Here is a 57671-nt window from a genome sequence, read left to right on the forward strand (position 1 = left end):
CCACGGACAGCACGTACGGTGCTAAGGCGTGCCCATAGTTTGGCACGTAGGAGTAAGACTTGTGTTTCAAAGTCGTTGGCTTGGCGATCATGTCCGCCGTCTTGTCGGACGTGCGAATCGAGTTGACCTGCTTAGCCCCGGCGGCCAGCTTGTCAGCCAGTTCGCCAGCCCCGGCATTCAATTGGGTAATCCCGCTGACCAGTTGTGGCGTGTTGGCGTTTAATTCCGCCGTCCCGGTCGCTAACTTCGCGACCCCAGCCACTAAGGTTGGCACTTGGCGGTTGAGCATTTGCAAGCTCGAAGCCAAGGTGTTGGCCCCGCTGGTCAGTTGCCCAGAGTTGGCGGCCAGTTGGTTAGCACCGGCCGCGGCTTGGTCAACGCCAGCCGTGTATTGGTCAATCCCAGCGACTAACTTGTTGATGTCGTTTGGATTGATGCCATTCAGTTTATCCAACATCCCGGATGCTTGCAGCTGCTTCATTGTCGCACTTAAACCATTCAACTGGTTCAACAAGTCCTTTGAATCATTCATCATTTTGTTGGCACTACTTAAGGTTTGATTCATAGTTGCCATTTGGCCCAACAAACCTTGAACAGTCCCTAACTGTTGCTTGGCACTGGTTAAGCTCGTTTGCAGTCCGTTTGCTGCATTAGCTGCCGTCTGCGCCCCAGCACCAGCTTGCTTTGCACCAGCCCCAACGGCTTGGACTTGAGCCATGATCTTGGCCTTTTCCTCGGCACTCATGTCAGATGAACTTTGAACAATCCCAGCAATCGTTTGGGCCGCGGCTCCCGCGCTAGTAGCACCGCTCTTAACATCGTTCAAGCCACCGGCAATCCCGCTTTGCGCTTGACTAGCAGCCGTATTCAAATCGCTGATTGAGCCGTTGAGCTTTTCCACATCAACTTTTTGCAATTGACTTTGGATCGTTCCTAACTGTTGTTGCAAACTATTAATTTGATTGCCCAGGGCGCTGGCCTTACCTACTGAATCCATTAACTGACCAGTATTGAGTTGACCAAGCATCCCTTTCATCGCAGTCAAGCTACCAGCCGCTGACTGCAGCTGACCGGCCCCGGCCCGTAAAGCACCAGAGTTGGCCGTCAGTTGACCGAGCCCGTTTTGCAGCTGACCAACTCCGCCGGTATACTGAGCGATCCCGCTAGCCAGCTGCCCACTCCCGTTGGCCAGTTGGCTGGCCCCGGAGCCCAAGGCGCCGACGCTGGAGTTCAGGGTTTGAACCCCGGTATTGACCTGGCTGACCCCGGCCGCGTAGGCCGCAAAGCCGCTGTTCAGCGTGCTGGTCCCGCCCGCCAGTTGGCCGGCGCCATCCGCCGCGGTAGTCATCCCCTTGCCCACAGCTTTCAAAGCCTTAAAGGTCGCCTTGGAGTAGGCCTTAGTAACTTGGTAGCGAATCTCTTGGTTGAGCTTGTTCATTCCCAGTTCACTAATCACTTCGGCAATGTAGTTCAACGATCCATTCGTTTCGTACTTAACTTCCATCTTTTGTGGGTGCTTGTTTAAGACCGTCGTCGCATCCTGGGAGAAGTTCTTTGGAATCGTTACGACCGTATAGTATTGCCGGTGCCGCAGCCCGTAGTGGGCCTTTTTAGCGGAGACAAACTCCCACTTCAAGTCCTTATTCTTCTTTAATTCCTTGACCGTGTCCCGTCCGACAGCCATCGTCTTGCCCTGGTATTCGACCGGGACGTCCTTGTTAACCACGGCGACCGGTAAATCGCCGGTGTTGCCGTACGGATCCCATACTGACTTCAAGAAGAAGATGCTGTATAAAAACGGGATAAAACAAACCACAAAGACGGATAACCGCAAAAGCTTGTTTCGCCAGATGTGACGAAACTCTGCCTTAATCATTTCCCACATATCTCTTTCTGCCCTCTTTCGTCTGGTGTTAGTAATTGGCTAGGCCTCGACTTGCGGTAAGACCTTAATGGCGCGCTTGACAAAGCTGATCACTTCTTCATCGGAAATGTCGTAGTTTTGTTCTTGCCACCAGTAGAGCGCCCCCATGATCGCTCCACTAATGGAATAAGCCGCCAGCGCTGGGTTGGGTGCGTTGTGCAGGACTTGGACGATCGCCGCATCGCGCGGCCCCTTATCGCGCAAGCCCAAGAGAATTTCGCTGCACATCCGCATCAATTCGGAATACAGGGAATCCCGACTCCCCGTGGTCGTCAAATTCCGAAAGAACTTCTTGTGCTGGTTGACGTAAGTAATCAAGGTTTCGATCAATTCGTCTTCCGTCAGCGACTGTTCCCACAGCGTACTCAAGCGCTGGTTAATGGTCTGCTCCAGCAAATCGTACTTATCATGGAAATAACGATAGAAGCTGCTCCGGTGCAGGAGTGCTTCATTACAAATCTGATCAACCGTCAACCGTTCAAAAGGTTGATTTTCGAGCAACGTTTCCAAGGCATTTTGAAAATCCCGGACGGTGCGATTCATCTTCATCAGATTCTCCCCCTTTTTCTGTTTTCCATCGAACATTATAATTAGTCCCTTGGCAGTACAAAACCTTCAAATTGACACGTTAGTATCTAAAAGAGACATTTATATTATTTTATCTCTTTTTGAATATTTTAGTAAATCTTTACTAGACAGGGGTTTTCTGCTACAATTTAAGCAGTCTATGCCAGTAAGCGCTTTCGAGAAGGGAGAACCAATTAATGGATACTTCACAAGAAAAATTCGGCCAATTTGACGGCCAAGATGTTATTAAGTACACGCTGACCAATGATCACAACGTCAGCATCAGCGTCTTAAACTATGGGGGGATCTGGCAAGCCTTCATGGTTCCTGGCCAAGATGGCAAGCGCCACAACCTCTTACTCAGCGCCGACAACTTTGCCGACTTGCACGCCGCTGGCTACAGCATTAACCGGGTGATCGGGCCAACGGCGGGCCGGATTGAAAACGGGGAATTTACGATCAATGGGCAAACCTACCAAGTGGACCGCAACGAAAATGGCAACACCCTGCACGGGGGCAGCACCGGTTGGGGCGACGGCCACTTCTGGGACGTAACTGTCGATGCCGACCGCGGCACGATTACTTTGACCCAAACCTTTAGTCCCGCCGACGACACTTACCCGGGGAACAAAGAGGTTGCTGTGGTTTACACCCTGGGCGAAGACGACAGTGTGACGCTGGACTTCTACGGGGTCACGGATGCTAATACGCTCTTCAACCCGACGAACCACACTTACTGGAACCTCGCCGACGAAAGCGAACCAACAATTGAAGGCTTGGAATTACAGCTGAACTCCAAGTACCACTTGGCCGTTAAGGACGGCAAGATCCCAACCGGAGAAAAAATCGCCAATGCGGGCACGCCGTACGACTTTAGCCAGCTGACCAGCCTCGGGGCCGCGTTAAATGAAATGTTAAAGACGCCGGAACAAGGCTTTGACGACTACTTCGAAGTAACGCCAAGTGCAACGTTGGCTCACGAACCAATTGCCATTTTGCACGACCCGAAGTCAAACCGGACGTTAAAGATGTTCTCTGATCGCAACGGGTTAGTAATGTTCTCCACCGACGGAATTTCTAGCGACGTCAAGCTCAACCGACCGGGCCGGCCGTGGATGGCCTTAGCCTTAGAAGGGCAGACCCTGCCAGATTCGCCTCACCACTTTGATTTTGGGGACGTGACCCTGCGGCCAAACGACCCTAAGCACTACCAAATTCACTACGAAATTGAATACTAATTAACGATAATTAAAAACGACCGGCGAACTTTTCACCGGTCGTTTTTAATTAGGCCAAGCCCACGCGCTTGAAGATATCATCCACGTGGCGGAGGTGCCAGTGGTAATCAAAGGCGTCGTCGAGGTCGGCCTTGGTCAGTTGCTTTTGAATCGTTGGGTCAGCTTCCAAGAGCGGCCGGTACGGCACGTGTTCGGCCCAGCACTTGGCGGTGTACGGCTGAATCAAATCGTAAGCCGCTTCCCGGGTCATTCCCGAGTTGACCAGCTTGAGCAGCACCCGGCCGGAGTAGATCAGGCCCAAGGTTTCGTCCATGTTGTGCTTCATCCGGTCCGGGAAGACGTCTAAGTTCTTTAAGATCTTGCCGAAGCGGTGCAACATGTAGTCCAACAGGGCGGTCGAATCCGGCAGAATCATCCGTTCCGCGCTGGAGTGGGAAATGTCGCGTTCGTGCCAGAGGGTGACGTTTTCCATTGCCGTAACCACGTTCCCGCGCAGGACCCGGGCACAGCCGGTGATGTTTTCCGACCCGATCGGGTTGCGCTTGTGCGGCATCGCTGAGGATCCCTTTTGGCCCTTGGCAAAGTGTTCTTCAACTTCGTGAATTTCCGTCCGTTGCAGGGCGCGAATTTCGGTCGCCATGTTTTCCAGGCTGGTCCCGATCAAGGCCAAAGTCGCCACGTATTCTGCGTGGAGGTCGCGCGGCAGGACCTGGGTAGAAATTTCTTGTGGCCGCAAGCCCAGCTTTTGGCAGACGTACTCTTCCACGAAGGGATCGACTTCGGCAAAGGTGCCGACCGCCCCGGAAATCTTCCCGGCTTCGACCCCCTTCGCGGCGTGTTCGAAGCGTTCTTGATTCCGCTTCATTTCCGAGTACCAGCGGGCCGCCTTCAGCCCAAAGGTGGTTGGTTCGGCGTGAATCCCGTGGGTCCGCCCCATGCAGACGGTGTCCTTGTACTTGCGGGCCAGATCAGCCACGATCGCCATAAAGTCCGTGATGTCTTGGCGCAAGAGGTCGTTGGCCTGCTTTAATTGGTACCCCTGGGCGGTGTCGACCACGTCAGTACTGGTCAAGCCGTAGTGGACCCACTTGCGTTCTGGCCCAAGCGACTTGGAGACGTCGCGGGTAAAGGCGATCACGTCGTGGTGGGTGACGGCTTCGATTTCAGCAATCCCTTCCACGGTAAAGGTGGCGTGGTCACGGATCTTAGCTACATCTTCAGCCGGAATGTGGCCGAGCTTGCTCCAAGCTTCATCAGCGGCAATTTCGACTTCCAGCCAACCGCGGTACTTGTTTTCTTCACTCCAGATCTGCTTCATTTCCGGACGGGTATAACGATCAATCATTAGTAATTAATTCCTCTCTTTTTTATTCGGCTTGGTCAGCCCAAATCTTGCTGGCGGCCACTTCGGCCAAGGTTGCATCAATGTCGTCGGTCAAAATCGTCACGTGACCCATCTTGCGGTCAACCCGACTGGCGGCCTTGCCGTAGTCATGGAAGTGCCAAGCCGGGTGGGCCGTTAATTGGGCGCGGAGGGGTTGGACGTGTTGGCCCAAGACGTTGACCATCACGACCGGCTTGAGCAATTCAATCTTGGGCAGGGGCCAATTGCAAATCGCCCGGTTGTGAATGGCAAACTGGGAGAAGTTGCAGGCTTCAATCGAGTAGTGCCCCGAATTGTGCGGCCGCGGGGCCAACTCGTTAACGTAAATCTCGCCGTCGGTGCCGACAAAGAATTCGACCCCCAAAATTCCCCGTAAGTCCAGGGCGGTCGCAATCCGCTTCGCGGCCGCTTCGGCCTTGGCGGCCACGGCGTCACTGATCCGCGCCGGGACGATGCTGAGGTGCAGGATTTCGTGACGGTGGATATTTTCGGCGATGGGGAAGGTTGTTACCTCCCCATTTTCATTCCGGGCTACCATCACCGAACACTCCAAGGCAAAGTTTACCCAGCCTTCCAAAATCGCATCACCAGTTGCAACGATCCCCTGACACTGGGGCAAATCCGCCGCCGAATGCAGGACGATTTGGCCGTGCCCGTCGTAGCCGCCCTGGCAAGTCTTTAAGACACACGGATAGCCGAGCTGGGCCACGCCCGCTTGCAGGTCAGCTTCATTTTTAACCGCCACAAAGGGCGCCGTTTGACAGCCAGCTTCTTTTAAGAAGGTCTTTTCCCGCAGGCGGTGCTTGGTGGTGTACAAGAGGTGGGTCCCCTGCGGCACGTAAGCCGTCGTCGCGACCTTCTTGAGGGCCTGCAAGTCGACATTTTCAAATTCATAGGTTAAAACGTCACTCTTCGCGGCCAATTCTTCAATCGCCGCAACGTCTTCGTACGGCGCCACGATTTGTTCATCCGCACACTGGCCGGCCGGGCAATTAGGGGTCGGATCTAAAATAATGACCTTCATCCCGGTCTGCTTAGCATCTAACGCCAACATCTGACCGAGCTGGCCACCGCCGATAATCCCGATCGTTTGACCCGGTTGAATCAAGTTAGTCAAGGTGGGCCTCACTTTCTACCGCGGCATCGTGCATCTTTTGGCGGTACGCTTGGATTTGAGCTTGCAAAGCCGGGTTAGTCGTCCCGAGAATTTGCAGGGCTAATAAAGCGGCGTTCTTGGCGCCCGCCACCCCAATCGCCGTCGTAGCGACCGGAATCCCGGCTGGCATCTGCACAATCGACAAGAGCGAGTCCATGCCGCCCAACGCCTTGGTTTGGGCCGGCACCCCGATCACGGGCAGGGGGGTATTGGCCGCAATCATCCCCGGCAGGTGGGCCGCTCCCCCCGCACAAGCGATAATGACCTTGGTCCCCTTTTCAACGGCCGCCTGGGCAAAGGCGAACATTTCCGTTGGCATCCGGTGGGCGGAAATCACGTGCTTTTCGTAGTCCACCCCAAATTGCTCCAAAATCAAACAAGCTTCTTTGACGGTCGGCCAATCCGACTGACTGCCCATTACCACACTGATGCTGCTCATTTTTGCGCCTCCATTGCGTGTGCTGTTTATCCATTGCTTTAATTTCCTTTCTAAGGATACCAAAGGCCAGCGGGGACTTCAAGGAAATTCCGAATAATGTAACGGTGACTGTATTTTAAAGTTCGATAAAATCATCAAATGGCCCCCGGCGCGCCTTTATTTTTCGGTAGTTTTATCGGTAATTTTTGATTTTTCAAAAATCTTTCACTTACCGCGCCCTTTTTGCTGGGTATATAATATTCTTATTTTAAGCAAGAGAGAAGGAAATTTGATGCTAGAGAAAACGTTCTATAAGCAACTGCTCAAGCGCTCGTTTGCCATGCTGGTCAAAATTGTCTTTTGGGACGGCAGCAGCGCGCAGTATGGCCAGGGGGAACCCAAGGCCACCATTACCTTCCGGGAAAAAGTGCCGGTCAGCGCGGTCACCCAAAACGCGTCGATCGCCCTAGGGGAAGCTTACATGGACCAAAAGATTGATATTACCGGTCCAGGCGCTCACCCCCTCCAAGAAGTGATTACCTCAGCTTACCAACAAGCCGGCAGTTTCCTGCGCGACGCCAAACTAAAAAAATTCTTGCCGAAACAAAGTCACGGCGAGGCGCAAAGCCAAGCCGACATTCACAGCCACTACGACGTCGGCAATGATTTTTACCGGCTCTGGCTCGATGACACGCTGACGTATTCGTGCGCCTACTTCACCCCGGAAAATCCAACCAACGACCTAACCGCCGCGCAAATCGCTAAGGTCCACCACATCTTGCAAAAGCTCAATCCCCAACCCGGTCGCCGCCTGCTCGACATTGGCTGTGGCTGGGGGACCTTGATGCTGACGGCCGCCAAGGAATACGACCTGAAAGTCACCGGGGTCACCCTCTCTGAAGAACAATACCAGCTGGTCAAACAGCGGATTGAAGCAGCTGGCCTCAGTGGGGTCGCCGAAGTGCGCCTACAAGACTACCGTGAGCTGGGCGACGAACAGTGGGATTACATTACCTCGGTTGGGATGTTTGAACACGTCGGCCAAGAAAACCTCGGCCTCTACTTCCAAGACGTGGCGAAGTACTTGAAGGCTGATGGGACGGCCCTGATCCACGGCATTACCCGCCAACAAGGCGGCGCCTACAACGGCTGGATCAACAAGTACATCTTCCCGGGCGGCTACATCCCCGGCCTGACGGAAATCATCGACCACATTGAAGCCGCCCACTTGCAAATCGGGGACATGGAAATGCTACGCCGCCACTACCAACGGACACTGGAAATCTGGGACGCCAACTTCAATGCCCACCGCGCCGAAATTGAAACCACCAAGGGGACGCGCTTTACCCGGATGTGGGACCTGTATCTGCAGGCCTGCGCGGCTTCCTTTGAATCCGGCAATATCGACGTCGTCCAATATCTCCTAACCAAGGGGCCGTCGGGCACCGGCTTGCCAATGACCCGCCGGTACATGCTGACCGACCGCTAATCCAGCAAAATTAAAGGGTGACCTTGCGTCCACGCGCAGGGATCACCCTTTTTTGAAACTTCTTTGTTAGAACAGGCCGGTAATCGTCCCGTTTTCATCAATCGTCATCTTCACGGCCGCTGGCGTCTTCCCCAGCCCCGGCATCGTCAGCATCGTCCCGGACAAAGCGACGATAAAGCCGGCCCCGAGCTTTGGCACAAACTCCCGGATGTGGAAAGTAAAGTCACTCGGCGCCCCGAGCGCCGTTTGGTCATCCGAGAAGGAGTACTGGGTCTTGGCGATGCAGACCGGCAGGTTGTCCCAGCCCTGCTTGGTAAATTCGGCCAGTTGCTTTTCCGCCTTCTTGGAAAAGACGACTTCCTTGGCGCCGTAAATCTTGGTCGCCACGGCTTTGACCTTGTCGGCAATTGGCAGTTCAACATCGTAGAGCGGCGTGAAGTCCGCTGGTTGGTCGGCCAATTCGACCACCGCTTCGGCCAGGGCGTGCGTCCCCGCGCCCCCCTTAGCCCAGGCATCGGCGACCACCGCTTTGACGCCCAATTCGGCACAGAGTTCTTGCAGTTTACCAACTTCGGCATCCGTATCAGCGACAAAGTGATTAATCGCAACCACCGCCGGCAGCCCGTAACGTTGGATGTTTTGGACGTGGCGCTTGAGGTTGACAAAGCCGGCTTCTAAGGCCGCTAAGTTTTCGTCCTTCAGGTCAGCTAAAGCCACTCCACCGTTGTACTTTAAGGCCCGGATGGTCGCCACGATGACCACGGCGTCGGGGTGCTTGCCTAAAGCGGGCCGCTTAATGTCGAGGAACTTTTCAGCCCCCAGGTCGGCCCCGAAGCCGGCTTCGGTCACCGTGTAGTCACTTAAGGCCAGGGACGTCTGGGTGGCTAAGACCGAATTGCAGCCGTGGGCAATGTTGGCAAACGGCCCCCCGTGAACAAAGGCGGGCGTGTGATCCAGGGTTTGGACCAGGTTTGGCTTGATGGCATCCTTGAGTAAGATCGTGATTGCATCCGCAAAGCCCAGTTGGCCGACCGTAACGGGTTCCTTGGCCCGGGTGTAGCCCACCACGATTTGCTTGACCCGGCGCTTGAGGTCCATCAGGTCCGTTGACAGACACAGGATCGCCATTAATTCGGACGCCGCCGTAATGTCAAAGCCGGTTTCACGCGGCACCCCTTGCATCACGCCGCCCAGACCGGTCACGACGTTGCGCAGGGCGCGGTCGTTAACGTCTTCGACCCGCCGCCAGATCACCCGGCGGGGATCAAGATCGAGTTCGTTATCCCGCATGATGTAGTTGTCAATCAAGGCCGCCAAGGTGTTGTTGGCACTGGTCAGGGCGTGCAGATCGCCAGTAAAGTGGAGGTTGATGTCTTCCATTGGGATGACTTGACTGTAACCACCCCCGGTGGCACCCCCCTTGATCCCGAAGACCGGTCCCATTGATGGTTCACGCATCGCGATCGTCGTTTGGTGCCCTAATTGGTTCATTGCGTCAGCCAAGCCCACCAAGACGGTCGACTTCCCTTCCCCGGCTGGGGTCGGGTTAATTGCCGTCACCAAGACCAGCTTGTGCTTCTTACCGGCTACTGGGGCAACCGGCGTGGTTACCTTCGCCTTGTAGGGACCGTATTGTTCCAGTTGGTCCTTTTTCAGTCCCACCTTAGCCGCCACAGCTTCGATTGGCAACATTTCCGCTTGATCCGCAATTTGAATATCCGTTAACATCCGATGGCCTCCTCATTAAAAACCGAACAATAATCTCTTATGAAATATTACCGTTCGATTATAACCCTAAAGCAACCATTTCAACAAGCTTAATCATCAGATTTAATCGCTGAAGTGGGCGCCGTCGCCTTGCCAATCGGCTTAACGTCGGCAATATCGAGCAGGAAGGTAAAAATCGGGACCCCGACAATCAAGCCCCAAGTGCCAAAGAGGTGCTCGCTAACCAAGAGGACCACAAAGGTGTAGAAAATTGGCAGTTCCGTCCGGCTCGACATAAATTTGGGATTGAGGACGTAGGCTTCGATCGCGTGGATCACCACCACCATGATTAAAACGTAGGCAATGTAGCGCCAGCCACCGACCGAGTAGGCCACCATGCTGAGGGGGACCAGGGAAATGATCACCCCGGCAACCGGGATTAAACTCAAAATAAAGACCATCAGCCCGAGGGCGAAGATCTGTGGCATGTGCATAAAGGTCAGGCAGATCATCGTAATAACGGTATTGCAAATTGCGATGAAAAACTGGGCTTCTAAGACGACTCCAAAGGTATTGACAAATTTCTTGCCGAAGTAGTAGAGGTCATTAAAGAACCAGCCCAACGACTTGCTGGACAGAAACTGACGGGAAAATTCATTCATCTGGCGCAGTTCAATCGTGTAAAAGAAGCTCAAGATCAATGACATTACAAAGGCAAAAGTCAAGGTCCCCAATGAAGTTAAGGTCGAAACGGCCAGTTGCATCCCGTGCTTGGCCTGAGAAATGATCGTCCCGTTAGAAACGTAGCGGTTGACCCACTGCAAGGTCGTCTTCATATCAGGGCTTTGGTAGAACTTGATCAGCGAGTCGACCATTTTGACGATTTGCTCTACTAAGAGGGGCAAGTAATCGGTCACCACGTAGTACAGGCCCAAGATTAACAGGATGTAGGTGACAATGACGATCAAAACTGGCGGCAAGTGCGGCACAAAGCGTTGCAAAAGCCGGATCCAGTGCACGATCAGGTAAGTAAAGATAAAGGTCAACAGGATGGTATTCATCATCCCCCTCGCCGCATACAAGACCGCAATGATCAGCAATAAGACGACCACCCGGTGCATTGAAATATTGGCGGTAAATTTTTTCCACGACGTCAGCGTCAAGACCCCCTTGAAATTCAGTTTGTTTCTATTTTAACAAATTTGCGGGTTTTGGGTCAGATTCTTCCCTAGTGTTACAATGGAAGAAAACGTTTTCTAAGGAGGGTTTTTTATGAGTTACATTCAAGCCTTACGGCAAAAAGTTGGCCACATGCCCGTGATTCTGACCAGTGCTTCCGGCGCCCTGGTCAACGAAGCGGGCGAAGTCTTATTGCAAGAACGGGCTGATACGGGCGACTGGTGTTTTCCCGGCGGCTACTTAGAATACGGGGAAAGCTTTGCCGCGTGCATGGTGCGTGAATACCAAGAGGACGCCGGCATCGCGATTCGGCCGATCAAACTGCTGGCCCTTCAGGATACCGATGAATACACCTACCCTAACGGGGACGTGCTCCAACCGATCAACGCCTTTTACCTGGTGGAAGCCACCGGCGCTCCCACGACTGCTCCCAAGGCCACGGAGACCGTGCGCACCAAGTACTTCTCCCTTACCGGTCCCCAGCCGAAGTTCTTTAATCAGCAGCACGAAAAGATGTGGGCAATTTTGCAAGCTCACTTCACCCATAAAGCATGACCGGAGCACTAAAAACCGGCCACGTTCTTCCCGAGCGCGGCCGGTTAGCCTTTTAATGATCGTAATATTCAAACTTTAAATCATCATCGGTCAAGACCAGCTTAGAGAGGCTGCCATTCTTCGGTCGTTCGGTAATGTCGTACTTGCCTTCCCCAAAGCGTTCCACCAGGCTCAAGACGGTATTGCCGTGGCTGACCCACAACACGTTGGCCCCATCCGGCAGCCCCGCGTGGCGGATCAAATCAATCCCCTGATCCAGGCGCTGCCAGTACTCAAAGTTATTTTCGGCGTCGTGGAAAGGATCGGCTTCTTTCATCCAATCCTTGGCTTGGCCGATCGAATACTTGGTGACAATGTCCTTGAAGCTCTTGCAACCGTGCGGGGCGCCGGCTAAATACCAGGCTTGGCCCATTTCGGTCCCTTCAAAGACCCCGTAGAATTGTTCCCGCAAGAAGGGACTAATGGCCGTCGGAGCCTTCACCGACGCCTGTTCATTGAGGTCCAGAATCGTCTGGCAGGTTTCAATCGCCCGCGGCAAATCACTGCAAAAAGCCGCCGCAAATTGAATGTCCTTGACCTTTTGCCCGGCCAGTTTGGCGTCTTGCTTGCCCTTTTCGGTCAGCGGCGAGTTCGACCAACCCTGCAGCTTATTGTAGATGTTGTAGTAGGTTTGCCCGTGGCGCACCAAGTAGATATTTAACTTTGTCATCTTTATTTCGCCTCCACTGTGCGTGCTTGATGTCACAGCCTTATTTTACCGCGTTTGGCGCCAAAGTTAAAATCGCTTTCATAACGAATCAGGCGCTGGCTTGCCCCGCAGCCGACAACTTTGCGGCGGCCGCTTGGTCCAGAATCACGATTACATTCGGGTGCTGTTGCAAGACACTGGCTGGCACGGCCGTAGTCACCGGGCCTTCGATCATCGCTTGGATCGCCGCCGCCTTATCGCTGCCGTAGGCTTCCAAGAGAATTTGATCGGCCTGCATGATCGCGCCGATCCCCATTGATAACGCCCGCTTAGGTACGTCAGCGGGCCGGGCAAAGAAGCGGGCGTTGGCCGCAATCGTCGACGGCGTCAGCACCACCTCATGGGTCATGCCATCAAAGGGGCTGCCCGGCTCGTTAAAACCAATGTGCCCATTGCGCCCAATCCCCAACAGCTGCAAACCAACGTGGTGGTCCGTTAAAATTTGGTCATAACGGGCACACTCCGCCGCCGGATCGGTGGCCAAACCATTGGGCAGGTACGATGCCGCAAAGGGCTTGGCAAAAAAGAGGTGGTGGTGCATGTAGTAGGCATAGCTTTGTGGATGGTCGGCTGCCAAACCGACATACTCATCCAGATTAATTGAAATACTGTCGGTAAAATCCAGGTCGCTGGCCACTAATTCGGCGTAGGTGGTTTCTGGCGTTCCCCCAGTCGCCAGGCCGAAGACCTTGACCCCGCGCGCTTTGGCGGCCGCAAAGACCTTTAAGGCGGCCTTCCCCCCGGCTTGCTGATCTTTTACAACGATTATTTGCATTTGGCTGATCCCCCTTCAAATTTTTTCGTCCGTGGTATTGATTTTTGGTCTATACCGGTATATACCAGTTATACAACATCCCCCCACAGTTTGTCAAAGCCTTGCGCTCCTGCCGTGGGCCGACTAAGATTAAACCAGTAGTGATGAAAATTTTAATTGAGGTGAACACCAATGACGACAGTTTTAACCCACGCCACCATTTACACCGGTCATGAAGTCATCCGCGACGGCTACTTGCGCTTTGATCAACAGCTGCAAGCCGTCGGTCCGATGTCCGACTACCAGCCCGCGCCCAGCGATGAAACGCGGATTGACTTAGCCGGGCAAACCGTGGTCCCCGGCTTTATCGACGTCCACAGCCACGGCGGTTACGGCTATGACGCCATGGACGGGAACGCTGACCAAATCGACGCCATGGTCCAACAAATGACCGCTAATGAAGGGGTGACGACCTACTTTGCGACGACGATGACCCAGTCGCACCAAAATATCGCCGCGGCCCTGCAAGCCGTGCACCAAGCAGCGACGACCAATCCGGTCATCCAGGGGATTCACCTGGAAGGACCCTTTGTCTCCCCGGTCTTTAAGGGCGCGCAGCCGGAAGAATACATTGAAGCCCCGGATCTGACAGCTTTCAAAGCTTGGAACGAATTGGCCGGCGGCATGATCAAAGTCGTGACCTATGCCCCAGAAAACCCCGGCAGCCGCGAATTCGAACGGTACTGTCTGGCTAACGGGATCGTCTTGTCCGTCGGCCACAGCAACGCCACCCGGGCGGAAATGAAGCACTCCTTGGCTACCCACGTCACCCACCTCTACAATGCCCAGCGGGGGTTGCAACACCGCGAACCGGGGGTCACCGGGCACGCGCTGTTGGAAGCCAACCTCTACACGGAACTGATCGCCGATGGTTTCCACGTCTATCCCGACATGATCAAGCTGGCGTACGAATTAAAGGGCGCTGACCGGATAGAATTGGTGACCGACTCGATGCGGGCCAAGGGGATGGCCGAGGGGACGTCTGAGCTCGGGGGTCAAACGGTGATCGTCAAGGACAAACAGGCGCGCTTGACTAACGGCCACCTGGCCGGTTCGGTCCTGCGCTTCCCGGACGCCTTTAAAAACATCATTCAGTTTACCGGCTGTTCGATTGCCGACGCCGTCCAGATGTCATCGGGCAACCAAGCCCGCGAATTTAACCTGACCCAAAAGGGCAGCCTAACGGTGGGCAAGGACGCCGACTTAAATGTCTTAGACAGTGATTTAAACTTGCAAATGACCTTCTCCTTGGGGCGCCTGTTCACGCCGGCACACTAACCATCACCACTTCGGGGGTAAATTCCGGGCTTTCCTTTAAAATTAAAAAATTATGAGAAAAGTGTTGACTTCTCTCATAATGGCAGTATAATCAAACTCAATCATTAACCTTGGTACAACAAACACTGTGAATAGGAGAGTAAGCAATAGGCATGGTCACAGCGATCCTGATGTAGTGCAAGCAGGAACCGGCCGGTTGACTGAAAGTAACCTAGGAGTGACGGGGGCGACGAACTGAAGTCTCCGGCGGGTACGCCCGTTATCGCGTCAACGGCTCCCACTTCAAGTGGGGTCCGCAGTAAGGCTGAGTCAGCAATGACTGAGTAAAAATAGGGTGGTAACACGCAACCGCGTCCCTTAGGCACAGGCCTAAGGGACGTTTTTTTGTACCAAAAACTTAGCTAAGCCCTTTAATGATTATCGCTGTCACTGAACTACAAACGAGGAGATAGTTATGGCAATCCATTTTAAATTCCGTCAAGTTATTATTATCGCTTCCCTAATCTTTGGGATGCTGTTTGGGGCCGGAAACTTGATTTTTCCGGTTCACCTGGGACAATTGGCAGGTCAACACTGGTTGCTGGCCAGCAGTGGCTTTTTGCTCTCCGGCGTTTTATTCCCCTTGCTCGCGTTGCTGGCGATCAGCGTCACCCGCGCAACCGGGATCTATGATCTGGCCCGGCCAAATGGGCATTGGTACGCTTTAATTTTCTTAATTTTAGTTCACGCCACCCTCGGGCCCCTATTCGCTACTCCGCGGACGGCTACCGTCCCGTACGCCATTGGGATCGCGCCCCATCTGCCGAGTGCTTGGAATAGTTGGGGCTTGGCGGCATACTCGGCCCTGTTCTTCGGCGCCGTGTATTACTTCTCCGTGCGGGAAACCCACATTACCACGTTGATCGGAAAAATCTTAAACCCCTTATTCTTATTGCTATTATTCAGTATTTTCATCTTGGCTAGTCTGCACCCCTTAGGGGCTACTCAAAGTATCCCGGCTACCGCTCAATATACGGGCCAAGCCTTTACCAATGGTTTCTTACAAGGCTACAACACCATGGATGCTTTAGCCGCCCTAGCGTTTGGGGTTACCGTGATTACCGCGATTCAACAACTGGGTAAGCACCAGCCGCACCAAGTCGCCCTGGCCACTGCCAAAAGTGGTTTGGTGGGGATTGCTGGGATCGGTGCAATCTATTTAGCCCTGACCTGGCTGGGCGCTACCAGTCGCCACCACTTTGCTCTGGCGGCCAACGGAGGCACGACTCTGGCCCAAATTGCCCATTTTTACCTTGGCAACGCGGGGGACGCGATTTTGGCAACGCTGGCCACGGTTACTTGCATGACCAGTGCGATGGGCTTGGTGATCGCCTTTGCCCAAGATTTTCACCGGCGCTTCCCCCGGATTTCTTACCGGGCATTCTTGCGCTTTAACTGTGGCCTGTCCTTTCTTTGCGCCAACTTGGGCTTGGATCAAATCATCACCTGGTCCACGCCGGTCTTGATGTTCTTATACCCCTTGGCTATTACTTTGATTATCTTAGGGCTCTTATCGCCCCTGTTTAAAAATGATCCCTTGGTCTACCGGATCACCACGGCCTTTACCCTCTTCCCGGCTGCCTTTGACATGGCGAATGCCTTGCCTCCAGTCCTGCGGCAAACGGCATTGATTCAAGCCAGCGTCGCCTTTGCCCAGCGGTGGTTCCCCTTCTTTTCCCAGGGCTTAGGGTGGCTGAGCTTTGGCATTTGCGGCTTGGCCTTCGGGTGGCTGATTCACTGGGCGCACCACCAAGCTCAGACTAACCCAACCCTGTCAACTCCTAAAAATTAAGCTGCCCCTTAGTTTGCTGACATATTAAGGCACGCCTAAGCAGCGTCGACCACCCTTTCAGTCGGTTACAAACATAAAAATACGGTCCAAGGCCGTTATTTTAAGGCGAAAGGTTTCTTATCATGCAACTTATCACTTCTTCAGACAGCTAGCAGGTGGTCTGCACTGGAGCCCCATCGTTAACCTGCTCAAGTCGTTCAAAATCAAAACTGGCGCCCACTCAGCAATGCTGAGCCGGCGCCAGTTTTTACTTCACTAAGTGATAGGTTCGATCCCGGTTGCCGCCTTGCTTGGCCAGCCAACCTAGAGCCACGTATTTGTTTAAATAGCGGCGGGTTGTTGCCGCAGATTTCCCCACCAGTTTGACGGCCTCCGGGGTCGTTAAGTACTGATGTTGCTGTAAGTAACGTTCAATCAGGTTCCACGCGGCCTGTTCATTTTTAGCTAATCGCGCATCCCGGACTACCCTTCGCAAAAGTTTATCGCTCATTTTTGTGAGCGATAAACTAACCTTATTCTGATTTACCAAAGAGGGCTGCCATCTTAGCCGCCACCGCTGGGTCGAGGTTATCGGCCAAGGAGCCTGTCGCTTCCGCAGGTTGACTTTGATGACGCTTAATCACCTTTTGGACCTCTTCGATCACCGCTTGGGTCCCGATTTTAATCATGTTGACGCTGATCCGCGCCCCGGCTGCATCGGCATGGCCGCCCCCGCCAAAGTAGTCTTCAGCAAACTTGGCGACATCGACTTGCCCGTTGCTGCGCAAGGAGAGGCTGGTCGGTGAAATCACCATCGCCGCGGCGACGTCCGGGTGTTCCGTAAGCAGGGCGTGAGCAATCTCAGATTTGTAGTCGCTGGCGTAGACAAAGCCCCAGGTCTTACCGTCAATTTTGGCGGTTAAAACATCCTTGAGGTGACTCTTTAAGTAGTGGGCCCGCCGGTCATTTAAAGTCGTGATCAACAATTGGTTGGCCGCCCGGTACTTGGTCCAACTGGTGGCCAACACGGCACTGACAAATTCCGCCGAGTGATCCAGCGGGTAGAACCAGAAGAGCTGGTTGAGTTCATCGGCTGCCTGCCGTTCATCGGCACTCATTTGCGGATCATTTTGCCAGTCCCAGGTATCGTAAGCGCGGATCAATTCCACCACTTCGGCTAGTTCGGCTTGGCGTTCGGCACTGACCTGGCTGAAGTGCGGCTGCGTTTGCAACCAATCCCAAACCAGGCTGGTGGCACTGGGCGTAACGGCCGGATTCTGCGGGGTCACCGCGTTAATGGCGTACTTTTCCCGGGCCGCCGCTTCACTTTCGTGGTGATCAAAGACTAGCCAATGATTGGCAAAGTTGGCATCCAATTGTTGGAAGGTGTAGTCACTGTCCGGGGTCATGTCCATGATGTAAACATCGGTAAACTGCCCGAGGCTTGGGTCACGGAACCACCGCCCCAAAGCAGCGTCAATTTGCCCCGCCCCAATATTTTCAATCTCAAATTCAACGTCCTTAAACATCACGTCGTGCAGAGTTGCTAACAGCAAGGGCCCGCCGAAGCCATCCAAGTCGTTGTGCGAAAAAATTTTAATCCGGGTTTGTGCCATCATATTGCCTCCGTTCATTCGATTGCTTCTATTTTACCGCGTTTGCCACCGGAACAACATGCTTAGCCCTGCCCCTTCAGACTTAATTTTTCGACGTTCAAGACCTTATCGAGCCACCCAGCCGTAAAGGACGCCTCGTGGCTGACCAGGATCAAATTACCACTAAAAGCTTGCAAGGCCTGCTTTAAAGCCTGCTTGGTCTCTTCATCCAAGTGGTTGGTCGGTTCGTCTAAAATCAAGAAGTTGGCCGGCGTTAGTTCCAACAAAGCGAGCTTGACCTTGGTCTGCTCACCCCCAGACAAGAGGTGAAGGGGTTTGACGATATTGGCCGCATTCAAGCCGGCGGCCGCCAACTTTTGGCGGATCGTCTTCGGCAGCATCGTCGGGTACTGGTCTTGAATCACTTGCAAGGGCGTTTGGTTGGGATCATCCCAGAGCAAGTCCTGGTCGAAGTAGGCGATTTTTGCCGACGGCGAAAAGGTCGCCTGACCGCCGAGGGCCTTGATTTCGCCCAGGATTGATTTAATCAGCGTTGATTTCCCAACCCCGTTAAAACCACTGATCAATAACTTTTCACCAGCTGTTAACGAGAAGGTCACCGGCGAAAGCAAAGGCCGGTGGTAGCCCACACTCAGGCGCTCTACCTTGAGGGCGTTAGCCGAACCACTGGCCACGTACGGGAAGTGGAAATGGGCTTGCAAATTATCAGTTGGCGGATCGATCCGTTCCAGCCGGTTGAGCATCTTTTCGCGCGACTTAGCCAGCGTCGACTTCGAGCCCGCCTTGTTCTTACGGATAAAGCGCTCGGCTTTTTCAATCACTACCCGTTGCTTTTCGTATTCCCGCTCCTGGGCCTGCTTGCGCTCTTCTTTTTGGCGCATCGCCTGCTGGAAGCTGCCACGGTACTTGGTGATCTTGCCAAAGGCGACGTCGATAATCGTGTTGGTGACCCGTTCCAAGAAATCATAGTCGTGGGAAATCACCATCGCCGCCCCAGGGTAATCGTTTAGATAACCAATCAGCCACTCAATGTGGGCGGTGTCGAGGTAGTTGGTCGGTTCATCAAGGAGAATCACGTCGGGCTGTTCGAGCAACAGCTTGGCTAAAATCACCTTGGAACGTTGCCCACCACTCATTTCCGCAACCAGGTGATCGGCGCCTAATTCGGTCAAGCCCAACCCGGTCATCACCCGCTCGATCGCCAGGTCAATTCCGTAAAAATCGTGGCCGTCCAGGATTTCTTGAAGGTGCGCCGCTCGATCCATTAAGGAGTCATCCCCGCTGGCCGCATACTGGGCGTAGAGCTGGTTGAGCTCATCATTGACCTGGTAGAGCTCAGCAAAAGCGGTCTTTAAAAAATCGACCAGGGTAATTTCCCGGGAAATATCGACGTATTGATCGAGGTAGCCAATCTTGGTGTGGGGCTGCCACTTGACCTGACCAGCGACCGGTAGGACCTGGCCGATCAAGATCTTGATCAAGGTTGACTTGCCGGCGCCGTTTTGGCCGACCACCCCCATGTGTTCGCCCTTTTCCAGTTGAAAGCTGGCGTCATCATACAATTTTTTCTCGGCGAAACTCATCGTTAGCCCCGCCACATCCAACAGTGCCATTTTTCTCTTCCTTTCTCATTAGGCCTAATTGTTTAATGGTACCACTCTGCCCCGGGCCGTGTACAATCATCCTTTTCCCAACCGCCCCGAATTAGTGCTACAATGAAGCTGAATACCGTTTTGCATAATCCAAAGGGGGTAGAGCATGTCAATTTTGCTGATTTTCGCGAGTCCCCAACCTCACGGGGCCCTCGCCAAGTTGTGTGCGCACTTTACGGCTGGCGCGCAGGCCAGCGGCCAAACCGTGGAACACTTTGACGTCGGCAGTCATCCCATTCCACCACTGCAAACCGATGCGACCGGCGCCTTAGTGGCCCCGCCGGCCCGGTTAACCGCCCTCCAAGCCAAAATTGCGGCGGCCCAGACCGTGGTCTTGGCGACGCCAGTCTACTTATTCGAGATGGATGCCCAATTAAAGGCCGTCATCGACCAACTGGCCGCCCGCACCCCACAACTCCCCGACCAAAAAACCGGGATTTTACTGGCCACCAGCCCCGAACGGGAATTTACCTACCTCAAGTCGGAAATCAAAGCCTGCTTCGACCACTTTGGCTGGCGGTTTGGGGGCCAAATGCTAGCCGCCCAGGTCCCCGACACCCCGAGTGCCGACCTGCGCTTTTACCCCGCGGTCGCTACCGCCTTGGGGCAGAGCTGTCATTAATTTAACCGAGCCCAACCGGCGGAGCTGACCATCAGTCCCGCCGGTTTTATTAGTTTGGCCCCGGCCTACCTGCGACCGCACCTGGGCTTAACTGATTTTGGAATAGCAATTGCAATCACTGAACAGATTCGCTATAATCACACCAATTCTCAGTTAATTTTAATCATATTCACATAAATGAGGTGACCTGCCGTGAAAGCAATTGTAACCACCGTCGGCCAAGATCAAGTCGGCATTATCGCCGGGGTCAGTCAGTACTTAGCCCAAGCCCACATTAATATTTTAGACGTTTCCCAAACCATCATGGCCGGTTACTTCACCATGATGATGGCCGTCGAGGTCCCCGCTGGCGCAGATTTCACCCAGTTAGCCACGGAATTGACCAGCCTTGGTCATACCCTGGGGGTTGAGATCAATATCCGCAACGAGCAGCTGTACCGCGCCATGCACCAATTGGAGGGCTAGCCATGGAATTAGCAAAGATTCAAGAAACACTCCGGATGCTCAACGACGAAAAACTCGATGTCCGCACGATCACGATGGGGATCTCCCTCTTAGATTGTATCGATGCCGACAGTACCCGGGCTTGCCAAAAGATTTACGATAAAATCACCACCAAGGCCGCCCACCTTGTCGAAGTCGGCCAAGCAATCGAAGCGGAATTTGGGATTCCGATTGTCAATAAGCGGGTAACGGTGACGCCAATTGCCCTGATCGCCGCCGCCAGCGAAACGACCGATTACGTCCCCTTTGCGCGCACCCTCGATCGTGCGGCGCAAACCCTGGGGATTGATTTTATTGGCGGCTTTTCGGCCCTGGTCCAAAAGGGCTATCACCAAGGGGATCAACGCTTAATCGCTGCGCTGCCCCAAGCCTTAGCCGAGACTGATTTAGTTTGCGGTTCAGTCAACGTTGGTTCGACCCGCAGCGGGATCAACATGGACGCCGTTGCCGACCTCGGCCAAGCCATTCGCCAGGCCGCCCAGCAAGACGTAATGGCCAACGCCAAATTGGTCGTCTTCTGTAATGCCGTCGCCGATAATCCCTTTATGGCTGGTGGCTTTCATGGGGTCAGTGAAGCCGACGTCGTCATTAACGCCGGCGTTTCCGGGCCCGGCGTGATCAAGGCGGCACTTGAAAAGGTCCAAGGCCAACCCTTAGACGTGGTCGCCGAAACAATTAAGCAAACCGCCTTTAAGGTCACCCGGATGGGGCAATTGGTCGGCAGCCAAGCCGCCCAACGCTTAGGGGTACCCTTTGGGATTGTCGACCTGTCCTTGGCCCCGACCCCCGCGGTGGGTGATTCGGTCGCCCAGGTCTTAGAAGAAATCGGCCTCAGCCAAGTTGGCGGGCACGGGACGACTGCCGCCTTAGCCTTGCTTAATGACGCCGTCAAAAAGGGCGGCATCATGGCTTGCAGCCACGTCGGCGGGCTATCCGGGGCCTTTATTCCGGTATCTGAGGACGCTGGCATGATTGACGCCGTTCAGGCCGGTACCCTGTCGTTGGCCAAGCTGGAAGCGATGACGGCGGTCTGCTCGGTCGGCCTTGATATGATTGCCATTCCTGGCGACACCCCGGCCACCACGATCAGTGCCATGATTGCCGACGAAGCCGCCATCGGGATGATCAATAATAAGACGACCGCCGTCCGCATCATTCCCGTCCCGGGCAAGCAAGTTGGTGACACCGTGGAATTCGGCGGCTTGCTGGGCCATGCGCCAATCATGGGCGTCAATCCGGCTTCTGCCGCCGCCTTGATCGAACGGGGCGGCCAAATTCCGGCGCCGATTCATAGTTTTAAGAACTAGTTTTCCGCCAACTTTCGGTTCCTTAACTAGCGGGAAGATGCCGACTTGATCTTTCATTAAATTACCGGTTAATTTGTCAGCGGTTTTACGAATTAACCGGTTTTTCTTTTGATCAATCCCCTTCTTAAAAAGAAATATAGTCCGTTGCTTTCTAAAATGTTTATAACCAAATTATGAACCACACTTGAAAACCGCCGTCGGATACGCCAACTGAGCGTTTGTTGCTTACTTCTCCGCTGGCCTATAAAGCTTGCTTCAGAACAGCCATTCAGTCCGCAACCCTTCCTGGTTAAAATTTAAAAATTCTTAAAGGGATGGTCATCAATCCGCCAGGGACATTTCCCCGCCATTTGCGCCGCTTTCCCCAAGCATGTTACGGTGGTTAAGGAAAATTTCACAAATCACTTGGCTCAAAAGGAGAAATTATTTTGACATACCTATTGGCAAACCCACTAACCTACATTATTCTCGGCATGATAATTCAACACCTAATCGCCCCACGGCTTAAATGGCGCTACGGGATTGCCATCTTGCCCACGTTCATCGTGATTTTTGGCATCTATGCGGTCGCAAGCCAGCGCACTTCTTACCTTGGCCTGCTTGGCTATTTGGCCATTGCAATCATCTTTTTGCTGATGGCGTATACTTCGCGAGACGATTTACGGAAGAAAAACCAGGCTTAATTAACGCCAAAAGCACCGCTTAAACTGCCCTTGGGGGCCCTTTAAGCGGTGCTTTTACGCAATTAAGATAACTAACACGGTTAATCCACTTTCACATCCGCGTTGACCTCAGCGGCTACCGCTAGGTCCGGGCCATCGACCCGGGCGGCGACTGCCCAAACGTAGAAGAAGAGCGAGGCAACGATAATTACCAAGAAGTCGTATGGATACTTGAGGAAATCGTGGCCGCCAAAGCCACTGCTCCCGAGGTAAGAGACGACTGAAATAAAGACCAGGTAGGCCAAGAGCCAGCCCGCCCCTTGCAGCTGTTGTTTTAACGGGACCCGGTTGTACTTGCGGTCGTAGTAGAAGTAGATTGGCAACCCCAATAAGACGATCCCGATCACTTCGACCGTCGTCGGCCACATCGCCCAGTAAATTACCAAGCCGGTCAAGACAAAGGAGAGCGGCGCAACCCAGCGCAAGTGCTTGGAATGAAAGGGCCGCTTAAAGCCCGGCCGCATTTTGCGCAGGGCCACGGCGGTTACTGGGCCGGTCGCGTAGGCGACAAAGGTCGAAATCGACACCACCGTCGCTAACTTGCTCCAATCGCGGAAGAAGTAGACCAGCACCATCGCCAAGGCTAAATCAGCCAGCATGGCAAAGCGCGGAATCATGTAACGGCGGTTTAACCGGCCGACCCAGGCCGGCAAATTGCCGTTGCGCGTCATCGCCGCCAAGGTCCGCGAAGCCGTCGCCACAAAGGTCACCCCGGTCCCAAACGGTGAGACAAAGGCGTCGACGTACAAGAGCAAGGACAGCCAGTGCAAGCCCAACAAAATCGCTAGGTCAGCAAAAGGCGAGGCGAAGTTAACACCGTGCCAGCCGACCTGAGCCAAGGTCGCCGGAGACACCGCCCCGATAAAGGCGACTTGCAAGAGGATGTAGATAACCGCCGTAATCGTCAACGACAGCCAGACCCCGCGAAAGATATTCTTTTGCGGGTTAACCATTTCCCCGGCCATGTTAATCACAGTTTGAAAGGCGTCGTAGGACAGGATGATCCCGGAGACGGCGACCGCCTCAAAGATCCCCCGCGTCCCGTAGGGCATAAAGGTTGCGGTACTATGGCCGAAATTGCCCGGGTGAAAGCCGACCCAGATCAAGGTCAAAATCGTCAAACTCGGGATCAAAAGCTTAAAGACCGCCACCAGGCTGGTAAAGCGGGTCAAGAGCTTGACCGACCAGAAATTAATCAAGGTAAAGACGATCATAATCAAATAAACACCGAGCAACCCCGCGGTGGTAATCGCCCCGTCGGCCATTAAATGGCGGGTCCAATTGGCCCAGCCCCAAGGCCAAGTACTCATGTATTGAACACAGGCGACCGCTTCAATCGGCAAGAGGGTCACCAAAGAAACCCAGTTGGCCCACGCGGCCATAAAGCCCAAGAGGGGGCCGTGACTGTACTGGGCAAAGCGGCTCATGCCACCGGATTCGGGAAACATCGTCCCTAATTCGACGTAGTTAAAGGCAATCAGAATCATGATGACCGCCCCAATAATCCACGAAATCACCGCGGCGGGACCCGCTACCCGGGCCGCCGCACCGGAGCCAAACAGCCAGCCCGAGCCAATCAAAGAGCTCAAGGCCAGCATGACCCCGGCAAATAAACTAATTTTTGTTTGGCGCATCTGTTTTCCTCTCTTCTCAACTTATGGATCGCAAAATAATATTATAGCACCGCTAAATTTAAAAGAAAAAAGCCGCCCGGCCGGACCGCTTTAACTTAGTCACAATCACCATTTTGGCAGCCGCACAGCTTTTTCAGCGGGAAGGGGCGCTGCCAATAAAAGCCCTGTTGATAATGGCAGCCTTGCTTGAGCAGGGCTTCGGCCAGGAGTTGGTCTTCAATCCCTTCCACGACCAAATCCAAGTTGCGGCTCGCCGCCAGCTCCTGCCAAGCCCGGGCAAAGAGCAGTTTACTCTGCTGGTCGCGGCGTTGGAACAGCAAGAGGGAAAATTTGATCCGACTCAGGTAAGTCGAATTATCAATTACCGCTTGTAAGCTGTTGTAGCCCGACCCGACATCATCCAAGCTGATCGCAAAGCCCAGGTTTTGGGCCCGCGCCAAGAGACGGCCGAAGTTGGCTGCCGCGTCAAAGCTGCTCTCGTTGCGTTCGGTGATTTCAATGTTGATCTGCGGACCGACCTGGCGCAATTGGGCTAAGTAATCCCAGACATCCGGGTAGTGAAACTGCCAAGGATCAATGTTAACGTCAATCGTCAAGCGAGGCTGATGATCCGCAAAGTGGGCCAATTGAGCAAGCATCCATTGCCGCAACGCCTGCCGGGCACTGGCCGTGGCCGTCGTCGCATACAATTCCTGGGGCAACAAGGGCCGGCCGCCTTTTTTCCGCAATAAGACCTCGTAGTCACACGGCTGGGCCGCCTCCAACGTCGTCACCTGGTAAATTGGCTGGCAATACAACTCTAACTGCTCAATCAACCCCATTTTTTTACCCCCTCTTGACCAAGAAGAACCTGGTCGGTGATTCGCCGATCTCGAGCTGGGTCAAGAAACAGTGCACCGTCGCAAGTTGGTGATCAATTTGGTCAAAGAAATACTCACCCAGCTTTTCAAGGGACGGATTTTCCTGATCAAACGGCGGTACAAGGTTTAGAAATTGGCCTTGCAATGGGTCAATGATCGTTTGAATCTGCTCTTCAATCTCGTTGAATCGAATAAAATGTTCATCGCTGCCCCGCGCGACTTGGCAAATCAACTCCCAGGTATGGGGGTGTTCTTCCCCCATTTGGTTGTTCCACCGCATCGCGTGGCTGGCGTTTAAGTAAAAATGCAAGCGGTAGCTGTACCGTTTTTCCATTTTCTTCACTCCTTAGCAATTTTAACAGGTTTAAGACCGTTTTTGACCCCTTTTTCGCCAATTGCCCGGGACTTTTTTCGCCGGGGTCGCCGGACTTAAGCCATTGATCAGCCCTGACAAGCGGAACAGGTCGGTCACCAATTGATAAAGCGGCAAGGTAAAAAAGGTCCACCAGTGGCGATCACAATAGTTGCGTTCCGTCTTATCAAACCGCAGATAAAATAAGACGTTGCTCAAATTTAAGCCGGCAATCCACAAATACAGCAAGTAAACTATGGCAAACGAAAGGCCCACCAACCGTCCCGGATAGCCCAGCCCTAACAATAAGCCCCCCATCACCAACCAGGCAACTTTCAAAAGGGCCATCGTGTGATCCAAGAGTAAGCGCCGGACCAAGAAATTGGCAAAGAGCCCCGTTAAACTCAGCTTGGTCGCCAAAAAAGCCCGGATCACTTCGATTTCACCCCGTTGCCACCGTTGGTATTTCGCGTTGAGCGCGGCCCAGTTCGGCGCTGGGGGCGCGTAAAAGACCGCCGTCGGGCATAGAATCACTTTGCCCTTCAAGTAGTAGCGGATTTGAAAGGCCATGTCGGTCGCCACCCCAACCGTCTCAACACTGTACATCCGGCTTTGCATCAAAGCCGAACGGCGAAAGGCCGCCAAGGCCCCCGACAGGGTGATTAACTGGTCGGTTTGTGATTCGGCCGTTCGCCCCGCCAAAAAGGCAATCGCGTGGGCCAAATACTCACTGTGGTGCATCCAACGGTGGTGGCGATCAGCTTCAATCAACTTGCGGTTGCACAAGACGGCCCCGGTCTGGGCTTGGACCGCCGGATCCAGCATAAAGTTGTGAATGAAATTCTTTAAGGCGTGTTTGCCCAACAGCCCGGTACTGTCCATCGTGACTACGTAGTCCCCACTGCTGGCATAGATCGCCATGTTCAACGCCTGGGCCTTGCCCCGCTGCGGCCCTTCCAGCCACTGCAGGCGCAAATCGCGCAATTCTTTTTGCATGGTTTGGTAGACTTGCCAGCTCTGGTCGGTACTTTGGTTATTGGCACAGATCACCGTAATCAATTCATTGGGGTAGTCACAGCGGGCAATCGAACGCAAACACGCAGCCAGGGTGTCCGCAGCATTATAGACCGGTAAAATAATCGTCACTTGGGGCATCCGACCGGGAACTTCCCCACTGGGGACGGCAACCGGCTTGAAATGAATGTGCCACCAGCCCCACAGGGCTACTAACAATTCAAACAGAGCGGGAATTACTAGCCAGGCCGTCCAAAAGCCCATCTGAAGCAAGGTTTCTTGGATCATTATTTGCCTCCGTAATTAAAGCGCACCGTCCCCGGCCGGGTCAGCTGGGCCTTGGTAAAGACGTAGTAATACAAAGGAATGATTAACCCGTAAAACAGCCCCCGCCCAACCAAAGCGTGGGCCCACCAAAAGGCCGCGCTGCCCTGGGTGGCCAACAGCAACGCGACGACCGTCAAGCGTAAAACGTTGGCTAGGGCCAGCCAGCCCAAGCCGATCACGGTCCACTTTACGCGGTGCCGCCAGGTATAGAGGGGGAAGAACCATAACAAGCCCAGGTAAACGATGCTTTCCATTAAGCCGGTGCATTCATAGTCCACGGCCAAGATGCTCAACCCCGTCGGTCCCGGGATGTTCAACAGCGGCGCGCCCGGCGTACCGGTGTAGCAGCCGCTGAGGGTCCCAACGCCCCCGACTACCCGGGCCAAGACCTGCGCCCAAGCTTGCGCGAGCGGCCCGGTCAAGGCGCCGGTCAGAAAAATCATCAGTCCCAAACTGCCCAACCAAAACCTAACAGCCCGCTGGCCCGACCACTTACTACTGACGAAGGCTGCCAGCCAAATCAGCAAGCCCAGGCCGATTAACCATAATTTCATCATCTACCCACCTGCTTTCGTCGTCCCCACCAGCTACCACCTAGCACGAGCCCCAAGCCAACCAGGCTTAGCCAGCCCCCACTGGGCGCCCCGTGATAGCTGATTCCTTGCTGAGCATTGAGGGTCGGGTGGTTAAAATACCAACTGGTAGCCGGGCTGGCCAGGGTGCCTTGTTTCCCAATCGCCGCGAGGGGCAAAGCCATGCGCAGGGTTTCGCGCCCCTGGTGATCCCGCCGGACGTAGGCCCCCCGCTTAACAAAACGGAGCGTCCAATTGTGCCGGACATCGACCACTTGAACGGTTAAAAAGGTCCGTTGGCCGGGCTGGAGGGTTTGCAACCGGTGGGTCGGGTGGCGACTGACGCCGTTGGTCAAGTTCAAGACGTACTGCCGGTGGTTAACGGTCAAGCGGTAGCCTTGGGCCAACAAGGGCTGGGCCGTTTGCCCCGCAACTTGGAGGTAGACGTTGCGCTGGTCAACGGCTAATTTGGCCTTGACGGCCGGTTGCTTGGCCCGGTGCCAACCGTCAGCTTGGTACGGCCGCCAGGTCGCCGCATCGGTCAGCTTAACCCGGTCGGTCGGCTGGGGCTGAAAGGTCCCCTGGCGGGCCTGCCAGAGCGGCGCCGGCTGCCCCCACGCCGCCTGGCCGCATACTGGCCCCCACGTCAGCCCCAATAAAACTGCTACCAGCATTAGTCCGCCCCGTCCCGTCTTCATTCCGCAACCTCCTTTGCCTGCGGTTGATTAAAGATCCGCACCTGATTGCGGCCATGCCTTTTGGCCGAATACAAGGCCTGATCAGCCCGCTCAAAGACTGGCCCCAGCTTTTCACCGGCTTGCCAGAAGGTGATCCCCGCCGAAAAAGTCAACCGCAGCCGTTCGCCCTGGTGGGTAAAGAAGGGCTGGGCGGCAAAGATCCGTTGGTCGGTCTTGAGCCGATCGACCACCTCGTGGAAGCGCTCGGCCCTGACGTTGGTAAAGACAATGCAAAATTCCTCGCCCCCGTAGCGGAAGACCCGGGCGCTGACGTGTTTTTCATTTTGCATTGCTGCCGCCAAAAAATTGGCCAAGTACTGGAGGGCTAAGTTCCCAGTGACGTGACCATAACGATCATTGACCGACTTAAACCGGTCGACGTCGATCACCGCAATCGCGACATCCCCTTCCCAAGTCGCCGCTTGTTCCGTGTAGTCAACCAAGGAGCGGTAATTGCCCAGCCCCGTTAATTCATCAAACAAGCTATTGTGATAGGCTTGCTTGTAGAGGTTGATGTTTAACAATTCCTGTTCAAATAAGTAACGGTAGACCACTAAGATCAATAGCGTCCCGCAGGTCAGTTCTACGGCGTGGTGGATCGGGACGTTTAAGGTCGTTACATCAATCTCGTTCAACCAGTACATGACGTAGGGGCCCCCAATGTTTAAAATCAGCATCTGAATCGTCATGCTGATCGTCGACCCCCGCGAAGCCAAGCGGCTGCCTAAGACAGTCACAAGCATAAACAGCAGCCAGCCGACCCACAGACTTTGGTAAATCACGGGTCGACTGCCCATTAACACCAAGCAACTGTTCACTACAAACGGCGTCAAGCACGCCACGTAGGCCCCATAAACCCCCGTGTTCAAGAGGTTATACATTAAGATAGCAATGACGTACTGGTAAAAACAATAATCCGTCAGCTGGTAGGACATGAAGGTAATCACGTACTCTTGCACCAAAAAGACCACCGTCACGATTAAAAACTGCCACGGCCAACTGTGCTTGACCAAGGTCCGTTCGTACAGGGTGTAATTTCCCATGATAAAGGCCGTAATCACGAGGGGAATGATTACCACAATTGTTATGTATCCTGGCATCTCAGTCACCTACCCGGCTTAAATGCATACCCCAGCAATTACCATTGTCACTATCGGTCCCATCCATTTGCAAAATCCTCCCTTAGCCGGACCAACTAGAACACAGGCTGACCCGACAGTGTGATTAATTAACTTATAATTGGCCCACTTATTTTAATTTTTTATCATTTGATTGTCAAACGCTCCACCATGGCGCAACTGCGGCCGCGCGGCCTGTCAACCCGTTAGTCCCCCGCCTTTCCGTCCCTTTTCAGCGCGTGGGCTTTGCTTTGTTAAGTTTTCACCGCCAAATCGGTAAAATAAAAAGGTTCGCCCCCCGCAATTAGAGTGACGAACCCTGTTTTTCGGCCATTTATTTTTTCCGCCGGAATTTAACCGTCAGATACGAAGTGATGATAAAGACCACCACAAAGATTGCAATATCAATCAACATTTTAGTGCCCCACTTAGTCGGCTAAGGCGGCGCGAACTTCAACTTCCGTTGGGATCGAAGGCATGGCCCCCATCTTTTGGACCGTTAAGCTGGACGCCCGTTGCGCGTAAACCAAGGCGTCGGCAACGTTGCTCAAGTCGGTCGCTAATTGCGAAGCCAAGGCCCCAATAAAGGTGTCCCCCGCGGCCGTCGTGTCGACTGCCTTGACTTTAAAGGCGGGTACCATTCCGTGGCCGTGCGGCGTGCAGTAGAAGACGCCCCGCGAACCAAGGGTGATCAAGAGGTTGTTGACCCCGTGTGCCTTAAAGTAGTCCGCCGTTTCAAGCATTGCGGCTTCACTGTCGACGGCAATCCCGGTTAAGACTTCGCTTTCGCTTTCGTTGGGAATAACCACGTCCGTAACCGCTAATAATTCCGGCAGAATTTCCTTAGCCGGCGCTGGGTTCAAGATCGTCGTGACCCCGTGGGCCTTGGCTTGCTTAAAGGCCGCTGCCGTGACTGCTTGCGGCGTTTCAAATTGGGCAATCAAGAAGTCACAGTCCTTAAACAGGTCGTCAGTCCCCTTCAACAAACTTTCGTCCATTCCGAAGTTGGCGCCGGCGTACACCATAATATCGTTTTGGCCGTTGGCATCAAGGGTGATGATCGCCGAGCCCGTCCCGTGGCGCGGATCATTTTGTAAGAACTTGGTGTCGATTCCATCTTCTTGCAGGGCTTCGCGCATGAACTTCCCTTCGTTGTCTTCACCGACCATCCCGATAAAGGCCACTTGCGCCCCCGACCGGACGGCGGCAACAGCTTGGTTAGCCCCCTTGCCCCCTGGGGCCGAGCTCTTATCGTTGGCCGAAATAGTTTCCCCCGGTTGTGGGAAACGGGTCACATGATAGGTCGTATCCAGGTTTAAACTCCCTAAGACAGCAATTTTCTTGGTCATCAGGCTTCCTCCTTTATGGTGCCACGTTTCTTTAGTAAAAGCTTTTAGCTAATTTCATTACCAATTTACCAGCGGACTTGTCCCTTGACAAGCGCTTCTGCAATCTTCTTTATTTTACCCGGTTTCCCGGGAAATGAAAAGCCGCCCAGGACGCAACCCGGACGACTGGTTTGGTTATTCAGCTAATTTGCGGTCCAAATAATGGGCTAGTTTTTCCTTGGGGTACAGGCCGGTGACCTTTTCCTTGGCCACCCCATCCCGGAACAACACTAAGCTTGGGATACTCATAACCTTGTAGCGCTGCGGAATGGCCGCGTCCTGTTCGACATCAAATTTAACAAACTTGATCCGGTCCCCGTATTCAGCTTCTAATTGCGCTAAGACCGGAGCCATCATCTTGCACGGGCCACACCAGTCCGCCCAAAAATCCACCAAGGTAATGGGCCCCGCTAATTGGTCATCAAAATTGGCGGGTGTTGCTTCAATTGCCATTTACTTTTCTCCTTTACTGTGTTGATTCCGCCGCAAAAAGTGTACCCCGATCGTAGCCGCGAAGATCAAGAGGATGAAAATCCCAAAGATTCCGGACGGAATTTCAATGTCAATCATTGGCACCGTCAAGAATAATTTGACGGCAATCACGGCGATCAAGAAGTAGGCCATCGGTTCCAATTCTGGCACCTTGCGCATCAATTTCATGATCACTTCAGCGATCCCCCGCATACACAAGATCCCAATCAAACCCCCGATCAAGACGATCACCGGATTGTTGGAAACGGCCAGGGCCGCCAAGACCGAATCAATCGAAAAAACGATATCGGTAAACTCAATTTGCGCCACCACCGCCCAAAAACGCTTGCGCCCGGTGAGTTTACCGGCCAAATTGCGCTTTTGTTTGTGGATCGGTCGCTTACCGAAAAACTTAACGTGGAAGAAGCGATACGACATGTAGAGCAGGTAGGCTGCCCCTAAGGCCTTGATTTCCCAGAAGTGAATCAAGTAGGTCCCGATCCCGATCACTAAGAACCGGAACAGGTAGGAACCCCAAATCCCGTAAAACAAGGATTCTTCTTGTTCACGCAGCGTGGGCAAGACCCGGGTCTGGGCGGCTAACACCACCGCGTTGTCAACCGACAACAGACACTCCATCATCACCAACGATAAGATAATCAGCCAGTCCTGGCCTGACGTCACGACCATCTTCCAATTTGCTAAATCAAAAAACGGTCCGTAAAGTTGTTGTAAAAGTGACAATTAGATCCCCCTTTAATTATTTTGGTTGCCATAATTTTACCAAATCCGGCGGAAAAGCGGTAGGCAAAGGTACCCAAATTGTCTCTTTTTGCTTGGAAAAAGGAAGGACGAGGTCCTGTTTGACCCCGTGCAACAACATCCGCGGCCCGCCCCCCGGGGCGTAGAGGGGATCGCCAACAATCGGGTGGCCGCTATAAGCTAAGTGCACGCGCAACTGGTGGGTGCGGCCAGTATGCAGCGTTAAGTAGACCAGACTGGTCGTCGCCGTGGTCGCCACCACCTGGTAGGTCGTCTGCGCGGGCTGGGCGTTGACCCCATTGACCTGCCGTTTGCGCCGGTCCTGTGGATCACGGCCAATCGGCCAGGTTAATTCCCCCCGCGGGGCCGGGAAATGCCCAGTCACAACAGCTACATAGGCGCGGTGCATCAAACCGGCACTGAGGTAGCGATCCAAAATCGGCACCACCACCGGATTTTTCGCCACCAACATCGCCCCACTGGTCGCTTGATCCAAGCGGTGGACCATAAACGCCCCAGTCTGTGGCTGATTCGCCAGGTAGCCGGCCACCGCATTCAGCGCCGTCCCGGTTTCGCCGGGTTGGTTGGGGTGACTTTTTTGGCCGGCCGGCTTATCGATCACCAGCACGTCCCGATTTTCAAAGAGGATGGTTGGCTGAGCGTTGGGGGTTGGTAAATAGTTGGACGTTGCCGTCCGGAATTCATCGCCGTTGAATTGCAACCGAACGTGCGCCCCAGCGTCAACACGCTCATTCATCGACTGGTACTGGCCGTTGACCAGGACTTGCCGGCGTACCCGTAAATAGTGCACAAACCGGTGGGGCAGCCACCAAGTCTGTTCTAAGAGCGTTCGCAATGGTTGGTCCCCTTGTTCAGGTGGGACGATTATTTCAAGTTGCCCCTGCCAAGCTGTCATTTCATCGGTCCTTTCCATTTATTTCCCGGGAAATCCTAGTGAATCATTGATCTGACTTTACATTTGCCCCAAATCAGTGTTGAATTAATAAGGAAAACAACGTTTCGGAGGTGGGGTCAATGTTAAGTTCAGTAAAAATCAACACGCACGGTCACTGGGTCAGTGTCTTTGAGCCCCTCCCCCGGGAACGCCAGGACCTGTACGAAAAATATGAAGTCACCCCGGCCTTGCTCGATTACGCGATTGACCCCTACGAAAAAGCCCGGGTCGAAATTGATCGCGACGCTGGCGTGACCCTGCTGATTTTTGACGTCTACGTTCCCAACCATAAACTCTCGGCGCCCCAAACCGCCCCGGTCGGGATCATGTTGACCCATAATAACGTCTTGACCTTTACCAATGCCCAAACCAACTTTGTCAACGGCCTGATCGCCGAGCACTTGCGGCAATTGCGCAACAAGGGGCCGATTGCGGATCAATTCGACTTTATCTTGCCGATCCTCTACCACCTGTCGACCAATTACTTTGGGCCGATCCGGCGCGCGGACGCCAAACGTCAGCAAATCCAGCGCAGCCTCCAGGACCGGACCGAACGCAAGGCAATCAGTGACTTTCTGGAAATTGAGACCGGCCTGGTCTACATTCTAACCTCGCTGCAGGGTAACGTCTCCCTACTGCAAGAATTTCGCCGCCGTTTTAGCGGTCAAATGAGCCAACGGCAAAAAGACGACTTAGACGACGTCATCATCGAAGCCCAGCAAGGACTGGAAATGGCGCAAATGACGTCCAACGTCTCCGCTCGGGTCTCCGATGCTTACAGCAAGGTCCTAGATTCCAACTTGAACCAAACGATGAAGTTTCTCACGATCTTTTCGATTTTGCTCTCGATCCCGCCAATCATCTCGGGTTTTTACGGTCAAAACGTCAAAACCCTCCCCTTCGCCCAGGGCGACTGGTCCTGGCAAATCACGATCGGGATCACCCTGTTGTTCATGGGGATTGCCTTAGCCCTAATGCTTAACCGGCGGTGGTGGAAGTAGGCAGGCCTATGTCGCGCACCAAACACTCCTTCAGCACGACCGCTTGATTATGGCGCTCATCATTGGCCCCAAAGAGTAAGATCACGTCCTGAACTGGTAATTGAGCTTGCACGCGGGCCTTTAATTCCTGGTAAGCCGGGTTGGCGGCCAGCTCAGCCTGGTAGCGGGCCGCAAAACGGGGGTATTTTTCAGCCGTGTGGTTAAACCACTTGCGCAAGTCGGGACTGGGCGCCACTTCCTTACACCACCAGTCCAAGTGCGCGTTGGCCTTGCTGATCCCACGGGGCCAGAGTCGGTCAACCAGGATGCGGTAACCGCCTTGGTCGCCCGCTTGGGTATAGATGCGCGCTAATTTAATTGTTGTCATTTTGCTGCTTCCTTTCTAGCGAGGTTCACTAATGTTAACTGATTACCAACGTTTTTTCACCGCTCGGCCCACCACGACAATCGCCCAGGACTTATTAGGGCGCTTGCTGATCTACGATGGTCCGCAAGGGCGCCTTGGTGGGTGGATTGTCGAAACCGAAGCCTACTTAGGGGTTAACGATTCGGCCTCCCACGCCGCCAACGGTCGCCGCTCCAATTACAGTGAGTCCTTATACGGCCACCCCGGGGATATCTACCTTTACCAAATCCGCGGGCACTTTTGCTTTGACATCGTGGCGCAAGCCGCTGGCGAACCACAAGGGATTTTAATCCGCGGGTTGGAACCCGTCCTCCACCCCGAAATCATGGCGGCCAATCGCCACCAGAGCGGCCCGAACGTCAGCAACGGTCCCGCAAAACTAGTGGCCGCCCTAGGGATCCACTCCCGGGCCCTGGATGGCCAACCGATGGCGACCAGTCCCCTGTTTGTTGATTTAGCCCAACGCCAAGTCCCGGCGGCTATTACCACCACGGCTCGGATCGGCATGAATCCGACCGGCAAGGACAGTGCGGCCCCGCGCCGCTTTTATGTGACGGGCAACCCCTATGTTTCGGGGATGAAAAAGCGCGCGATGGACCTGACCCACCACGGCTGGCAAGTGGCTGCTAAAAATGACGATGCCTGAGGGCACCGTCATTTTTTATTTGGTCAGGGCCGCTTCGATCACATCCGCAATCCGTTGGCTGGCGTGCCCATCTCCGTACGGGTTGGCCGCTTGGCTCATCTGCGCGTAAGCGGCCGGATCCGTCAACAATTGTTTAATGGCCTGGTAGATCGTGGTTTCCGTCGTTCCGACCAGCTTCAAGGTTCCGGCGGCCACCCCTTCCGGACGTTCCGTCGTATCGCGCATCACCAGGACTGGTTTGCCCAGGCTCGGGGCCTCTTCTTGGATCCCACCGCTGTCGGTCAAAATCAAGTCCGCCCGGGCCATGAAATTGTGAAAGTCAACCACGTTAAGGGGTTCAATCAAATGCACGCGGGGATCATCACCGAAGACGGCCGTTGCGGCTTGCCGCACGACCGGGTTTAAATGAATTGGGTAAATCACGCGCACGTTGGGCGTCTCATCGACAATCCGCTTGATTGCGCGGAACATGTGGTGCATGGGCGCGCCCAGGTTTTCGCGCCGGTGGGCGGTCAAGAGGATCAAGCGGTTAGCGCCGACCCAAGTCAGTTCCGGGTGGTGATAGTCGGCGCGGACCGTGGTTTGCAAGGCATCAATCGCCGTATTCCCCGTCACATAAATCCGCGCCGGATCCTTGCCTTCCTTTAACAGGTTGGCTTGGGCCTGCTGGGTGGGAGCAAAGTGATATTGGGCCGCGATCCCGACGGCTTGCCGGTTGTATTCTTCGGGAAACGGTGACGCCAAATTATAGGTCCGCAAACCCGCTTCCACGTGGCCCACCGGAACTTGGGCGTAAAAGGCCGCTAAGCTGGTGGCAAAGGTCGTCGTGGTGTCACCATGGACCAGGACCAAATCCGGTTGTTCGGTCTGTAAGACTGCCCGCATCCCCAATAAGACCCGGCTGGTGATGTCGGCTAAATCTTGGCCCGGCTTCATAATCTTTAAGTTGAGGTCCGGGACAATCCCAAACACCTCGAGGACCTGTTGGAGCATTTCCTTATGTTGACCCGTCACGCACACCCGGACGGTTAAACCCGGCCGCCGTTTTAATTCGTTGACCAAGGGGGCCATTTTAATTGCTTCTGGTCGGGTCCCAAAGACCAGCATCACTTTCTTCATTGTTTCTCGTTCCTTCCAAGTAATCACGCTTTATTTTAGCACGGTTGCTTGGAAAACGAAAAAACCGCTGCTGATAGTTCAGCAACGGTTGGCCTTGCTTAGTCGCGGCTGTAGTTTGGCGCGTCCTTGGTAATTTGCACGTCGTGTGGGTGCGATTCCCGTAAGCCGGCGTTCGAGATTTGAACAAATTGGGCATTGTCAATCAGGCTTTGGATGTCCGCAGCCCCGCAGTAGCCCATCCCACTGCGCAGGCCGCCGACCATTTGGAAGATGATGTCGGCCACGTCACCCTTGTATTCCACGCGGGCTTCAATCCCTTCCGGCACCAGCTTGTTGGCTTCGTTGACCCCACCTTGGAAGTAACGGTCAGACGAACCATGAGATTGGGCCATTGCCCCGACGGAACCCATCCCCCGGTAGGCCTTGTACTTCTTGCCGTGGTCTTCAAAGACTTCGCCTGGGGCTTCCGTCGTCCCGGAGAACATCGACCCCAGCATGACCGCATTCCCACCAGCGGCAATCGCCTTGACGATGTCACCAGAGTACTTGATCCCCCCGTCGGCAATGATCGGCTTGCCATATTCCTTGGCTGCCGTTGCTGCGTCATAGATGGCCGTAATTTGTGGAACCCCGACCCCGGCAACGACCCGGGTCGTGCAGATCGAACCTGGGCCGATCCCAACTTTAACCACGTCGACCCCGGCTTCAAAGAGGGCCCGGGTCGCGTCACCAGTAGCAACGTTGCCGGCGATCAATGTTTGGTCAGGATAGTGGGCGCGAATTTCCTTGATCTTACGCAAAACCCCGGCGGAGTGACCGTGGGCCGTGTCGATCACGATCGCATCAGCCCCGGCTTCAAAGAGGGCTTCAGCCCGTTCAAAGGTGTCGGACGTGACCCCTACGGCGGCGGCCACTAACAACCGGTTTTGGTCATCCACGGCGGCCTTGGTGAAGTTCCCAGTTAAGGCGACCCCCTTAACGTTAGCGACTTCACTGGCTTGGGCTTGGATCGACATGTTCTTGTGCACGACCCCTAAGCCCCCTTGCAGCGCCATGGCGATGGCCATCGAACTCTCCGTCACCGTGTCCATCCCGGCACTGATGAATGGCAGGTTTAACTTCAAGTTCTTTGCCAATTGAACGCTGAGGTCCACTTCGTTTGGCAAGACGTGACTTTCGGCTGGAATCAAAAGTACATCATCAAACGTAATTCCCTTTTTCACGAACTTTGTTTCCCAACTTGACATTAATCTTACACTCCCTCATGAATTAATTAGCCATTAGGATACTCGGATTTTCGGCCTTCGTCAAGGAAAAGTTTTCGTCTTCCCCCGAAGTTAGGCGTCAGGGTTCAACCGCGGCTCTTCGCGGCTAGTTTGTTCGGTCTTACGGATGTTGGCAAGGAAGCTGTGGCAATTGTTTAAGGTAACGTTCGGCCTCCCAATTAGAAACGGGCTGACGAATCAGTTACAACTGCTCGTCAGCCCGTTAGTTATCAATTAGCGTTTGTTTTGCCGTGGTTGGCCCCCAAACAGGGCGTTGGCAATGTTGAACTTGGTCCGTAAGTACAGGTCCCCAGCAAAGGCCGCCAGCCCGAGGATTACGTAGGCCCACTTGTTCAGCTGTGGGTTGATCGCATCCGGCAGCATCGTCGCCAGCCCGTAGACGGCCATCCAAGTGACCAGCCCGAGGACAATCACACTGACCCGGTACCACATTGGCCGCTTTTCTTGGCTCCCATCGGCCTTGACTTTGGGCCGAATCATCTTCATCAAGAAGCCGAATAAGGCCCCCCCGGCCAAGGCTACCAGGATAATTGCCGTAATCCCGGCGTTCCCGTTATGCGACTGCATTGACAAGGCCTTCGGTGAAGTAAAGGCTAAGACCCCGAACATGATTGCAAAGATGGCGAAGAACATCAAGGCGTTGTCGGCCGCCAACAACCAGGTATTGGTATTAACTTGGCGTTCCACTTCTTCTTTCTTCGGGTGCAGCAACTCGTGGGCGTAGGCCATCGGGGTCCCAAACAACCCCTTGGCGGTCTTAGCGTCCTTTTGCCCTGCCAATAATTGCTCAACCGTGGCTTGCAGCCATTCGGCCTTCTTGTCGGCGGGCGCGCCCTGGGCTTCCAATTGCTTGTTCAATTGGAACATAAACTCTTCGTTCTTGCGGGTCAGCCCGGCATCCGCAAAGGCCCGCCCGGTTGCTTGTTGGGCCGCCTTGTGGTGTTGTTTTTGCCGCTGGCCCGCCGCGGCATTGCGTGGTTGTTCACTCAAAAGTTTTCTCCCCTTGTTCGTTAATTTCTCTGTACCTGCTTAGACATTGAAGCGGAATTCCACGATATCCCCGTCTTGCATGACATAGTCTTTCCCTTCCAAACGCAGCTTCCCGGCTTCTTTAACCTTCGCCGGGGACCCGTATTCATCCAGATCGGCAAAGGACATCACTTCGGCCCGGATAAAGCCCCGTTCAAAATCGGAGTGAATAATCCCGGCCGCTTGTGGCGCCTTGGTCCCGCGCTTAAAGGTCCAAGCCCGGGTTTCCTTGCCCCCGGCCGTAAAGAAGGTTTCTAAGCCCAAGAGCTTGTAAGCAGCCCGAATCAGCCGGTTCAGCCCTGGTTCTTCGACGCCTTCCATTTCCAAGAAGTCCTTCTTTTCGTCATCGTCCATTTCCGCGATCTGTTCTTCCGCGGCAGCAGACACCCCGATCACTTCACCTTCGCCGTTGACGTGTTCGCGAATCGCCGCCATGTACTTGTTGCCATCGGGATCAGCCATGTCATCTTCGGCAATGTTGGCGACATACAAAATCGGCTTGGTCGTCAACAAGAAGAGTCCCTTGACAATCTTCTTTTCGTCATCGGAAAAATCAATCGTCCGCGCACTCTTGCCGTCTTCTAAGACCGGCTTGAGCTTTTCTAGGACCGCCAGTTCGGCCAAAGCGTCCTTGTCGCGCCCCTTAGCGGCCCGTTGCACCTTGGCCAACCGGTTGTTGACGGCCTCTAAGTCGGCCATGATCAATTCCAGGTTGATCGTATCAATATCATCAATCGGGTCGACTTTCCCGGTCACGTGGGTAATATCATCATCATCAAAGGCCCGGACCACGTGCACGATTGCGTCAGTTTGGCGAATGTTTTCCAAGAACTTGTTACCCAAGCCTTCGCCCTTGGACGCCCCCTTGACGATCCCGGCAATATCGGTAAATTCAAAGGTCGTCGGCACGATCTTTTGGGCCGGAATCAATTCATCAATCCGGGCCAAGCGGTCGTCGGGGACTTCCACCATCCCCACGTTGGGTTCAATCGTGGCAAAGGGGTAGTTGGCCATTTCCGCCCCGGCCTTAGTAATCGCGTTAAAAAGGGTTGACTTCCCGACGTTTGGCAACCCAACAATCCCTGCAGTTAATGACATAATTTAATCCTTCCTTTTTCGCCTTAGGCCTCTTGGTCCGCGGCTTTTTCCAATACTTTCTTGATGCGTTTGTTAAAGTGGTAGCGGTCCATCATCACGATATGCCCGCACCCCGTACACTCAATTTTCATGTCGGCACCGACCCGGATGATTTTCCACCGGTTGACCCCACACGGGTGTTGCTTTTTCATCATCACGATGTCGTTCAATTCGTAATCCAGCATCTCGCTTCCCCCTTCTTTTCACTGCCTAGCTTAATCAAAACTGACGCCCAATAAGGCCAGCAGTCGGTTTAATTCATCCGCCGATTGGTACGGAATTTCAATCTTGCCCCGGTGCGGCTGCGTCCCGCTAAAGGCGACCTTGGTGCCAAAGCGCCGTTGCAATTGATCCGCAGCTTCCTTCAGGTAAGGATCGACTGGCGCTGCGGGGCGAGGAGCCTGCGGTTTAGCCGCTGGCTCATTTTGCCGGGCCACCATTTCTTCCAACTGGCGGACCGTCAAGCCTTCCTTGACCGCCCGTTTGGCCAACGCCACTACCGCCGCCTTATCTTTTAAGCCCAAGAGGGTCCGGGCTTGGCCCATCGATAATTGTCGTGCTTCCAACAACTCCTTGACGGCCGCTGGCAAGCCCAGCAAGCGGAGGTAGTTGGCAATGTAGGGCCGTGACTTGCCCAGGCGGGCGGCGACTTCGGCTTGGGTCAAGTGCAGCTTGTCGAGCAACATTTGGTAGGCTTGCGCTTCTTCCAGTGGCGTCAGATCTTCACGCTGCAAGTTTTCCAGTACCGCCACTTCCATCATTGCGGCATCATCTAAGGGCCGCAAAATCGCTGGAATCGTGGTTTGGTGGGCGATTTCTGAGGCCCGAAAGCGCCGCTCCCCGGCGATTAATTCGTAACGGGCGACCTGCGGGTTCGGCTGGCGGACAATCACTGGTTGAAAGACCCCGTTAGCCTGAATCGACTGCGCTAATTCCGCCAGCGCCACTTGATCAAAGCTGCGCCGCGGTTGGTAGGGGTTGGGGCGGATGGCCATCAAGGGGAGGTCAATGATCGTTTCTTGCTCCTGTTCACTTTGCGCCACGAGGGCTGCCATGTGTTTCTTTAACCGTAACCGTTTCTTTCCCTTTGCCATTACTTTTCTCCATCCTGGTGATCCGTTGCTTGTGGCTTAACCGTAATCGTCAGTTGGTAACCATCCGGCAGCTTCTTTTGCCGGACTGTGGTCTTAAAGCCGTTATCCTTGACCAGTTTCACTGATTTTTTAATCGTGTTCAGAGCAATTTGCGGATCGCTGACGCTGATCTTAGCCTTCTTTTTGGGTGCCGCCTTTTTAGCTTGGGGCTGCTTAACCGGAGCGGAGGCGGTGGCTGGGGCCGGAGCGGCCGAAGCTGGCGCCGGCGTGATTGAGGCCGCCGAAGCCGCCGGGGTTGGTAACACTTCTCCTTGCAATGCGGCGACCGCTTCTTCCGTTTGCCGGACCGTCAGCTTTTCATTGACCACCCGCATCAAGAGCTTGCGTTGTTGGTCGTCGGTCAAGCCGAGTAAAGCCCGGCCGTGCCGTTCAGTAATCAAGCCATCCAAAATTGCGTTTTGCACCGGTTCAATCAGGTTTAACAAGCGCAACTTGTTGGCGACCGCCGATTGGCTCTTGCCCACCCCTTTGGCCAAGGCAACTTGAGTCAGTTTGTTGAGGTCCATCAGCTTCTTGTAGGCCCGCGCTTCTTCGACCGAACTCAATTGTGAGCGTTGCAAGTTTTCAATCAGCGCCAAGGAAGCGGACTCCTTGTCGCTCATCTTTTCAACAATTGCCGGAGCGGCTTCCCAGCCCAACAATTCCATCGCGCGGAACCGCCGTTCTCCGGCAATGATTTCATACTTAGCCGCCTTGTATTCGCGTAAAATAATTGGCTGCAAGAGGCCGTGTTCTTCAATGGTATGAGCTAACTCTTGGATTTGAACCTTATCAAAGACTTGGCGCGGTTGATAGCGGTTGGGTTCAATCTGCTTGAGGGGAATCTCCACCACTTGATTTTTGGTATTGGCCGCCTTGGCGCCAAAGTTAAACAATGAAAATGCCATCTTTTCCTCCCTATGCTTGCTTCTTAACCAATCTAAGCCAATGGTTTTTTGGCCGGCAACCCGGGCCGCCGCGGATACTTTTGTGGGGTGGCAGCGACCTTATCAATAATAATCAGGTTGCGTTGTTCTGGTTCCGGCTGGGTTGGCAAGACCAATTGCATCGTCGAGCTGACCTTACCCCCAGGGTTTGAATGGCGCCTTGGGCCGCTTGCAGTTCATCATCGGCCGCCGCAGCCTTGTACGCTAAGAATTCACCGCCAACCTTGACCGCCGGCAGGCAAAGCTCACTCAAGACACTCAAGCGGGCCACAGCCCGGGCCGTTACCAAATCAAATTGCTCCCGGTAGCGACTTTGCTTGGCACTGAACTCTTCGGCGCGCCCGTGCACCAATTCAACGCCAGTTAGCCCCAGTTTAGCCACCAAGGCCCGCAAAAAGTCAATCCGCTTATTCAACGAGTCCACGATCGTGACCTGGAGCTGGGGAAAGGCAATCTTTAGCGGCAAGGACGGGAACCCCGCCCCGGCCCCAATATCACACAGGTGCCACGGCTGGTCTTTCAACTGCGGTTCAGCAAAGGCCCCCATCAAGGAATCATAAAAGTGCTTGAGGTAAACATCTTCCTTGGCCGTAATCCGGGTCAGGTTCAGGTGTTGATTAACTTCAATTAAATACTGATAGTATTGTTCAAACTGCGCCATTTGGTCGGCGTTCAAGTTAACGCCCATTTGCGCTAAGGCGGCTTGAAATTGTTCTGGCTTCATTTACTTCGTCCTTTCCGTGGAACATTCAGTGTTTCACGTTCTTTGATAACTTTATCTTATTTCCCACCCCAATTCAACTCCTGACGCCATTTCCCGGGAAATAATCTTAATATGTAAAAAGCCCCGCCTACTTGGCAGAGCTTTGTGATCCCTAGTTCAGTTTACTTCATGTGGGAAACTTCATCCAGGAACCATTGGTTAAAGGCAGCGGCATCGATGTCAACGCAGACCTTAGCGTTGGTCTTACCATCGTGGTAAGCCCCCCGGATGTCGGCCACCATTCCCCCGATCGCCGGCCCGGAAGTTTGAATGTCCACCCACAGATCCTTAGTTTGGTAAGCTTCTGGGTGCAGCAGGTAGAAAATCGTGTTGACGTCGTGCATCGGGTGCCCTGCTTCCGTAACGTCATTGTAGTTGTTGATCAAGCCGTAGAGCATCTTCCCGGTTTCATTCATGTCCTTGAGTTGGTTCAAGGTATCCGGAGTGATCAAGGCCTTCAGCGTCACGTCGAGCCCAACCGTCACAATTGGAACCCCCGACTTGTACATAATTTCCGCCGCGTCTGGGTCCGTAAAGACGTTGAATTCGGCAATGCTGGTCATGTTCCCACCGGAGATGGAGCCCCCCATCGCCACGATTTCCTTAATGTGGGACTTCACTTCTGGGTATTGCTTGAAGAGCAAAGCAATGTTGGTATATGAACCCGTTGGGACCAAGATCACTTCGTCTTCCGCCATAATTGCATCGTGCAAGGCCTCAACGGCGGACTTGGCAATTGGTTCACCATAGTCATCCCCAAAGTCATAACCTTCCATCCCGGACGCCCCGTGAATCCGCGCCGCATCTTCAAACGGCTTGATCAGCGGTTCCTTAGCCCCTGCGGCAACCGGAATTTCTTGGTCTTTACCAAAGAAGTGCACAATCTTCAAGGCGTTGGCCGTCGTCTTATCAACCGTCACGTTCCCGGCCACGGCCGTGATCAGCTTCAGGTCGATTTCCGGATCATTGATCGCCATTGTCAAAGCAGCAGCGTCATCAATCCCTGGGTCAGTATCCATAATAATCTTCATCGTCATCAGAACTACTCCTTTTTGCTTATCCGGCTGCAAAACCGGTTCACCCGGGCTTCACTTTTGCAACCGCTTTTAAATTTTCAGTCAAAGAAAGGGCCGCTAAACAGCAGCCCTATGCTTATGCCATGATTACCATACAAAGAGGCCAACAAAGGCTGCTGAAAGCAGAGATACTAAGATCCCGGACAGCAGAAGGTAACCAACGTTTTGTGCGATGTAGTCGTTGTCTTCCTTACCAACCAGACCTTTGAAGGCCCCGATGATCATCCCCAGGGTCCCAAAGTTAGCAAAGGAAGTGATAAAGGTGGTCAAAACAGCCTTCAAGTGTTCTGGGTAGTGCGCGATAGTACTCGTAACTTCACCCATAACAACGAATTCGTTGGTAACCAACTTCATCCCCATGTATTGTGCCAATTTCCAAGCTTGGTCGAGCGGCAAGCCCATCAACCAGGAGAATGGGAACATGATAACCCCCAGGATCGCTTCCAAGGAGATTGGCTTGCCACCCAGCGGCTTGCCGAAGAGGGCCAAGAGGGCGTCGATCAAAGCAGCCAAGGCCACAAAGGCAACCACGTTGGCAATGATGATCAAGATCAGCTTACCAGCGCCCAAGATGGAGTCACCCAAGAAGCTGAAGAATGGTTCCTTCTTCCCGTTTTCGTTGGTCTTCACCGTTTCAATCGTATCTTCTTCTTCAGACACGGTCACTGGATTCAACATACTCGTCGCAATCAAGGAGTTCACGATGTTGATCGGCACCGCCGCCAGGATGAATTGCCCTGGCATCATGGCGATGTAGGCCCCTAAAATGGAAGCCGTCACACAACTCATGGACATCATGGCGATCGTCAAGTTCCGTTCCTTGGTCATCTTGCGCAGTTGCGTCCCGGAAATGGCCAGCACTTCCGTGTTCCCTAAGAACATCATTTCAACGGCAAAGAAGGATTCGAACTTTGGTTGACCCGTCAGGAAGGACAAGCCCTTCCCGATCCACTTGATGATCCAAGGTAAGACCCCGATGTAAGTCAGGATGTCAAACATTGGAACAATCATCAATACTGGCATCAGAGCAGAACAAATAAAGTTCAAATTCTTTGCGTCGTACCAACCACCAAGGGCAAACTTGGTCCCTTCGGCAGAAACAGCAACAATCCAGGCAAACCCATCGGCTGCGGCCTTAACCCCGGCCCGCCCAGCAGCAGAACCCGTCAGGAACCAAGCCAACAGCAGGTTCAAAACCACCATGATGGCAATTGCCTTCCAGTTAATCGCCTTCTTGTTCTTGGAGAACAGGAATCCCACACCCAAGAAAACAATCAACCCAAGCACGTTAATTGCAAAATACATGGATCTAACACCTTTCTTAAAAATACATGGAATAAATGCAATTTGTAAGTTCACTAACGCTAAGTAAGCGTTTGCAATAACTTACCACTGCCATTAATATACCGGGTGTTAACAAACTTGTAAACCCACTGAAATCTACCAACTTTGTGAAATTCTCACGGTAGTTTTTCTGAACGTTCGTCGATACACCGTTTTACCCATTGAATGGAACCGCCTCCGTGGCGAGAACGTTTTCACAAAGTCCCGTAAGAAAATTTTAAAATTTTTCTGTCAGGCACCGGTCTAAACCGATTCTACTCGATGAACCCAGCCTACATTGACACAAACATTCTAGCTTTTAACCAGCAGTTTTTCCGGGCAACGCAAAACCACCCCGCTTGGTAGCCAAACGGGGTGGTTACGGGGAAAGACTAAGTGCCGTTGAGGTAGTAATATCATTTGAATCATCAATTATCTTAAAACTTTAACTTGCCAAATCATCTCGCATGTTAAGGGGGTCATGCCCTAGATAAGATTACAGACACTCGACATTAGTCTTTAGGAATTTAAATGGGTTGGTATGGGGTGAGTTTCGCTTGCGGTATCCAAGCTAATCTTCTTGGCAACGGTTTCAGCTTTCCTCACTGTTAGTATATGATAACTGAATCAAAAGGTCTAACAAAACGCCTTGCCTCCGCCCCAATTTTTTTGCAAAAAAACGCCCCACAACCGTGAGACGTTGCGAAATTATTTACTCCACTTCCGCGAGACCACAAAGAGGACCACGAAAAAGAGCAGCGAAATGATCAAGGATAACCGGGTCGCCGGAATAAAGAGCAAGATGATCAAAACGCCAATGAAAAAGGCGATCGTCAACCAGCTGGTGTAAGGAAAACCCGGCATGGCAAATTGGTTGCCGGCCGGGTGCTGGGCCCGGTATTTGATGTGGCACCACAAAATGATCAACCACACGATGATGAAATTAATCGTTGAGACCCCGGAAATCAAATTAAAGATTCCCGCTGGCACGATGTAGGTTAAGATCACGACCACAAAGAGAATTAATGAAGAAAAGCGCATCGCTTTGACCGGGACCGCCTGCCGACTCAGTTCTTGAAAGGCCTTGGGACCGTTACCCCCTTGGGCTAAGGAGTACAAGGACCGGCTGGTCGAAAAGATCGAACTGTTCGTCGCCGACATCGCGGCTGTCAAGACGACAAAGTTCAAGATCCCCGCCGCTCCGGTGATTCCAATCCCCGCAAAGACCTGCACGAAGGGACTGGAACTGACCTTGATGTCGTGCCAGGGGTAAACGGCCATGATCGCCAGCATCGAACCGATGTAAAAGAGCCCAATCCGGACCGGCAAGGTGTTGATCGCCTTGGGGATGTCTTCATCCGGGTTGGCGGTCTCCCCGGCCGTCAAGCCGACCATTTCAATCCCGACAAAGGCAAAGACCACCATTTGAAAGGACATCAAGAACCCCACGGCCCCCTTGGGGAAGAAGCCCCCGTAGTTAACCAAGTTGGCCAGGCTGGCCGGACCACTGGCGGTCTTGGTGTGCAAAGCGACCATCGCCAAGCCGACCACGATCAAGGCCACAATCGCCAGCACCTTGATCATCGAAAACCAGGTTTCTAATTCACCAAACAAACCAACGTTGATCATATTTACCAACATCAACAAGAGTAAGATTACCAATGGTCCCACCCACTGGGGCAGGCCGGGGAACCAGTATTGCAAGTAAATCCCGGTGGCCGTCAGGTCGGCCATCGCCAACGTCAGCCAACAAGACCAATAGGCCCACCCGGCGACAAATTCCATCCGGTCCCCCAAGTATTCCTTGACTGAATCAATGAAGGAATGCTTGGACGGGTCCGCCAACAGCAGTTCCCCTAACGCCCGCATCATAAAGAAACAAAAAATCCCGACGATCAGGTAGGTCAAAATAATTGAGGGCCCCGCCGCTTGGATCGCACTCCCGGACCCTAAAAACAACCCGGTCCCAATCGCGCCCCCGATGGCAATCATCGTAATGTGGCGACTCTTTAACGCCCGCGACAAGTGCTGCTCTTTCGTATGTTCTTGTGCCATAAGCTTCGCTCCTCTCTTTGCCAGGTAAATGAAAATTAAAAACGCCCCCAGCTTCATCAGCCAGGGACGTTGATCACGCGGTTCCACCCAAGTTTAAGGTCTAAGCAGACCTCCTCTTGGTCGATATTGGAACCACCCATTTTTTACTCTCAATGCCATGGGCCAATCGCCGGTTTACAGCTCCCCCGGCTCTCTGGAGATTGGCAACGTTAATTTCATTCAATGCTCAACTGCGCAGTTGATGTTCCCCATTATAACGGTTTGCTTGCAATTGTCAAACGCTCAGCAGGTTAAACATTCAAGACTTTGTCCAAGAAACTCTTGGTATCAGGCTGTTGCGGGTGATCAAAGATTTCTTCGGGCGTCCCTTGTTCTTTAATCACGCCATCGTGGAAGAAGACGACCCGGTCGGCCACCCGCTTGGCAAAGCCCATTTCGTGGGTCACGACCACCATCGTCATCCCTTCTTTAGCCAGGGCTTGCATCACTTCCAATACGTCACCGACCATTTCCGGGTCTAGGGCGCTGGTCGGTTCGTCAAACAGCATCACATCGGGTTTCATCGCCAAGGCACGGGCGATGGCGACCCGTTGCTTTTGCCCCCCGGACAAAGTCGTCGGGTTGACATCGGCCTTATCTTTCAGGCCCACAATGTCTAAGTAATGCAAAGCCGCCGTCCGCGCTTCTTCCTTGCTCATCTTATTTAGCTGCACCGGAGCCAACATGATGTTTTCGGCCACCGACATGTTAGGGAACAAATTGAAGTGTTGGAAGACCATCCCGATGTTTTGGCGCACCAAGTCAATGTTGGTCTTTTTGTCGGCAATGTCGTATCCGTCCACGTAGACGTGGCCGCGGTTCGGTTCTTCCAGCTTGTTTAAGCAGCGCAAGAAGGTACTCTTCCCACTCCCCGACGGGCCGATCATGCAGACCACTTCGTTGGGTTTGACGTTGAGACTAATCCCCTTTAAGACCTCATTATCGCCGTAACTCTTGTGGAGGTCTTGGACTTGAATTTTGTATTGTTTATCCATAATTTAGGCCAACTTTCTTTGTACGTAATTCGATAACCAAGTCAACAGTGTAATGATCACGATGTAGATGACCCCAATGATCAGCCACATCTTGAACCCTTCCATGTTCCGGGAAATGATCACCGTCCCAGTTTGGGTCAGTTCCATCACCCCGATCGCCGACAGGATCGACGTATCCTTGAGGGTAATAATAAATTGGTTGACCAAAGATGGCACCATGATCTTGATCCCTTGTGGCATGATAACCTTCCGCAGGGCCTTACCGTACGGCAACCCTAAGGAACGGGCCGCTTCCCATTGGCCACGATCGACGGCCTTAAAGCCCCCTTTGACGATCGCCCCAACGTAGGCCCCTTCATCTAACATCAAGGTCAAGACCCCGGCGGTAAACAGCGGAACCTTGTGGCCAATCACACTTGGCATCCCAATGTAAATAAAGAAGGCCAGCACGATCATTGGCATCCCCCGGAAAATGTAGATGATCGTCGCCGACAACCACGGGAAGAACTTCCCGTCGGCAATTCCCATCACCCCGAGGACGACCCCGAAGACCAGGGCTAACGCCGCCCCGACCAACGTCAGTTCCAGCGTGGCGACTAACCCATCCCACAGGGCACCCTTATTCGCCTTCAACAGACCCATGATCGTCCGTTGCGCAGCGCCGTCCGTCTTGGTCCCGGAACCCTTGGTGTACTTATCAAGCAGCTTTTGCATCCGGCCGGTCTTTTCCATCCAGGTAATCCCGTCATTGAGCTTTTGGAGCAATTCTTGGTTTTGCCCCTTCTTGACCCCCATTGCCACTGGTTGGGAATCAACGGCCTTGGTGATCACCTTCAGCTTCATCCCGTTACGAATCCCGTACCGCAAGACGGGTTCGTCATCAAAGGTCGCGGCTGAATTACCGTTTTGAACATCGGACCACATTGTGTTGTCCGTCTTGTAGTACTTAAGCTTAAAGCCGTACTTTTTGGCAATCGACTTGGCATAAATTGCCCCACTGGTCCCGGCTTTGACCGCGACCGTCTTGCCCTTCAGATCCTTCATCGACTTGATCGGGCCATCTTGGGCGACGGCCATCACAACCCCCGAGTCGTAGTAAGACTTGGTGAAATCAATCGTGGCCTTCCGTTCATCAGTCACGCTCATCCCACCCATGGAAGCATCAATCTGGCCGGCTTGTAGGGCCGTCAAGGTCGCATCAAAGCTCATCACCTTGAGGTTGTACTTGAAGCCTTCGTGCTTGGCAATCTGTTGAAGCATTTCAATTTCGATCCCCGGGTTCTTGCCTGTATAAGTCCCCTTGTTGTTAGGAATTTCAAAGGGTTCGAAACTGTCTACAGTCCCAATCGTGTAGGTTGGTTCAGCCGCGTGGACCGGCTGGGCGTGGCCCAACCCCACTCCAATCCCGACGGCAACCGTCAGTCCCATCAGCATGTTTCTCAGCCAATGTTTGCTCATTTTGCGCCACGCTCCTTTACTTAATTTTCTTAATTTTTGTCGTTGGGTAATACTCTAGCACGGCCCGCGTCCAATTGTAAGAAAGCCCATCAGATTGCGTTAATTAAAAAGTTGTAATCATTTTCTCACCACTTTTTTAAAATTATTCTGCGCTTTTACTTAACTTTTTTAAGCGCACCAATTAGAGTTGACAGCCCGCCCTAAACAGTGTTTAATGAGCTTAATCAGATTGCATCTCAGTAGGTGGCGGTTCCCTGGTCCAGAGAGTTGGCGGACGCTGCAAGCCAACCCACAGCCGTACAGTGAATTACAATGCAATTTTTCAGTACAAAGCGGTTGAAATGAAGGCACGCACCAGCGTGTAAAATTGGGTGGTACCACGATCACAATCGTCCCAAGGCAAAGCCTTGGGACGATTTTTCATTGCAACCGCAATGCAATTACAAACGGAGGATTTTACCATGAACATTGTCGATGAACTCAAGTGGCGCGGCGCCTTAAACCAAGTCACGGACGAAGAGGGCTTAAAGGCCCTGACGGAAGAAAAGCAAATCAGCCTCTACTGCGGGACGGACCCGACGGGCGACTCATTGCACATCGGGCACTTGATTCCCTTCATGATGCTGAAACGCTTCCAGTTGGCGGGTCACCACCCGGTCATCATCATCGGGGGTGGGACCGGTGCGATTGGGGATCCGTCGGGCCGCAAGACCGAACGGACCCTGCAGACCGAATCGCAGTTGGAACACAACAAAAAGGCCTTAACGGCGCAAATGGTCAAGTTGTTTGGGACGGAAAACTTCACGATTGTCGACAACTACGAATGGTTAAGCCAATTTACGATGATCGACTTCCTGCGTGACTTTGGGAAGCTCTTTAACGTCAACACGATGTTAAACAAGGAAGTCGTCGCTTCCCGGCTGGCCTCCGGGATTTCCTTTACCGAATTTACCTACCAAATCTTGCAAGCAGTCGACTTCTTACACCTCTACCGCCACAACGACGTGCAATTGGAAATCGGGGGCTCGGACCAGTGGGGGAACATCACGGCCGGCATCGACCTGATTCACCGGACTGAAGGCGCGGACGCCAAGGCCTACGGGCTGACGATCCCATTGATGCTTAAGGCCGACGGGACCAAGTTTGGAAAGACGGCCGGGGGCGCGGTCTGGTTGGATGAAAAGAAAACCTCGCCGTACGAATTCTACCAATTCTGGCTCAACCAAGACGACCGCGACGTGGTCAAGTACCTCAAGTACTTCACCTTCCTCAGCCACGAAGAAATCGACGACCTGGCGGAAAAAGTCGCCAACGAACCATGGAAGCGGGAAGCTCAAAAGCGCTTAGCCGCCGAAGTCACGACCTTTGTCCACGGAGGAGCTGCGACCCAACAAGCAATCAAGATTTCCCAATTGCTCTTCTCTGGCAACGTCCAAGACCTGAGCGTGGACGAAGTCGAACAAGCCTTTGCCGGGACGCCATCCGTCACAGTCAGCGCAAACGAAGCCAACATCATCGACTGGCTGGTCGACACGAAGATTGAACCATCTAAGCGGCAAGCCCGCGAAGATGTCAAGAACGGGGCCATCCGGATCAACGGGGCCAAGGTCACCGACGAAAGTGCGACGATCAACCCGGCCGACCACTTTGACGGCAAGTACGTGATCGTCCGGCGTGGCAAGAAGAACTACACCTTAGCCAAAGTGGACTAATTATTCCCCGGGAAATACCTATTCAAGCAAAAAAGCCTGGCCTGCAAGGGGCCGGGCTTTTTTGCTTGCTGAACCGTGCGGGATCAGCTTCAATCGCAATAATTGTCTTTTATGCAAGACTATTTTGCCGATTTTTTGCCTAACAAGAAAGACAAAAAATGCGGAAAATAGGTTTTATATAGCCTAAGCTCCCTCAAAATATCTGCCCCGCCGAAAGAATTTAAAAAGATGGCATCACGATCCAATCGCTACCCCTGGTTAAGTTTCTACTTGCTGACCGCGAAAAACTGTGATAAGTTCGGGCTATAATTTGACCGGGGCCAACCAAACGGAGGTGTGCGAATAAACAAAGTTAAAAACTTCTGCAAAGAACTCTTGGCGGGCTGGTTAGGGGCCATGACTGATTTAATCGTTGTTATCTTTCTCACCTTACTTGGCCGGAAACGTAAGTAATCCTGAGGCGAGTGATTTGCCCTTGACCCAAACCAAAAGGCGCTGCGCCCACCCAACTGGTGGTTTAACGCAGCGCCTTTTTAGTCCGCCACCGGGAAGAGTGCCAACCGCTACCACGTCCCCTTCGCCCTCAAGAGCGACCGGGTGAAAATCAAGACGATCTACGCCCGCTAGGCGTTACTTGCGATTACTAAGTTTAATTAAAATCCTAGTCCAATAATAATCCCCCAGCCGTGCTACGATTTGTACATGGTTGGGGGATTTTATTTGCCGTTAAGGTAACGCTTTTAGTTGTCAAAGCGCTAGATGCTTTCTCAATCCGCAAAGCACTACTTCGTTATCAAATGGTGGCTACGCAAGTACTGGTGGGCAACGACACTGGCCTTTTGGTGTTTGACGGTCACCGCATAGTTCATCTCTTGCATCTCGTTGGTCGTAATCTGGCCGGCCAATTTATTCAGTTGCTTGACGACGACGGGATGGGTCTTGGCAAAGCGGGCCTTCATTAATGGCGCCCCTTGGTAAGGCGGAAAAAAATGGCGGTCATCAGCCAGAACGCGCAAATGATATTGACGCAGCTGGGGATCGGTCGTATACCCATCCACCAACTCAACTTTCCCCTGTACCAACGCTTGGTAACGCAAGGTGGGTTCCATCGTTTTAACCGTGCCTACCTTCAAATCGTAAGCTTTTTGCAAACCTAAGTAGCCATCCGGTTGCTGGGCAAAATCCGGATCAAACCCCGCCGTGACAGCAGCCTGTTGTTCAACCAGGTCGCTAATCGTTGCTAACCGGTGTTGCTTAGCAAACGACGCGGTAACTGCCAACGCATAGCCATTTTGGTAGGCCATCGGTTTCAAATAAGTCATCCCCTGGCGGGCCAAATACCGTCGAGCCGCCTGATAGGCCTGATCTGGCGACTTGGGGGTCTGCTTTTGCTTAGCGAGTCCCTCCAAGACAGTCCCGGTAAATTCCGGATAGATATCAATCTGATCCCGTTGCAAGGCCGCATACAAAAAACTAGTCCCGCCGAAATTCGGCTTCAAGACTACTTTAGTCTGAGGAGCCGCCTCCTCAATCAAGTCCTTATACATATGGATCAACAGGTTCGGTTCCCCACCCATCTTACCAGCGATCACAATTGTGTCTGGTTGCGAATGAACTAAATGGCGCTGCACAGTTACGGCCCCACCGCATACAAGCAGCCCCGCCAAGACAACCCCACCAATTTTAAGATTGCGGCGTGACTTACCAACCCATTTCAAAACCCCCGCGCTAAGCAACGCTAAGAAGGCGGACAAACCAGCCCCTAACAGCAATTCGCCATTATTATTTTGCTGGATTCCTAACAAAATGTAGGTCCCCAGGCCTCCGGCACCAATCAAAGCGGCCAAGGTCGCGGTCCCAATGATCATCACCAAGGCAATCCGCAAACCGGAAAAGATCAAGGGTAACGCTAATGGCAATTCATAGCGTTTTAGCCGCGTCCACCACGACAAGCCAAAGGCCAACCCCGCTTCTTCCAATTGCGGATCAATCGTGGTCAGCCCCGTATAAGCATTTTGGTAAATTGGCATCATGGCATATAGCACCAAAGCGATAACGGCCGGCACAGTTCCAATCCCCACGATTGGAATCAACAGCCCCAGCAGGGCCAAACTCGGGATGGTCTGAAAAATACCGGTAATTTGCAAAATCAGTTCTCCTAACCGCCGGTGATCTTTGAGCGCCATGGCCAAGGGAAGAGCAATCACAGCTGCAATTAACAACGAAACCAAGGACAAGACTAAATGCTGGCCCAGCGCCGCTACCAATTGGCCTTGCTGGTGAGCGATTAATTTCATTAAGGATTGCATCTCACTTTTCCTCTCGTTTCCCCAGGTAGTGCAATAATTTGGCCACTGGCAAACGGTAAGCCTGCTGGGCGATGGAAAAACAAAGCTCCCCGTCACAAACCGGCAAGCGGAGAATTTCCGCCACCGTTGTCACCAGCGGACCCGCCACGGCCGGTTGAGGTTGCGTCGCCGCCAACAAATCAGTCAGCGTCCCGTAGCGCGGGCGCGCAGAAGCAAAAAAATCACGAACAAAGGCGTTCGCCGGATGTTCAATGATCTCTTGGGGCGTCCCCACCTGCTGCAGCCGCCCCGCGTTGATTACCCCAATCCGATCGCCCAACCGCAATGCTTCTTGCATGTCATGGGTCACAAACAGAACCGTCATACCGTGTTTAGCATGTAAGGATAAGAGCAAGTCTTGCATTTGGCGGCGTAAAACGGGATCTAAGGCACTAAAGGATTCGTCCATTAAAATCAATTGGGGGTTCGTCGCCAACGCCCGGGCAATGGCAACGCGCTGTTGTTGGCCTCCCGAAAGGGCCGCTGGATAACGAGTTAAGTAATCTTTCTCCTTTAAGCCCACAGCAGCCAATAACTGCCGGGCCTTACGTTTCCGCTCGGCTTTGGAACACCCTTGCTGTTCAAGTTGGATAGTCACGTTGTCGGCAATTGTCAAATTAGGAAAGAGGGACGCCGTCTGCAAAACATACCCCATTGACAAGCGCAACTTAGCCAGGTCACTCGCTGCAACGTCTTGCCCGGCCACTTTAACCTGCCCGCTGGTGGGAACCGTCAGTCGATTTACCATCCGAATCAACGTCGTTTTACCACTCCCGCTTGGTCCCACCAGTACAAATAACTCATGGGCACGGATTTTCAGGTTAATGTCAGTTAAGATTTGGTGGTCACCATACCGCATGCCCACCGTACAGTATTCAATCACTTGCCCGCCTCCTTTTCGGCCTGCCGGACCAGGATCGTATCGATCAGATCTTGCAGGGTAGTTTGTTGTAATTTAGCCTTCGCCGCGACTTCCGCTTGGCGGTAATACTCGGTCAAAGTGGGTTGAATGTTGCCGCCCACAATGCAAGCGGGGTTCGTTTTGGGATCAACCGAAAATAAAGGCTTATCTCCTTCAATCGTTAAGTAGACATCAAGCAAGGTGACCACTTCAGCGGGCTTTTTTAACGTTGGATCCGCAAAACCCGGCACCGTTGTCAATAAGCCGCCTTTTTTTAGCTGGGCCATTAAGCGTCGCACTACCACCGGCGAAGTACCGATGCTCGAAGCGATAGTGTCGCTGGATAATTGGACTTTTTCTTTATATATCACAATAAACGCCAAAATATGAATAGCATCACTGAAGCGCGTTGACATTTTCATCGTTAACTCCCGAAACTTTTTTAGTTACATGAATTTTAGCGTCAAAATCCATAATAGTCAATATATATCGCAAATTTAACAGTTAAAAGGCTTTGGCATACAGCGTTGATGAAACTAAAGAAGTTACAGAAGGAGTTGACCACATGCAATACATCATCACGGGCGCCACCGGCCATCTTGGGCGCCAAATTACCAACCAAATGTTAAAGCGCGTGGCCGCGACCGACTTGATTTTAGCCGTGAACACCCCCGCCAAAGCCATTGATTTTGCCAACGCCGGCCTGACCGTCCAGGCCATTGATTATCAAAATCTCGCTTCTTTGACCGCAGCCTTTGCTGGCGGTGACATTTTGATCTACGTGGCTAGCCTGACCTACGATCGGGTCAGCCGCATCCGTGAGCTGGAAAACGTCATTGCTGCCGCGGAAACCGCCGGGGTCCAAAGTATCGTCGCCATGAGTTTTTTTGCCGACCAAACCAATAATCCCTTCACCATGGCCCCTTTTTACGCCTACCTGCCAACCCGCCTGGCCGGTAGCAAATTAAAATATGCCGTCATGCGCAACGCCCTTTACGCCGATCCCTTAATTCCCTACCTGCCTGAATTAATCGCGCGCAAGCACCTGATCTATCCAGTCGGCGATCAGGCCATGAGTTTTATCAGCCAAGCCGATAGCGCCGAAGCCTTCGCCACCGTCGCTACCACTCCGGCTTTAAGAGATCACGGCCGGCATTTCTTACTCAGCCAACCAAACACCTTCACCATGCCAGAACTGGGGGCCATCATGACCCAAGTTACCGGGCATTCAATCGGCTACGCCCCCGTGACCACTGCCGAATTTGCCCAAATCTACGCTGCGGAAGGTGACGGCGCTGAGCTGGCCTCTATGTACCAAGCCGGCGCTCGTGGTTTATTGAACCAACCCAGCCACGACTTTACTGCAATCACTGGTCATGCCCCTACCACCATGGCTGATTTCTTAACGGCAGGGTGGCGCCAAACCCAAATTTAACCTTGCAAAAATCCGCAAACCCACTATAATCAAAATTAATTACTCCCACCGTGAAAAAGTAGCGGCGCCAATTACCAGAGAGGATTCCCTGTGCTGAAAGAATCCACGGCAAAGCCAAATGGGCCACGGTGACAATTAAATCACCCGTAATGAAGTGGCGAAATTTTTCGCAAAGTAGGTGGCACCGCGGTCCAATCGTCCTACTCCCTTTAGGGGAGCGGGGCGATTTTTTAATTGCAGAAAGGAAGATTGAAATGGCAGCAAAGAAAATTGTCTTAACTGGGGACCGGCCGACCGGTAAACTCCACCTCGGTCACTACGTTGGGTCCTTAAAGCAACGGGTTAAAATGCAAAACAGCGGTGACTACGAGCCCTTTATCATGATCGCCGACCAACAGGCTTTAACCGACAACGCCCGCGATCCCGAAAAGGTCCGCAACAGCCTCTTGCAAGTCGCCTTAGACTACCTGGCCGTGGGCCTGGATCCGGCTAAGTCCACCATCTACGTCCAATCCCAAATTCCAGCCCTCTCGGAATTAAATATGTACTACTTGAACCTGGTGACCGTTTCCCGCTTGGAACGCAACCCGACCGTCAAGAGCGAAATCCAACAAAAGAACTTCAACCACTCGATTCCGGCCGGCTTCTTGACCTACCCGGTCAGCCAAGCCGCCGACATCACCGCCTTTAAGGCCGAACTGGTCCCAGTCGGTGACGACCAGGAACCGATGCTGGAACAGACCCGCGAAATCGTCCGCTCCTTTAATTCGATCTACGGGCCGGTCCTGGTCGAACCCCAAGGGATCTTCCCACCCAAGGGCCAAGGCCGGATCCCCGGCTTAGATGGCAACGCCAAGATGAGTAAGTCCTTAGGCAACGCGATTTACCTGGCCGATGACGAAGCGGAATTAAAGCGGAAGGTCATGTCGATGTACACCGACCCGCACCACATCCACATCGAAGATCCGGGCCAAGTCGAAGGCAACATGGTCTTTACTTACCTGGACATCTTTGATCCCGACCAAGCCAAAGTCGCGGAGTTAAAAGAACAATACCGCCACGGTGGTCTCGGGGACGTCAAGATCAAGCGCTACTTACTGGAAGTCTTGCACAACGAACTCGACCCGATCCGGGCGCGGCGCGAAGAATTCGCGAAGGATCCAGCGGCCGTCTACGCGATGCTCAAGGCCGGCAGCGACCACGCCAACGAAATCGCCAACCAAACCTTGGCGGAAGTCAAAGACGCGATGGGCATCAACTACTTTAAGAACCTCTAAACCCGGACGGTGGTCAAGTTGGCCACCGTTTTTTGGTACCAAAAAACGGGACCCGCCGGCCCCGTTAACGTTAGAAATCACGCGTCGTCTTCATCAAATCTAACAGCTGCGCACTTGGCGTCTGCACCTTCATGATCGTGGGGTGGTGCATGTAAGCATCGGCTTGGGCCTGGGCCCAGGTATGATCCGTCCCCCAGCGCTGGTCTTGGAAGTGGCTTGGCACCGCAAAGACCCGGACGGTGTTTTCGTCAATGACCTGGTAGGTAACCGTCCCGGCGGCGAGCGGCGTGCCGCTGACCGTGTAGGTATGGGCCGGAAAGACGTCCGTTACCCCCTTACCGTAATTACTGGTGACATTTTTACCACTGACGTCCGTTACGTCAATATTGGCCAGCTGGTGTTGTTCCAAAGCCGTTTGAATATCGGCTGGCGAGCCATTTTGCAGCAAGTAGGTGTAAAAGACCCGGTAGCCCAGCGTGGTGGCGTCCTGCGGGGCCTGACTGGTCGCGGCCGACTGGGAATTAGTCGTAGCTGACGAAGCCGCCGGCGCACTCGCGGTGCTCGTCGCCTGACTACTGCTGTGATTAGCCTTGCTGGACGCCTGGCTGGCCGTAGTCTTGGTAGCCGACTCGCTTTGGCTGGATTGCGACTGGTTGGAATTACCACACGCCGCCAGCCCCACACTTAACCCGAGCACGGCCAAAC

At 53.4% G+C, this 57671-nt stretch carries 54 protein-coding genes and 1 pseudogene (2 of these 55 cut by a window edge); 14 read left to right on the forward strand and 41 right to left on the reverse strand.

Translation table 11 applies throughout. The features are described 5' to 3' along the window. Nucleotides 1–1885, reverse strand: the 5' portion of a protein-coding gene (locus tag FC43_RS08465) for a YhgE/Pip domain-containing protein (RefSeq protein WP_056955353.1). It extends 626 nt beyond the left edge of the window; the window shows 1885 of its 2511 coding nt (coding positions 1–1885); it begins with the start codon at nucleotides 1883–1885; the stop codon falls past the left edge of the window. Nucleotides 1886–1924: 39 nt separating this feature from the next. After that, nucleotides 1925–2473 (reverse strand): TetR/AcrR family transcriptional regulator, encoded by a 549-nt coding sequence (locus tag FC43_RS08470; RefSeq protein ID WP_056955354.1) that lies wholly within the window; start codon nucleotides 2471–2473, stop codon nucleotides 1925–1927. Between the two features lie 215 nt (nucleotides 2474–2688). Between FC43_RS08470 and FC43_RS08475 the strand changes: the two genes are divergently transcribed. Continuing rightward, on the forward strand, nucleotides 2689–3729 hold the full coding sequence (locus tag FC43_RS08475; RefSeq protein WP_056955355.1) for an aldose epimerase family protein: 1041 nt from the start codon (nucleotides 2689–2691) through the stop codon (nucleotides 3727–3729). Nucleotides 3730–3778: 49 nt separating this feature from the next. On the opposite strand, the gene purB is transcribed toward FC43_RS08475, so the two are convergent. Genes purB through purE form a run of 3 tightly spaced genes read right to left on the reverse strand, consistent with a single transcriptional unit; the run spans nucleotide 3779 to nucleotide 6708 of the window. After that, nucleotides 3779–5074 (reverse strand): adenylosuccinate lyase, encoded by a 1296-nt coding sequence (gene purB, locus FC43_RS08480; RefSeq protein ID WP_019206424.1) that lies wholly within the window; start codon nucleotides 5072–5074, stop codon nucleotides 3779–3781. Between the two features lie 22 nt (nucleotides 5075–5096). Continuing rightward, entirely contained in the window at nucleotides 5097–6230 is a 1134-nt protein-coding gene (gene purK, locus FC43_RS08485) for a 5-(carboxyamino)imidazole ribonucleotide synthase (RefSeq protein ID WP_019206423.1), read from the reverse strand. Next, a complete protein-coding gene (gene purE / locus FC43_RS08490) occupies nucleotides 6223–6708 on the reverse strand; it encodes a 5-(carboxyamino)imidazole ribonucleotide mutase (protein ID WP_019206422.1) in 486 nt (161 codons plus the stop codon). Before purE ends, purK begins: the two co-directional genes overlap by 8 nt. Before the next feature lie 271 nt (nucleotides 6709–6979). Here purE and FC43_RS08495 point away from each other — a divergent pair, with 271 nt between their 5' ends. Further along, entirely contained in the window at nucleotides 6980–8176 is a 1197-nt protein-coding gene (locus tag FC43_RS08495) for an SAM-dependent methyltransferase (protein ID WP_056955356.1), read from the forward strand. Between the two features lie 66 nt (nucleotides 8177–8242). Here the strand turns inward: FC43_RS08495 and FC43_RS08500 are convergent, their stop codons facing one another. Then, nucleotides 8243–9904, reverse strand: a complete 1662-nt coding sequence (locus FC43_RS08500) for a formate--tetrahydrofolate ligase (RefSeq protein WP_019206420.1) — start codon at nucleotides 9902–9904, stop codon at nucleotides 8243–8245. Nucleotides 9905–9993: 89 nt separating this feature from the next. Continuing rightward, nucleotides 9994–11004, reverse strand: coding sequence for an AI-2E family transporter (locus FC43_RS08505; protein WP_156648371.1), 1011 nt, complete (start codon nucleotides 11002–11004; stop codon nucleotides 9994–9996). A gap of 151 nt (nucleotides 11005–11155) precedes the next feature. On the opposite strand from FC43_RS08505, the gene FC43_RS08510 reads away from it, so the two are divergent. Beyond that, nucleotides 11156–11617 carry an NUDIX hydrolase gene (locus FC43_RS08510; protein WP_056955357.1) on the forward strand — a complete coding sequence of 154 codons (462 nt, stop codon included), beginning with the start codon at nucleotides 11156–11158 and terminating at the stop codon, nucleotides 11615–11617. A gap of 52 nt (nucleotides 11618–11669) precedes the next feature. Here the strand turns inward: FC43_RS08510 and FC43_RS08515 are convergent, their stop codons facing one another. Both FC43_RS08515 and FC43_RS08520 read right to left on the reverse strand, forming a co-directional pair. Beyond that, on the reverse strand, nucleotides 11670–12326 hold the full coding sequence (locus FC43_RS08515) for a histidine phosphatase family protein (RefSeq protein ID WP_056955358.1): 657 nt from the start codon (nucleotides 12324–12326) through the stop codon (nucleotides 11670–11672). 88 nt (nucleotides 12327–12414) lie between these two features. Next, nucleotides 12415–13140 (reverse strand): glucosamine-6-phosphate deaminase, encoded by a 726-nt coding sequence (locus tag FC43_RS08520; protein ID WP_056955359.1) that lies wholly within the window; start codon nucleotides 13138–13140, stop codon nucleotides 12415–12417. A gap of 171 nt (nucleotides 13141–13311) precedes the next feature. On the opposite strand from FC43_RS08520, the gene nagA reads away from it, so the two are divergent. Beyond that, entirely contained in the window at nucleotides 13312–14457 is a 1146-nt protein-coding gene (gene nagA, locus FC43_RS08525) for an N-acetylglucosamine-6-phosphate deacetylase (RefSeq protein ID WP_056955360.1), read from the forward strand. 454 nt (nucleotides 14458–14911) lie between these two features. After that, nucleotides 14912–16288, forward strand: a complete 1377-nt coding sequence (brnQ, locus tag FC43_RS08530; protein ID WP_056955361.1) for a branched-chain amino acid transport system II carrier protein — start codon at nucleotides 14912–14914, stop codon at nucleotides 16286–16288. A gap of 247 nt (nucleotides 16289–16535) precedes the next feature. Here the strand turns inward: brnQ and FC43_RS08535 are convergent, their stop codons facing one another. The 3 genes from FC43_RS08535 to FC43_RS08545 all read right to left on the reverse strand — a co-directional run bounded on the left by FC43_RS08535 (nucleotide 16536) and on the right by FC43_RS08545 (nucleotide 19496). Further along, nucleotides 16536–16763 carry a DeoR family transcriptional regulator gene (locus tag FC43_RS08535; RefSeq protein ID WP_162258997.1) on the reverse strand — a complete coding sequence of 76 codons (228 nt, stop codon included), beginning with the start codon at nucleotides 16761–16763 and terminating at the stop codon, nucleotides 16536–16538. Nucleotides 16764–16800: 37 nt separating this feature from the next. Further along, the gene (locus FC43_RS08540; protein ID WP_056955362.1) at nucleotides 16801–17883 is read right to left on the reverse strand and encodes a DHHA1 domain-containing protein; all 1083 of its coding nucleotides are present in this window, start codon (nucleotides 17881–17883) and stop codon (nucleotides 16801–16803) included. Nucleotides 17884–17945: 62 nt separating this feature from the next. Next, a complete protein-coding gene (locus FC43_RS08545; protein WP_019206411.1) occupies nucleotides 17946–19496 on the reverse strand; it encodes an ABC-F family ATP-binding cassette domain-containing protein in 1551 nt (516 codons plus the stop codon). 145 nt (nucleotides 19497–19641) lie between these two features. Between FC43_RS08545 and FC43_RS08550 the strand changes: the two genes are divergently transcribed. The 4 genes from FC43_RS08550 (at nucleotide 19642) to FC43_RS08565 (ending at nucleotide 22651) form a co-directional block, all read left to right on the forward strand. Beyond that, nucleotides 19642–20157: a flavodoxin family protein gene (locus FC43_RS08550; RefSeq protein WP_019206410.1), complete on the forward strand. Its 516-nt coding sequence runs from the start codon at nucleotides 19642–19644 to the stop codon at nucleotides 20155–20157. A 192-nt stretch (nucleotides 20158–20349) separates the two neighbouring features. Then, nucleotides 20350–20622, forward strand: coding sequence for an ACT domain-containing protein (locus FC43_RS08555; RefSeq protein ID WP_056955363.1), 273 nt, complete (start codon nucleotides 20350–20352; stop codon nucleotides 20620–20622). Between the two features lie 2 nt (nucleotides 20623–20624). Then, complete coding sequence (locus FC43_RS08560) at nucleotides 20625–21968, forward strand: PFL family protein (protein ID WP_056955364.1); 1344 nt, start codon at nucleotides 20625–20627, stop codon at nucleotides 21966–21968. Between the two features lie 428 nt (nucleotides 21969–22396). Further along, nucleotides 22397–22651 (forward strand): hypothetical protein, encoded by a 255-nt coding sequence (locus FC43_RS08565; protein WP_056955365.1) that lies wholly within the window; start codon nucleotides 22397–22399, stop codon nucleotides 22649–22651. Nucleotides 22652–22731: 80 nt separating this feature from the next. Here FC43_RS08565 and FC43_RS08570 read toward each other — a convergent pair whose 3' ends face one another. The 11 genes from FC43_RS08570 to FC43_RS08620 all read right to left on the reverse strand — a co-directional run bounded on the left by FC43_RS08570 (nucleotide 22732) and on the right by FC43_RS08620 (nucleotide 32841). Beyond that, the gene (locus FC43_RS08570; RefSeq protein WP_056955366.1) at nucleotides 22732–24324 is read right to left on the reverse strand and encodes an APC family permease; all 1593 of its coding nucleotides are present in this window, start codon (nucleotides 24322–24324) and stop codon (nucleotides 22732–22734) included. A gap of 95 nt (nucleotides 24325–24419) precedes the next feature. Then, on the reverse strand, nucleotides 24420–25145 hold the full coding sequence (locus FC43_RS08575) for an EAL domain-containing protein (protein WP_056955367.1): 726 nt from the start codon (nucleotides 25143–25145) through the stop codon (nucleotides 24420–24422). Between the two features lie 4 nt (nucleotides 25146–25149). Further along, on the reverse strand, nucleotides 25150–25518 hold the full coding sequence (locus FC43_RS08580; protein WP_056955368.1) for a 6-carboxytetrahydropterin synthase: 369 nt from the start codon (nucleotides 25516–25518) through the stop codon (nucleotides 25150–25152). 30 nt (nucleotides 25519–25548) lie between these two features. Further along, complete coding sequence (locus FC43_RS08585) at nucleotides 25549–26838, reverse strand: TIGR03111 family XrtG-associated glycosyltransferase (protein ID WP_056955369.1); 1290 nt, start codon at nucleotides 26836–26838, stop codon at nucleotides 25549–25551. Next, nucleotides 26838–27431 carry an exosortase family protein XrtG gene (gene xrtG / locus FC43_RS08590; protein WP_056955370.1) on the reverse strand — a complete coding sequence of 198 codons (594 nt, stop codon included), beginning with the start codon at nucleotides 27429–27431 and terminating at the stop codon, nucleotides 26838–26840. Before xrtG ends, FC43_RS08585 begins: the two co-directional genes overlap by 1 nt. Further along, nucleotides 27431–28147, reverse strand: coding sequence for a hypothetical protein (locus FC43_RS08595; RefSeq protein WP_056955371.1), 717 nt, complete (start codon nucleotides 28145–28147; stop codon nucleotides 27431–27433). Before FC43_RS08595 ends, xrtG begins: the two co-directional genes overlap by 1 nt. Further along, entirely contained in the window at nucleotides 28144–29286 is a 1143-nt protein-coding gene (locus FC43_RS08600) for a GGDEF domain-containing protein (RefSeq protein ID WP_082611489.1), read from the reverse strand. Before FC43_RS08600 ends, FC43_RS08595 begins: the two co-directional genes overlap by 4 nt. A 446-nt stretch (nucleotides 29287–29732) precedes the next feature. Then, entirely contained in the window at nucleotides 29733–30653 is a 921-nt protein-coding gene (gene rbsK, locus FC43_RS08605) for a ribokinase (protein ID WP_056955373.1), read from the reverse strand. A gap of 174 nt (nucleotides 30654–30827) precedes the next feature. Beyond that, nucleotides 30828–31145, reverse strand: a complete 318-nt coding sequence (gene trxA, locus FC43_RS08610; protein ID WP_056955374.1) for a thioredoxin — start codon at nucleotides 31143–31145, stop codon at nucleotides 30828–30830. Beyond that, nucleotides 31146–31907, reverse strand: coding sequence for a TerC family protein (locus tag FC43_RS08615; RefSeq protein ID WP_019206397.1), 762 nt, complete (start codon nucleotides 31905–31907; stop codon nucleotides 31146–31148). It abuts the gene before it with no gap. Between the two features lie 16 nt (nucleotides 31908–31923). Further along, a complete protein-coding gene (locus FC43_RS08620; RefSeq protein WP_056955375.1) occupies nucleotides 31924–32841 on the reverse strand; it encodes an RluA family pseudouridine synthase in 918 nt (305 codons plus the stop codon). A 119-nt stretch (nucleotides 32842–32960) separates the two neighbouring features. Here FC43_RS08620 and FC43_RS08625 point away from each other — a divergent pair, with 119 nt between their 5' ends. Further along, complete coding sequence (locus FC43_RS08625) at nucleotides 32961–33881, forward strand: magnesium transporter CorA family protein (RefSeq protein ID WP_019206395.1); 921 nt, start codon at nucleotides 32961–32963, stop codon at nucleotides 33879–33881. Here the strand turns inward: FC43_RS08625 and FC43_RS08630 are convergent. Then, nucleotides 33859–34248: a DUF488 domain-containing protein gene (locus FC43_RS08630; RefSeq protein ID WP_056955376.1), complete on the reverse strand. Its 390-nt coding sequence runs from the start codon at nucleotides 34246–34248 to the stop codon at nucleotides 33859–33861. The two genes, FC43_RS08625 and FC43_RS08630, sit on opposite strands and share 23 nt — an antisense overlap. A gap of 31 nt (nucleotides 34249–34279) precedes the next feature. Here FC43_RS08630 and FC43_RS08635 point away from each other — a divergent pair, with 31 nt between their 5' ends. Continuing rightward, on the forward strand, nucleotides 34280–34933 hold the full coding sequence (locus FC43_RS08635; protein ID WP_056955377.1) for a DNA-3-methyladenine glycosylase: 654 nt from the start codon (nucleotides 34280–34282) through the stop codon (nucleotides 34931–34933). A 15-nt stretch (nucleotides 34934–34948) separates the two neighbouring features. On the opposite strand, the gene wecB is transcribed toward FC43_RS08635, so the two are convergent. The 13 genes and pseudogenes from wecB to FC43_RS08700 all read right to left on the reverse strand — a co-directional run bounded on the left by wecB (nucleotide 34949) and on the right by FC43_RS08700 (nucleotide 49293). Then, nucleotides 34949–36052: a non-hydrolyzing UDP-N-acetylglucosamine 2-epimerase gene (gene wecB, locus FC43_RS08640; protein WP_056955378.1), complete on the reverse strand. Its 1104-nt coding sequence runs from the start codon at nucleotides 36050–36052 to the stop codon at nucleotides 34949–34951. Between the two features lie 98 nt (nucleotides 36053–36150). Beyond that, nucleotides 36151–37299, reverse strand: coding sequence for an IMP dehydrogenase (gene guaB / locus FC43_RS08645; RefSeq protein WP_056955379.1), 1149 nt, complete (start codon nucleotides 37297–37299; stop codon nucleotides 36151–36153). Between the two features lie 252 nt (nucleotides 37300–37551). After that, entirely contained in the window at nucleotides 37552–38328 is a 777-nt protein-coding gene (locus FC43_RS08650) for a DUF1129 domain-containing protein (protein ID WP_019206390.1), read from the reverse strand. A gap of 39 nt (nucleotides 38329–38367) precedes the next feature. Then, nucleotides 38368–39465 (reverse strand): redox-regulated ATPase YchF, encoded by a 1098-nt coding sequence (gene ychF / locus FC43_RS08655; protein WP_019206389.1) that lies wholly within the window; start codon nucleotides 39463–39465, stop codon nucleotides 38368–38370. Between the two features lie 23 nt (nucleotides 39466–39488). Further along, entirely contained in the window at nucleotides 39489–39689 is a 201-nt protein-coding gene (locus tag FC43_RS08660) for a DUF951 domain-containing protein (protein ID WP_019206388.1), read from the reverse strand. Nucleotides 39690–39719: 30 nt separating this feature from the next. Further along, nucleotides 39720–40598 (reverse strand): ParB/RepB/Spo0J family partition protein, encoded by an 879-nt coding sequence (locus tag FC43_RS08665; protein ID WP_056955380.1) that lies wholly within the window; start codon nucleotides 40596–40598, stop codon nucleotides 39720–39722. Beyond that, on the reverse strand, nucleotides 40598–41545 hold the full coding sequence (locus FC43_RS08670; protein WP_056955381.1) for a ParB/RepB/Spo0J family partition protein: 948 nt from the start codon (nucleotides 41543–41545) through the stop codon (nucleotides 40598–40600). Before FC43_RS08670 ends, FC43_RS08665 begins: the two co-directional genes overlap by 1 nt. A 32-nt stretch (nucleotides 41546–41577) precedes the next feature. Beyond that, nucleotides 41578–42308, reverse strand: a pseudogene (gene rsmG / locus FC43_RS08675) (16S rRNA (guanine(527)-N(7))-methyltransferase RsmG). Between the two features lie 161 nt (nucleotides 42309–42469). Then, on the reverse strand, nucleotides 42470–43384 hold the full coding sequence (gene rihC, locus FC43_RS08680; protein ID WP_056955382.1) for a ribonucleoside hydrolase RihC: 915 nt from the start codon (nucleotides 43382–43384) through the stop codon (nucleotides 42470–42472). A gap of 126 nt (nucleotides 43385–43510) precedes the next feature. After that, entirely contained in the window at nucleotides 43511–44728 is a 1218-nt protein-coding gene (locus tag FC43_RS08685; protein ID WP_019206383.1) for a NupC/NupG family nucleoside CNT transporter, read from the reverse strand. Between the two features lie 726 nt (nucleotides 44729–45454). Next, nucleotides 45455–46801 carry an amino acid permease gene (locus FC43_RS08690; RefSeq protein WP_019206382.1) on the reverse strand — a complete coding sequence of 449 codons (1347 nt, stop codon included), beginning with the start codon at nucleotides 46799–46801 and terminating at the stop codon, nucleotides 45455–45457. A 290-nt stretch (nucleotides 46802–47091) separates the two neighbouring features. Then, nucleotides 47092–47835 carry an amino acid ABC transporter ATP-binding protein gene (locus tag FC43_RS08695; protein ID WP_019206381.1) on the reverse strand — a complete coding sequence of 248 codons (744 nt, stop codon included), beginning with the start codon at nucleotides 47833–47835 and terminating at the stop codon, nucleotides 47092–47094. A gap of 3 nt (nucleotides 47836–47838) precedes the next feature. Continuing rightward, nucleotides 47839–49293, reverse strand: coding sequence for an ABC transporter substrate-binding protein/permease (locus FC43_RS08700; protein ID WP_019206380.1), 1455 nt, complete (start codon nucleotides 49291–49293; stop codon nucleotides 47839–47841). 461 nt (nucleotides 49294–49754) lie between these two features. Between FC43_RS08700 and tyrS the strand changes: the two genes are divergently transcribed. Further along, a complete protein-coding gene (gene tyrS / locus FC43_RS08705; protein ID WP_056955383.1) occupies nucleotides 49755–51005 on the forward strand; it encodes a tyrosine--tRNA ligase in 1251 nt (416 codons plus the stop codon). 782 nt (nucleotides 51006–51787) lie between these two features. Here the strand turns inward: tyrS and FC43_RS08710 are convergent. Genes FC43_RS08710 through FC43_RS08720 form a run of 3 tightly spaced genes read right to left on the reverse strand, consistent with a single transcriptional unit; the run spans nucleotide 51788 to nucleotide 54676 of the window. Continuing rightward, entirely contained in the window at nucleotides 51788–53314 is a 1527-nt protein-coding gene (locus FC43_RS08710; RefSeq protein ID WP_056955384.1) for an ABC transporter permease/substrate-binding protein, read from the reverse strand. Nucleotide 53315: 1 nt separating this feature from the next. Then, on the reverse strand, nucleotides 53316–54236 hold the full coding sequence (locus tag FC43_RS08715) for an ATP-binding cassette domain-containing protein (protein WP_082611490.1): 921 nt from the start codon (nucleotides 54234–54236) through the stop codon (nucleotides 53316–53318). Next, a complete protein-coding gene (locus tag FC43_RS08720) occupies nucleotides 54233–54676 on the reverse strand; it encodes an Rrf2 family transcriptional regulator (protein ID WP_040470004.1) in 444 nt (147 codons plus the stop codon). Before FC43_RS08720 ends, FC43_RS08715 begins: the two co-directional genes overlap by 4 nt. 143 nt (nucleotides 54677–54819) lie before the next feature. Here FC43_RS08720 and FC43_RS08725 point away from each other — a divergent pair, with 143 nt between their 5' ends. Both FC43_RS08725 and trpS read left to right on the forward strand, forming a co-directional pair. Further along, on the forward strand, nucleotides 54820–55689 hold the full coding sequence (locus FC43_RS08725; protein WP_056955385.1) for an NAD(P)H-binding protein: 870 nt from the start codon (nucleotides 54820–54822) through the stop codon (nucleotides 55687–55689). 254 nt (nucleotides 55690–55943) lie between these two features. Further along, nucleotides 55944–56966 carry a tryptophan--tRNA ligase gene (trpS, locus tag FC43_RS08730; RefSeq protein WP_056955386.1) on the forward strand — a complete coding sequence of 341 codons (1023 nt, stop codon included), beginning with the start codon at nucleotides 55944–55946 and terminating at the stop codon, nucleotides 56964–56966. Nucleotides 56967–57036: 70 nt separating this feature from the next. Here trpS and FC43_RS08735 read toward each other — a convergent pair whose 3' ends face one another. After that, on the reverse strand, nucleotides 57037–57671 hold the 3' portion of the coding sequence (locus FC43_RS08735; RefSeq protein ID WP_056955387.1) for a hypothetical protein. 19 nt of this gene lie beyond the right edge of the window; only the last 635 of its 654 coding nucleotides appear in the window; the start codon falls outside the window, past its right edge — the gene reads right to left on this strand; the stop codon is at nucleotides 57037–57039.

The sequence above is a fragment of the Limosilactobacillus ingluviei DSM 15946 genome (assembly GCF_001435775.1).
GTDB lineage: Bacteria > Bacillota > Bacilli > Lactobacillales > Lactobacillaceae > Limosilactobacillus > Limosilactobacillus ingluviei.

Excerpts from the sequence above, each read along its gene's own strand:
- FC43_RS08475 (WP_056955355.1), top strand. The coding sequence starts at position 2,689 with ATGGATACTTCACAAGAAAAATTCGGCCAATTTGACGGCCAAGATGTT.
- brnQ (WP_056955361.1), top strand. The coding sequence starts at position 14,912 with ATGGCAATCCATTTTAAATTCCGTCAAGTTATTATTATCGCTTCCCTA.
- FC43_RS08685 (WP_019206383.1), bottom strand. The coding sequence starts at position 44,728 with ATGTATTTTGCAATTAACGTGCTTGGGTTGATTGTTTTCTTGGGTGTG.
- FC43_RS08585 (WP_056955369.1), bottom strand. The coding sequence starts at position 26,838 with ATGATCCAAGAAACCTTGCTTCAGATGGGCTTTTGGACGGCCTGGCTA.
- FC43_RS08510 (WP_056955357.1), top strand. The coding sequence starts at position 11,156 with ATGAGTTACATTCAAGCCTTACGGCAAAAAGTTGGCCACATGCCCGTG.
- FC43_RS08665 (WP_056955380.1), bottom strand. The coding sequence starts at position 40,598 with ATGGCAAAGGGAAAGAAACGGTTACGGTTAAAGAAACACATGGCAGCC.
- trxA (WP_056955374.1), bottom strand. The coding sequence starts at position 31,145 with ATGGCAATTGAAGCAACACCCGCCAATTTTGATGACCAATTAGCGGGG.
- FC43_RS08720 (WP_040470004.1), bottom strand. The coding sequence starts at position 54,676 with ATGAAAATGTCAACGCGCTTCAGTGATGCTATTCATATTTTGGCGTTT.
- purB (WP_019206424.1), bottom strand. The coding sequence starts at position 5,074 with ATGATTGATCGTTATACCCGTCCGGAAATGAAGCAGATCTGGAGTGAA.
- FC43_RS08545 (WP_019206411.1), bottom strand. The coding sequence starts at position 19,496 with ATGGCACTGTTGGATGTGGCGGGGCTAACGATGAGTTTCGCCGAGAAA.
- FC43_RS08630 (WP_056955376.1), bottom strand. The coding sequence starts at position 34,248 with ATGACAACAATTAAATTAGCGCGCATCTATACCCAAGCGGGCGACCAA.
- FC43_RS08495 (WP_056955356.1), top strand. The coding sequence starts at position 6,980 with ATGCTAGAGAAAACGTTCTATAAGCAACTGCTCAAGCGCTCGTTTGCC.
- FC43_RS08725 (WP_056955385.1), top strand. The coding sequence starts at position 54,820 with ATGCAATACATCATCACGGGCGCCACCGGCCATCTTGGGCGCCAAATT.
- FC43_RS08470 (WP_056955354.1), bottom strand. The coding sequence starts at position 2,473 with ATGAAGATGAATCGCACCGTCCGGGATTTTCAAAATGCCTTGGAAACG.
- FC43_RS08570 (WP_056955366.1), bottom strand. The coding sequence starts at position 24,324 with ATGCGCCAAACAAAAATTAGTTTATTTGCCGGGGTCATGCTGGCCTTG.
- guaB (WP_056955379.1), bottom strand. The coding sequence starts at position 37,299 with ATGTCAAGTTGGGAAACAAAGTTCGTGAAAAAGGGAATTACGTTTGAT.
- tyrS (WP_056955383.1), top strand. The coding sequence starts at position 49,755 with ATGAACATTGTCGATGAACTCAAGTGGCGCGGCGCCTTAAACCAAGTC.
- purE (WP_019206422.1), bottom strand. The coding sequence starts at position 6,708 with ATGAGCAGCATCAGTGTGGTAATGGGCAGTCAGTCGGATTGGCCGACC.
- FC43_RS08690 (WP_019206382.1), bottom strand. The coding sequence starts at position 46,801 with ATGGCACAAGAACATACGAAAGAGCAGCACTTGTCGCGGGCGTTAAAG.
- FC43_RS08505 (WP_156648371.1), bottom strand. The coding sequence starts at position 11,004 with ATGCACCGGGTGGTCGTCTTATTGCTGATCATTGCGGTCTTGTATGCG.
- FC43_RS08575 (WP_056955367.1), bottom strand. The coding sequence starts at position 25,145 with ATGGGGTTGATTGAGCAGTTAGAGTTGTATTGCCAGCCAATTTACCAG.
- FC43_RS08695 (WP_019206381.1), bottom strand. The coding sequence starts at position 47,835 with ATGGATAAACAATACAAAATTCAAGTCCAAGACCTCCACAAGAGTTAC.
- rbsK (WP_056955373.1), bottom strand. The coding sequence starts at position 30,653 with ATGACCAAGAAAATTGCTGTCTTAGGGAGTTTAAACCTGGATACGACC.
- FC43_RS08515 (WP_056955358.1), bottom strand. The coding sequence starts at position 12,326 with ATGACAAAGTTAAATATCTACTTGGTGCGCCACGGGCAAACCTACTAC.
- nagA (WP_056955360.1), top strand. The coding sequence starts at position 13,312 with ATGACGACAGTTTTAACCCACGCCACCATTTACACCGGTCATGAAGTC.
- FC43_RS08660 (WP_019206388.1), bottom strand. The coding sequence starts at position 39,689 with ATGCTGGATTACGAATTGAACGACATCGTGATGATGAAAAAGCAACAC.
- FC43_RS08580 (WP_056955368.1), bottom strand. The coding sequence starts at position 25,518 with ATGGAAAAACGGTACAGCTACCGCTTGCATTTTTACTTAAACGCCAGC.
- FC43_RS08710 (WP_056955384.1), bottom strand. The coding sequence starts at position 53,314 with ATGCAATCCTTAATGAAATTAATCGCTCACCAGCAAGGCCAATTGGTA.
- rihC (WP_056955382.1), bottom strand. The coding sequence starts at position 43,384 with ATGACGATGAAGATTATTATGGATACTGACCCAGGGATTGATGACGCT.
- FC43_RS08540 (WP_056955362.1), bottom strand. The coding sequence starts at position 17,883 with ATGGCACAAACCCGGATTAAAATTTTTTCGCACAACGACTTGGATGGC.
- FC43_RS08520 (WP_056955359.1), bottom strand. The coding sequence starts at position 13,140 with ATGCAAATAATCGTTGTAAAAGATCAGCAAGCCGGGGGGAAGGCCGCC.
- FC43_RS08670 (WP_056955381.1), bottom strand. The coding sequence starts at position 41,545 with ATGGCATTTTCATTGTTTAACTTTGGCGCCAAGGCGGCCAATACCAAA.
- ychF (WP_019206389.1), bottom strand. The coding sequence starts at position 39,465 with ATGTCATTAACTGCAGGGATTGTTGGGTTGCCAAACGTCGGGAAGTCA.
- FC43_RS08700 (WP_019206380.1), bottom strand. The coding sequence starts at position 49,293 with ATGAGCAAACATTGGCTGAGAAACATGCTGATGGGACTGACGGTTGCC.
- FC43_RS08625 (WP_019206395.1), top strand. The coding sequence starts at position 32,961 with ATGTTAAGTTCAGTAAAAATCAACACGCACGGTCACTGGGTCAGTGTC.
- FC43_RS08635 (WP_056955377.1), top strand. The coding sequence starts at position 34,280 with ATGTTAACTGATTACCAACGTTTTTTCACCGCTCGGCCCACCACGACA.
- wecB (WP_056955378.1), bottom strand. The coding sequence starts at position 36,052 with ATGAAGAAAGTGATGCTGGTCTTTGGGACCCGACCAGAAGCAATTAAA.
- FC43_RS08550 (WP_019206410.1), top strand. The coding sequence starts at position 19,642 with ATGTCAATTTTGCTGATTTTCGCGAGTCCCCAACCTCACGGGGCCCTC.
- FC43_RS08600 (WP_082611489.1), bottom strand. The coding sequence starts at position 29,286 with ATGCCAGGATACATAACAATTGTGGTAATCATTCCCCTCGTGATTACG.
- trpS (WP_056955386.1), top strand. The coding sequence starts at position 55,944 with ATGGCAGCAAAGAAAATTGTCTTAACTGGGGACCGGCCGACCGGTAAA.
- FC43_RS08500 (WP_019206420.1), bottom strand. The coding sequence starts at position 9,904 with ATGTTAACGGATATTCAAATTGCGGATCAAGCGGAAATGTTGCCAATC.
- FC43_RS08560 (WP_056955364.1), top strand. The coding sequence starts at position 20,625 with ATGGAATTAGCAAAGATTCAAGAAACACTCCGGATGCTCAACGACGAA.
- xrtG (WP_056955370.1), bottom strand. The coding sequence starts at position 27,431 with ATGAAATTATGGTTAATCGGCCTGGGCTTGCTGATTTGGCTGGCAGCC.
- FC43_RS08620 (WP_056955375.1), bottom strand. The coding sequence starts at position 32,841 with ATGACAGCTTGGCAGGGGCAACTTGAAATAATCGTCCCACCTGAACAA.
- FC43_RS08595 (WP_056955371.1), bottom strand. The coding sequence starts at position 28,147 with ATGAAGACGGGACGGGGCGGACTAATGCTGGTAGCAGTTTTATTGGGG.